At 70.0% G+C, this 57061-nt stretch carries 48 protein-coding genes and 3 pseudogenes (1 of these 51 only partly in view); 27 read left to right on the top strand and 24 right to left on the bottom strand.

Features of this window, described 5'->3' with window-relative positions; translation table 11 throughout:
- From ABZ098_RS29680 to ABZ098_RS29670, 3 genes and pseudogenes are all read left to right on the top strand, one after another.
- On the top strand, positions 1 to 715 hold the 3' portion of the coding sequence (locus ABZ098_RS29680; RefSeq protein WP_356596304.1) for an XdhC/CoxI family protein. Its footprint begins 485 nt before the window's first position; 715 of the gene's 1200 nt are visible here — the last part of the coding sequence; the start codon falls outside the window, past its left edge; its stop codon occupies positions 713 to 715.
- A 26-nt stretch (positions 716 to 741) separates the two neighbouring features.
- Positions 742 to 1719 carry an aldo/keto reductase gene (locus tag ABZ098_RS29675; protein WP_356596302.1) on the top strand — a complete coding sequence of 326 codons (978 nt, stop codon included), beginning with the start codon at positions 742 to 744 and terminating at the stop codon, positions 1717 to 1719.
- Between the two features lie 604 nt (positions 1720 to 2323).
- Positions 2324 to 3023: pseudogene (locus tag ABZ098_RS29670) on the top strand (IS200/IS605 family accessory protein TnpB-related protein); the annotation flags it as partial.
- A gap of 9 nt (positions 3024 to 3032) precedes the next feature.
- Here ABZ098_RS29670 and ABZ098_RS29665 read toward each other — a convergent pair.
- From ABZ098_RS29665 to ABZ098_RS29635, 7 genes are all read right to left on the bottom strand, one after another.
- Complete coding sequence (locus ABZ098_RS29665) at positions 3033 to 3734, bottom strand: HAD-IA family hydrolase (RefSeq protein ID WP_356596300.1); 702 nt, start codon at positions 3732 to 3734, stop codon at positions 3033 to 3035.
- 100 nt (positions 3735 to 3834) lie between these two features.
- Positions 3835 to 4035 carry a Gfo/Idh/MocA family oxidoreductase gene (locus ABZ098_RS29660; RefSeq protein WP_356596298.1) on the bottom strand — a complete coding sequence of 67 codons (201 nt, stop codon included), beginning with the start codon at positions 4033 to 4035 and terminating at the stop codon, positions 3835 to 3837.
- On the bottom strand, positions 4032 to 5081 hold the full coding sequence (locus ABZ098_RS29655) for an NAD(P)-dependent oxidoreductase (protein WP_356596296.1): 1050 nt from the start codon (positions 5079 to 5081) through the stop codon (positions 4032 to 4034). Before ABZ098_RS29655 ends, ABZ098_RS29660 begins: the two co-directional genes overlap by 4 nt.
- 266 nt (positions 5082 to 5347) lie before the next feature.
- Positions 5348 to 6862, bottom strand: a complete 1515-nt coding sequence (locus tag ABZ098_RS29650) for an MFS transporter (RefSeq protein ID WP_356596294.1) — start codon at positions 6860 to 6862, stop codon at positions 5348 to 5350.
- 71 nt (positions 6863 to 6933) lie between these two features.
- Positions 6934 to 7779 carry an SDR family oxidoreductase gene (locus ABZ098_RS29645; protein ID WP_356596292.1) on the bottom strand — a complete coding sequence of 282 codons (846 nt, stop codon included), beginning with the start codon at positions 7777 to 7779 and terminating at the stop codon, positions 6934 to 6936.
- Between the two features lie 86 nt (positions 7780 to 7865).
- A complete protein-coding gene (locus ABZ098_RS29640; protein WP_356596290.1) occupies positions 7866 to 8630 on the bottom strand; it encodes an SDR family NAD(P)-dependent oxidoreductase in 765 nt (254 codons plus the stop codon).
- 309 nt (positions 8631 to 8939) lie between these two features.
- The gene (locus ABZ098_RS29635) at positions 8940 to 9983 is read right to left on the bottom strand and encodes an NAD(P)-dependent alcohol dehydrogenase (RefSeq protein WP_356596288.1); all 1044 of its coding nucleotides are present in this window, start codon (positions 9981 to 9983) and stop codon (positions 8940 to 8942) included.
- Between the two features lie 251 nt (positions 9984 to 10234).
- On the opposite strand from ABZ098_RS29635, the gene ABZ098_RS29630 reads away from it, so the two are divergent.
- Positions 10235 to 11125, top strand: coding sequence for a helix-turn-helix transcriptional regulator (locus tag ABZ098_RS29630; protein WP_356596286.1), 891 nt, complete (start codon positions 10235 to 10237; stop codon positions 11123 to 11125).
- An 88-nt stretch (positions 11126 to 11213) separates the two neighbouring features.
- Entirely contained in the window at positions 11214 to 11630 is a 417-nt protein-coding gene (locus ABZ098_RS29625) for a cupin domain-containing protein (RefSeq protein ID WP_356596284.1), read from the top strand.
- 30 nt (positions 11631 to 11660) lie between these two features.
- On the opposite strand, the gene ABZ098_RS29620 is transcribed toward ABZ098_RS29625, so the two are convergent.
- The 4 genes and pseudogenes from ABZ098_RS29620 to ABZ098_RS29605 form a co-directional block, all read right to left on the bottom strand.
- Complete coding sequence (locus tag ABZ098_RS29620) at positions 11661 to 12317, bottom strand: response regulator transcription factor (protein WP_356596282.1); 657 nt, start codon at positions 12315 to 12317, stop codon at positions 11661 to 11663.
- Complete coding sequence (locus ABZ098_RS29615) at positions 12314 to 13606, bottom strand: histidine kinase (protein WP_356596280.1); 1293 nt, start codon at positions 13604 to 13606, stop codon at positions 12314 to 12316. The genes ABZ098_RS29620 and ABZ098_RS29615 overlap by 4 nt, the downstream gene beginning before the upstream one ends.
- 259 nt (positions 13607 to 13865) lie before the next feature.
- Positions 13866 to 14696, bottom strand: coding sequence for an SDR family NAD(P)-dependent oxidoreductase (locus ABZ098_RS29610; RefSeq protein WP_356596278.1), 831 nt, complete (start codon positions 14694 to 14696; stop codon positions 13866 to 13868).
- Positions 14697 to 14988: 292 nt separating this feature from the next.
- Positions 14989 to 15141: pseudogene (locus ABZ098_RS29605) on the bottom strand (cytochrome P450); the annotation flags it as partial.
- 412 nt (positions 15142 to 15553) lie between these two features.
- Between ABZ098_RS29605 and ABZ098_RS29600 the strand changes: the two are divergent.
- From ABZ098_RS29600 to ABZ098_RS29580, 5 genes and pseudogenes are all read left to right on the top strand, one after another.
- Positions 15554 to 16225 carry a TetR family transcriptional regulator gene (locus ABZ098_RS29600; RefSeq protein WP_356596276.1) on the top strand — a complete coding sequence of 224 codons (672 nt, stop codon included), beginning with the start codon at positions 15554 to 15556 and terminating at the stop codon, positions 16223 to 16225.
- A 331-nt stretch (positions 16226 to 16556) separates the two neighbouring features.
- Entirely contained in the window at positions 16557 to 17342 is a 786-nt protein-coding gene (locus ABZ098_RS29595) for an alpha/beta hydrolase (RefSeq protein WP_356596274.1), read from the top strand.
- Positions 17343 to 17540: 198 nt separating this feature from the next.
- Complete coding sequence (locus ABZ098_RS29590) at positions 17541 to 19784, top strand: ABC transporter permease (RefSeq protein ID WP_356596272.1); 2244 nt, start codon at positions 17541 to 17543, stop codon at positions 19782 to 19784.
- A gap of 460 nt (positions 19785 to 20244) precedes the next feature.
- Complete coding sequence (locus ABZ098_RS29585; protein WP_356596270.1) at positions 20245 to 21270, top strand: AI-2E family transporter; 1026 nt, start codon at positions 20245 to 20247, stop codon at positions 21268 to 21270.
- 149 nt (positions 21271 to 21419) lie between these two features.
- A pseudogene (locus ABZ098_RS29580) lies at positions 21420 to 21557 on the top strand (hydroxylase); the annotation flags it as partial.
- A 48-nt stretch (positions 21558 to 21605) separates the two neighbouring features.
- Here ABZ098_RS29580 and paaZ read toward each other — a convergent pair.
- Both paaZ and ABZ098_RS29570 read right to left on the bottom strand, forming a co-directional pair.
- Positions 21606 to 23159 (bottom strand): phenylacetic acid degradation bifunctional protein PaaZ, encoded by a 1554-nt coding sequence (gene paaZ / locus ABZ098_RS29575; RefSeq protein ID WP_356596268.1) that lies wholly within the window; start codon positions 23157 to 23159, stop codon positions 21606 to 21608.
- Between the two features lie 71 nt (positions 23160 to 23230).
- On the bottom strand, positions 23231 to 24091 hold the full coding sequence (locus ABZ098_RS29570) for a VOC family protein (protein WP_356596266.1): 861 nt from the start codon (positions 24089 to 24091) through the stop codon (positions 23231 to 23233).
- 81 nt (positions 24092 to 24172) lie between these two features.
- Between ABZ098_RS29570 and ABZ098_RS29565 the strand changes: the two genes are divergently transcribed.
- From ABZ098_RS29565 to ABZ098_RS29510, 12 genes are all read left to right on the top strand, one after another.
- The gene (locus tag ABZ098_RS29565; protein ID WP_356596264.1) at positions 24173 to 24763 is read left to right on the top strand and encodes a carboxymuconolactone decarboxylase family protein; all 591 of its coding nucleotides are present in this window, start codon (positions 24173 to 24175) and stop codon (positions 24761 to 24763) included.
- A complete protein-coding gene (locus ABZ098_RS29560) occupies positions 24760 to 25608 on the top strand; it encodes a fumarylacetoacetate hydrolase family protein (RefSeq protein ID WP_307079861.1) in 849 nt (282 codons plus the stop codon). Before ABZ098_RS29565 ends, ABZ098_RS29560 begins: the two co-directional genes overlap by 4 nt.
- 23 nt (positions 25609 to 25631) lie before the next feature.
- Positions 25632 to 26174: a MarR family transcriptional regulator gene (locus tag ABZ098_RS29555; protein ID WP_356596262.1), complete on the top strand. Its 543-nt coding sequence runs from the start codon at positions 25632 to 25634 to the stop codon at positions 26172 to 26174.
- A gap of 123 nt (positions 26175 to 26297) precedes the next feature.
- Positions 26298 to 26828 (top strand): cupin domain-containing protein, encoded by a 531-nt coding sequence (locus ABZ098_RS29550; protein WP_356094740.1) that lies wholly within the window; start codon positions 26298 to 26300, stop codon positions 26826 to 26828.
- Positions 26825 to 28051: a cytochrome P450 gene (locus ABZ098_RS29545; RefSeq protein ID WP_356596260.1), complete on the top strand. Its 1227-nt coding sequence runs from the start codon at positions 26825 to 26827 to the stop codon at positions 28049 to 28051. Before ABZ098_RS29550 ends, ABZ098_RS29545 begins: the two co-directional genes overlap by 4 nt.
- Positions 28052 to 28151: 100 nt before the next feature.
- Positions 28152 to 28475: a 2Fe-2S iron-sulfur cluster-binding protein gene (locus ABZ098_RS29540; protein WP_142157804.1), complete on the top strand. Its 324-nt coding sequence runs from the start codon at positions 28152 to 28154 to the stop codon at positions 28473 to 28475.
- On the top strand, positions 28472 to 29713 hold the full coding sequence (locus ABZ098_RS29535; RefSeq protein ID WP_356596258.1) for an FAD-dependent oxidoreductase: 1242 nt from the start codon (positions 28472 to 28474) through the stop codon (positions 29711 to 29713). The genes ABZ098_RS29540 and ABZ098_RS29535 overlap by 4 nt, the downstream gene beginning before the upstream one ends.
- Positions 29710 to 31161, top strand: a complete 1452-nt coding sequence (locus ABZ098_RS29530; RefSeq protein WP_356596256.1) for an AMP-binding protein — start codon at positions 29710 to 29712, stop codon at positions 31159 to 31161. Before ABZ098_RS29535 ends, ABZ098_RS29530 begins: the two co-directional genes overlap by 4 nt.
- 73 nt (positions 31162 to 31234) lie before the next feature.
- On the top strand, positions 31235 to 32353 hold the full coding sequence (locus tag ABZ098_RS29525; RefSeq protein ID WP_356596254.1) for an alcohol dehydrogenase catalytic domain-containing protein: 1119 nt from the start codon (positions 31235 to 31237) through the stop codon (positions 32351 to 32353).
- Between the two features lie 100 nt (positions 32354 to 32453).
- Positions 32454 to 33644, top strand: a complete 1191-nt coding sequence (locus tag ABZ098_RS29520) for an acyl-CoA dehydrogenase family protein (protein WP_356596252.1) — start codon at positions 32454 to 32456, stop codon at positions 33642 to 33644.
- Positions 33641 to 34534, top strand: coding sequence for a 3-hydroxybutyryl-CoA dehydrogenase (locus ABZ098_RS29515; RefSeq protein ID WP_356596250.1), 894 nt, complete (start codon positions 33641 to 33643; stop codon positions 34532 to 34534). Before ABZ098_RS29520 ends, ABZ098_RS29515 begins: the two co-directional genes overlap by 4 nt.
- 4 nt (positions 34535 to 34538) lie before the next feature.
- Positions 34539 to 35627: an S-(hydroxymethyl)mycothiol dehydrogenase gene (locus tag ABZ098_RS29510; RefSeq protein WP_356596248.1), complete on the top strand. Its 1089-nt coding sequence runs from the start codon at positions 34539 to 34541 to the stop codon at positions 35625 to 35627.
- A 1314-nt stretch (positions 35628 to 36941) separates the two neighbouring features.
- Here ABZ098_RS29510 and ABZ098_RS29505 read toward each other — a convergent pair.
- The 3 genes from ABZ098_RS29505 to ABZ098_RS29495 form a co-directional block, all read right to left on the bottom strand.
- Positions 36942 to 40667, bottom strand: a complete 3726-nt coding sequence (locus tag ABZ098_RS29505) for an AAA domain-containing protein (protein WP_356596246.1) — start codon at positions 40665 to 40667, stop codon at positions 36942 to 36944.
- Positions 40664 to 41080, bottom strand: coding sequence for a hypothetical protein (locus ABZ098_RS29500; RefSeq protein WP_356596244.1), 417 nt, complete (start codon positions 41078 to 41080; stop codon positions 40664 to 40666). Before ABZ098_RS29500 ends, ABZ098_RS29505 begins: the two co-directional genes overlap by 4 nt.
- 181 nt (positions 41081 to 41261) lie before the next feature.
- Positions 41262 to 42749, bottom strand: a complete 1488-nt coding sequence (locus ABZ098_RS29495) for a hypothetical protein (protein WP_356596242.1) — start codon at positions 42747 to 42749, stop codon at positions 41262 to 41264.
- Between the two features lie 696 nt (positions 42750 to 43445).
- On the opposite strand from ABZ098_RS29495, the gene ABZ098_RS29490 reads away from it, so the two are divergent.
- The 4 genes from ABZ098_RS29490 to ABZ098_RS29475 all read left to right on the top strand — a co-directional run bounded on the left by ABZ098_RS29490 (position 43446) and on the right by ABZ098_RS29475 (position 48268).
- Entirely contained in the window at positions 43446 to 44708 is a 1263-nt protein-coding gene (locus ABZ098_RS29490; protein ID WP_356596240.1) for a citrate synthase, read from the top strand.
- A 51-nt stretch (positions 44709 to 44759) separates the two neighbouring features.
- Positions 44760 to 45704, top strand: a complete 945-nt coding sequence (locus ABZ098_RS29485; RefSeq protein ID WP_356596238.1) for a sucrase ferredoxin — start codon at positions 44760 to 44762, stop codon at positions 45702 to 45704.
- A gap of 216 nt (positions 45705 to 45920) precedes the next feature.
- Positions 45921 to 47588, top strand: coding sequence for a sensor histidine kinase (locus tag ABZ098_RS29480; RefSeq protein ID WP_356596236.1), 1668 nt, complete (start codon positions 45921 to 45923; stop codon positions 47586 to 47588).
- Positions 47588 to 48268, top strand: coding sequence for a response regulator (locus ABZ098_RS29475; RefSeq protein ID WP_356596461.1), 681 nt, complete (start codon positions 47588 to 47590; stop codon positions 48266 to 48268). The genes ABZ098_RS29480 and ABZ098_RS29475 overlap by 1 nt, the downstream gene beginning before the upstream one ends.
- A gap of 6 nt (positions 48269 to 48274) precedes the next feature.
- Here ABZ098_RS29475 and ABZ098_RS29470 read toward each other — a convergent pair whose 3' ends face one another.
- From ABZ098_RS29470 to ABZ098_RS29460, 3 genes are all read right to left on the bottom strand, one after another.
- Entirely contained in the window at positions 48275 to 49345 is a 1071-nt protein-coding gene (locus ABZ098_RS29470; protein ID WP_356596234.1) for an ABC transporter substrate-binding protein, read from the bottom strand.
- A gap of 80 nt (positions 49346 to 49425) precedes the next feature.
- Positions 49426 to 50304 (bottom strand): ABC transporter permease, encoded by an 879-nt coding sequence (locus ABZ098_RS29465; protein WP_356596232.1) that lies wholly within the window; start codon positions 50302 to 50304, stop codon positions 49426 to 49428.
- A complete protein-coding gene (locus ABZ098_RS29460; RefSeq protein WP_356596230.1) occupies positions 50294 to 51109 on the bottom strand; it encodes an ABC transporter ATP-binding protein in 816 nt (271 codons plus the stop codon). The genes ABZ098_RS29465 and ABZ098_RS29460 overlap by 11 nt, the downstream gene beginning before the upstream one ends.
- A gap of 161 nt (positions 51110 to 51270) precedes the next feature.
- On the opposite strand from ABZ098_RS29460, the gene ABZ098_RS29455 reads away from it, so the two are divergent.
- Complete coding sequence (locus tag ABZ098_RS29455) at positions 51271 to 51963, top strand: response regulator (RefSeq protein WP_356596228.1); 693 nt, start codon at positions 51271 to 51273, stop codon at positions 51961 to 51963.
- Positions 51964 to 52147: 184 nt separating this feature from the next.
- Here the strand turns inward: ABZ098_RS29455 and ABZ098_RS29450 are convergent, their stop codons facing one another.
- From ABZ098_RS29450 to ABZ098_RS29430, 5 genes are read right to left on the bottom strand one after another with little or no spacing between them, the layout of a single operon-like run.
- On the bottom strand, positions 52148 to 53740 hold the full coding sequence (locus ABZ098_RS29450) for a cation acetate symporter (protein WP_356596226.1): 1593 nt from the start codon (positions 53738 to 53740) through the stop codon (positions 52148 to 52150).
- On the bottom strand, positions 53737 to 54300 hold the full coding sequence (locus ABZ098_RS29445) for a DUF485 domain-containing protein (RefSeq protein ID WP_356596224.1): 564 nt from the start codon (positions 54298 to 54300) through the stop codon (positions 53737 to 53739). Before ABZ098_RS29445 ends, ABZ098_RS29450 begins: the two co-directional genes overlap by 4 nt.
- Before the next feature lie 60 nt (positions 54301 to 54360).
- Positions 54361 to 55053, bottom strand: coding sequence for a response regulator transcription factor (locus ABZ098_RS29440; protein ID WP_356596222.1), 693 nt, complete (start codon positions 55051 to 55053; stop codon positions 54361 to 54363).
- Entirely contained in the window at positions 55050 to 56201 is a 1152-nt protein-coding gene (locus tag ABZ098_RS29435; RefSeq protein WP_356596220.1) for a histidine kinase, read from the bottom strand. Before ABZ098_RS29435 ends, ABZ098_RS29440 begins: the two co-directional genes overlap by 4 nt.
- Positions 56198 to 56722: a DUF1453 domain-containing protein gene (locus ABZ098_RS29430; protein WP_356596218.1), complete on the bottom strand. Its 525-nt coding sequence runs from the start codon at positions 56720 to 56722 to the stop codon at positions 56198 to 56200. The genes ABZ098_RS29435 and ABZ098_RS29430 overlap by 4 nt, the downstream gene beginning before the upstream one ends.
- Positions 56723 to 57061: the final 339 nt, after the last annotated feature.

Here is a 57061-nt window from a genome sequence, read left to right as displayed (position 1 = left end):
CGCGGCGCAGGCACGTGCGCTGCTGCGGGTCGGCCGCACCGGCCGGATCGAGGTCGGCGGGGACGCCGACACCTGCCCCGAGCGGCTGTCAGTGCTCGTCCACACCAGTGCTCCGCCTCCTCGCATGCTGATCTTCGGTGCCGTCGACTTCGCCGACGCCCTGAGCGAGGCGGGGCATTTTCTGGGCTATCAGGTCACGGTCTGCGACGCCCGCCCCGTCTTCGCCACCCGCGCGCGCTTCCCGTACGCGGACGAGGTCGTGGCCGACTGGCCGCACCGGTACCTGGCCGCTACCGAGGTGGACGCCCGTACAGCCGTCTGCGTCCTCACCCACGACGCCAAATTCGACATCCCCCTCCTGCGCCTCGCGCTGAACCTGCCGGTCGGCTACATCGGGGCCATGGGCTCGCGGCGCACCCACGAACAGCGCCTGGAACTGCTACGGGAGGCCGGCGTACCGGAGGCGGACCTCGCGCGCCTCAACTCCCCGATAGGGCTCGACCTGGGCGCCCACACCCCCCAGGAAACGGCCATTTCCATCACCGCCGAGATCATCTCCCACGCCCACGACGGCACCGGCCTGCCCCTGTCCCGTCGTACCGGACCGATCCATGCCCCGCTGTCGGCGTCGTGGAAGGGGGCACTGGCGGACCCCCCGAAAAGCAGTACCCCGTACGCGGGCCCGGTGGCGGTCGACGGCTGGTTGCCTGGATAAGGAAACCAAAAGAACGGAGCAATCTGATGCAGCACGTCTCACTCGGTGGGCTGAACGTTTCCCGGATCGGCCTGGGTGCCATGGGGATGTCCGCCTTCTACGCCGGTGCGAGCACCGATGACGCCGAGTCGGTCCGCGCCATCCACCGGGCACTGGACCTGGGCGTCACACATCTCGACACGGCCGAGATCTACGGGCCGTTCATCAACGAAGAACTGGTCGGCGAGGCCCTCCGCGGCCGCCGCGACCAGGTCGTCCTTGCGACGAAGTTCGGCATGTACTCGCACGCGGGCGGCGGACCGTACGTCCTCGACAGCAGCCCGGCGAACATCCGCACCGCCGTCGAAGGCTCCCTGAAGCGGCTCGACACCGACTACATCGACCTGTACTACCAGCACCGGGTCGACCCCGACACCCCGATCGAGGAGACCGTCGGCACCCTCGCCGAGCTGGTCGCCGAGGGCAAGATCCGGCACATCGGCCTGTCCGAGGCCGGGGCCGAGACGATCCGCCGCGCCCACGCCGTCCACCCGGTCGCCGCCCTGCAGACCGAGTACTCCCTGTGGACACGCGACGTGGAGGCCGAACTGCTGCCACTGCTGCGCGAACTCGGCATCGGCCTGGTTCCCTACTCGCCGCTCGGCCACGGCTTCCTCACTGGCGCGTTCCGCTCCACCGAGGACATCGCCGACGACGACTGGCGCAAGACCAACCCGCGCTTCACTGGTGAGAACCTCAAGCTCAACCTGCGCATCGTCGACGAGGTCCAGGCCATCGCCACCGAGGTCGACGCCACGACGGCCCAGATCGCCCTGGCCTGGCTTCTCGCGCAGGGCGACGACGTCGCCCCGATCCCCGGCACCAAGCGCGCCGCCCGCGTCGAGGAGAACACCGCCGCCGACGGCATCAAGCTCAGCAGCGACCAGATCGAGCGGCTCAACAACCTCACCCCGCCGGCCGGCGCCCGCCATGACGAGGCGAACATGGCCTCCATCGAGCACTGACCGACCACACCGGGGCATCGGCGCCCGTCCAGCGCCGAACCGCCCTCAGGCCCACGCGGCTCAGGCTCTCTGAGCTCCCACTGCTGCCCCGGCACGTCCGCCGGGGCAGCAGCTCGTTTTCCACCACGGGCAGCCGAGGTCGTGCGGGAGACGTCCGAGGCGAGGGTCATATAGGTGGTCAGGCCTCGTTCAGGGCCGTGGTGGCCGGCCCGACGGTGCCCGGCGGGATGCCCCGATGGCTGAGGGCGTCTTCGACGGCCTGGACGCAGGGCCAGTGCGGTATCTGGGGTGTGCCGCGTAATCCTGGCGGGTCCAGCAGCACGGTCCCCGAGAAGCGGGAGTAGGTCAGGGGTGGGGTTCAGAACTGCTGGCTGCTTAGTGAGTAGGAGTGAGTTTGGGTGGGTGCGGGTGAGTGAGTGCCGGTGCCGGATGTGTGGGTCGGATCGTGCGGAGTTTCGCCAGAGGTGGTCTTTGCTGCCAGGGGGTGTTCTGGGATCGGCTTCCCTGAGAGGAACGGGCGTTCTTAGGGCGAACGGGTGACCTTTGTGGGTGGTGCTCGTTGACTGCGGTGTTGGGAGCTCTTCGGCTGGGTGGGGGTGAACGGGTGGGTGCGCTGCGGGAGTTGGCGGCGTCGTTCGTGGTGCCCGGTCCTGCCGGGGTGGCGATCCGGGACCGGCTGCGGGTGAGCGGGACGGATGCGGCGGTGCTCGCCGAGGTCGGGATGTTCCTGGGGTCGCTGGCGGCGGAGGATCTCGCCGTACGGTCCCGGCAGGGTTTGTCGCATGATGCGGCCGGGTGGGCGGTGCGCAAGCGGGCTCTGACGGGGAGGTCGTCGGCGCGCTGGGCGGGCAGTATCACCAAGGCCACCCATGACCAGTGGGCGCTGGCCAGGCGCGGGCGGGTGGCCCATATGGTCTGGCTGCGGGGGCAGATCGCAGTGGTGGAGGCGCGGCTGGCCAGGCCGCTGAGCGCCAAGGCCAACAAACGGGAAGGCCTGGTGCGCGGGTATGCCTCGCGGGGTGAGTGGCATGCCAAGGCGCGCCGTCTGCAGACCTTGAAGGACCGGCTGGCGGGGGTGGGGGGACTGGACGGCGGGCCGGGTGCACGTGGTGCGTGGCGGCAAGCGGCTGGCGAACACGCGCCATCACCTGGCGGCGGCCGGGCTGTACGAAGCGACGTGGCGACAGCGGTGGCAGGCGGAGCGGATGTTTCTGGCCGCCGACGGGGAGTCGGGCAAGCGCTTCGGCAACGAGACCATCCGTGTCACCGACACCGGACAGGTCTCCATCAAGCTGCCGGCACCGCAGGTTTCGTCATCGGGTCTGCGCCGCCGAGTCGGCCGGAGGGGTCCGGGCGGGTGGCGTGACCGGTCGCAGGTGGTTCTCGGCCGACAGCAGCCCCTCCCCCGACCAACGCAGCGACCGCAGGTCGGCGACCACGACGTCCGCGTCCGTCACCAGTGCCCGTTCGCCGACGCCGACGACGCCGCCCACTCCGGCTCGGCGGGCGGCCTCGATGCCGGACGTGCTGTCCTCCAGGACGACGGTGTGCTCGATCGGGGTGCCCAGCGCCTTGGCGCCGGAGAGATACCCCTCGGGATGCGGCTTGCCGTCCGTGACGTCGTCCGCGGTGACCAGTACGGACGGCACCGGGAGCCCTGAGGCTTTCAGGCGGGCGGTGGCCAGCGCCCGGGTCCCGGACGTGACCACCGCCCACGTGCCCTGCGGCAGTGACGTGAGGAGGTCGGCGGCTCCGGGGACCGCCGTGACCTGGGCAGCGTCCTCCAGTTCGAAGGCGTCGATGGCGGTAAGTGCCTCGGCGCGCAAAGCCGGCGGGATCAACAGCCGCACGGTGTCGGCGGATCGGCGGCCGTGGACGGCGGCGGCTACTTCGTCGGGATCGAGGCCGTAGACCTGGGCCCAGCGGCTCCAGGAGGCGATGACGCTCTTGTCGGAGTCGACCAGGACGCCGTCGCAGTCGAAGAGCAGGGCTCGGGCGGGGAGGGTGACGGACATGGCGGTCCTTGGGTGCGAAGGTGGTCGGGCAGGCCGGTGCGCTCCGGGGAGGGCCGGGCCTGCCCGTGAGTCGGTTACGTGCGTGTGGTGCCGCCAGCGCTCAGTTCGCGTCCGCGTGGTCGAGCGCGTCGTCGAGGGATGGGTATCCACGGTCCGCGCCGAACGCTTCAGCCGCGGACCGCCCCTTTTCTCCGTCCGGGTGCACCGCGGCCACCAGGTGCGCCCCGGCGCCTCGGGCTGCGCAGGTATGCACGACGGCCATGAAGCCGGCACCGGCCACGGCGACTCGCATGGCACTCATGCGTTCCTCGCACCCGCCGCGGTGGTGACCGGACGGCTGCGGTAGCGGTGGACGAGCTCCCGGGCCGCCACCTGCATACGCACCGGCGGCAGGCCCGCCCTGATCTGCAAGAGGTCGTCGAGGACCATCTCCCCGATCTTCTCGAAGGCCGCGGGGATGCCGCCGGCCCGGTGCGCGGACAGCACGAGTCCTTCTACCGCACGCGCCGGGTGATCGGCCGTCACCGGCTCCTCGGGCCAGACGTCCAGTGCCGCGAGGAAGTGGCCCTGGCTGACGAGTTCGATCAGGGCCGTGAAGTCGGCGACCGCGGCCCGGCTGACCAGGACCAGGCGGGCACCGGGGCGCAGTCGGCGCAGCCGTGCCTCGCTGAGCAGCCGCTCGCTCTCCTCGGTGATCGTGGCCAGGACGAACAGGACCTGGCTGGTCTCCAGTACCTCGTCGAGCGAGGCCGGGATCACTCCGTGCTCCTCCAGGTGGCGCTCCGGCAGCCACGGGTCGTAGACACGGATGGTGGCCCGGAACGGCACGAGCAGCTCGTGCAGCGCGCGCCCGAGGTTGCCGAAGCCGATAAGGCCGATTTCGGCGCCGCGCAGCAGGATGGAGTCGGTGTTGGACGCGAAGGTGTACCCCTCGGCGCCGGCCCGGAAGGCGCGGTCCTCGCGGGTGATGCCCCGGGCCAGGTCGAGCGCGAGGCCGAGGGAGTACTCGGCGACGGCCTGTGCGTAAGCGGGTCCGCAGCCGAGCACGTGGACACCGCGGTCGGCGCAAGCGGCGTAGTCAACGTTGGGGAAGAAGTTGCCCTCGACGTTGCACAGGGCCCGCAGGCTCACGGCACGCTCGACGCGTTCGGCGGACAGGTCGGGCTGGCCGACCACGGCGAAGGCTCGGGGAAGCGCCAGGTCCAGCTGCCGTTCGGCGTCGGGATCGCCTTCGAGGTCGAGCACCTCGAACTCCTCGTGCAGTCGACGCAGGGTCACCGGGGCGAAGATCCGCTCGGTGGACTGGGGCGCGGGGTAAAGGACGACCAGTTCCTTGGGATGTGTCATCGGGCGGCTTTCTGTGGGGGCGGAGAAAGGGGGCCGGGCGCGGTGCGTTCTTCGGAGCGCAGGCGGAGCATGACGTTCTCGGCCTTTGTGGGCTTGGCCGGGCCAGGGGCGCGGCAGCAGAGGCATCAAGGGACGTGACCGGGGCCAACGGGCTCGAAATCTCATGGTCGCGGGCAGTTTGCTCGCTGAGTACGGGGAACGGCACGTGCGGACCGTCAGGGGGTGTCTCGACGTTCCACATGTGCCGTTCCTCGTGCGTCAGCGCGTCAGCGCGTCAGCTCAAGCTCCCTCTCCTCGAGATCGAGTCTGCCCGCTGAGGGCCCACCTCCCGCCGCAGTGTCGCCCCGCAGCACGACCAGGACGACAGCGGTGATCAGCAGCCCAACTGCGGTCAACGCGGCCACGGCGATCACCGCCGTCCCCATGCCGGGGAGCAGTCCCCCGGCCCGGGCCCCGCCCGAGCTCGACATGATGGCGGTGACGACGGCCATCATCACGGCCCCACCGACCTGGATGAAGGTGTTGAGCAGTCCTGAGGCCAACCCCTGCTCGTCATCCGAAACGCCTGCGGTCGCCTGCGAGTTGACCGCGGGAAACAACACCGCGAATCCGATCCCGAGCAGCACCATGGTCGGGAACATGAAGTTCCAGTAGCTCATGCCCGGCGACGTACGCAGGAACAACAGATAAGCCGCACCGAACGCCAGCAGGCCCACCCCCACCAGGACCGTGGTGTTGAACCGGTCGAGGACGCCTTCGATCTTGATCGCGGAGATCACGACTATCAGCCCGACCGGCAGGAAGGCCACCGCCATGCTGATAGGGCTCCACCCGAGCGAACCCTGGACGTAGAGCGTGGCGAGGAACTGGAAGGCGGCATAGCCGCCGAACATCACGAAGCCGGCGACGTTCGCATGCACCAGCCGCACCGAACGCAGGATGCCCAGGCGGAGGAGCGGGTGGGGGTGGCGCAGCTCGATGACGACGAACGACACCGCGAGCAGGGTTGAGATCGCGAAGAGGGCCAGTGTCTGGGCGCCGGCCCAGCCGACCTCGGGAGCCTGTACGACGGCATACACCAGGATCAGCAGGGACGCTGTGGAACTCAGCGCGCCGAGCAGGTCGAACTGCGCGAAGCTGAACTTCTCCCGGGCCACCCTCGGCACGACCCGCATTCCGATCACGAGCAGGAGCAGCGCGACCGGGCCGGGGAAGAGCAGGGTGGCACGCCACGAGAGCTCGGTGAGGAAACCTCCGAAGACCAGCCCGAGCGAGAACCCGGAGGCTCCGCAGGCGGAGTAGATCGAGAACGCCTTGTTGCGGGCGGGTCCCTCGGCGAACGTGGTGGTGATGATCGACAGGCCGGCCGGCACGGTGAACCCGGCACTCACACCCTTGACGAAGCGCAGCGCGATGATCAGCCCGTCCGACGTCGACAGGGCGCTGATGACCGAGGCGACACCGAAGACGCCCACCGCCGCGAGGAACACCCGGCGGCGCCCCAGGAGGTCCGAGACTCGCCCACCGAGGAGCAGGAAACCGCCGTAGCCGAGGACGTACGCGGAGACGATCCATTGGAGGATGGCCGTGTCCATGGCCAGGTCCCTGCCGATGGAGGGGAGGGCGACTCCGACCATGGATATGTCGAGGGCGTCGAGGAAGAGAGCCCCGCACAAGGTGACCAGAAGCAGCCAGGTCCGGCTGTTCCAGCCCGTCGACGCGGAGACCGTGAAACCTTGCGGGTCACTGGTCTGGGGGATTGGTGAGGCGGTGTTGGGCAAGGAAGGCAAGGGAGTCTGGTGCCCTTCGGTACGGGGAGATACTGGTGGGTCCGCCTGGTGTGTGGGGTGGTTCAGGCGTTGGTGTCGTCGTGGCCGAGGTTGCCGCCCAGTGCGCGGGAGGCTTCGACCTGGGCGAGGAGTTCGCGGGCCTTGGCCGTGACGCCCTCGATGGCGTCGGCGCCGGCGACGAAGCGCACCGGCGGCTGCTCCTGCCCGACAACGGTCAGCAGGGCGCGGGCGAGCTTGACGGGATCACCCGGCTGCTGCCCGTTGATGCTCTTCCACGCCGCGACCGTGGCAGTGGTGCGCTCGGCGTAGTCGGCGATGGTCGGCTCGGGCCACGTGGTGGAGGCATCCACCAGCAGCTCGGTACGGAAGTAACCGGGCTCCACGATCGTGGTGCGGATGTTGTACGGCGCGATGTCCTGGTGCAGGGCCTCCATCCAGCCCTCCACGGCGAACTTGGAAGCCGCGTAGGCGGCGGTGAACTCCGTGCCCACCTGACCGCCCAGCGAGGAGACCGACACGACGTGACCGTCGCGCTGAGCACGCATCACGGGCAGGACCGCACGGGTGACGTTCATCGGGCCGAACAGGTTGGTCTCGATCTGCTGGCGCATGTGCTCCGGCAAGACCTCCTCGAAGTAGCCGGCGAAGAAGTTCCCCGCATTGTTGATCAGCACGTCGATACGGCCGAACCGCTCGACCGCCGCCTGCGCGGCCGCCTGCGCCTCCTCCAGACTGGTCACATCCAGCCTCACGGTCAGCAGGTTGTCCTGCGGCCCGCCCAGCGTCTTCTCAACCTCCTCGGGGCGCCGCCCGGTGGCCACGACCTGGTGACCGGCCGCCAGAGCCTCACGGACGATGTCCGTGCCCAGACCGCGCCCGGCACCAGTGACAAAAATGACCTTGCTCATAACCATTCCTTTCCGGGGCCGATGCGGCCCGGGTGATGGGGTGTTGATGCGTTGCCCTGGCCGGGGAGGCCGCGCGATGGAGGTGCTCAGGCTTGCTCGGTGGGCATGATCCACAGCTCGCCGACGGCGGCGTGTCGGGGACGGGTGACCATGTAGGTGACACCGTCCGCGATGTCCTCGGGCGCGAGGACCTCGGTTCCATCGAAGACGGGGTTGATCACCTCGTCGCGGATCTCGGGCTTGTTGTGCGTGCCCAGTTCGCTCTCCACGGCACCCGGCTCGACGACACCGACGCGTACGTGGCGCTGGGTGACTTCCTGGCGCAGGGACTCGGTGAAGGCGTGCACGCCGAACTTGGTGGCGTTGTAGACACCGAACCCGCTGCTCGCCACGCGACCGGCGTAGGAGCCGATGTTGACGATGTCGGCAACCTGGCGCGGCGCCTGTTCGGCAGCCTTCAGCAGATGCGGCAGGGCGGCGCGGGTGGTGTAGAGCAGACCCTGGACGTTGACCGCGATCATGCGGTCCCACTCCTCGGCGTCCGCCCCGACGACAGGCCCGACGAGCATCAGACCGGCATTGTTGACCAGGGTGTCCAGCCGCCCGAACCGCTCGACGACCTGCCCCACGGCCACTTCTGCCTGGTGACGGTCGGTGATGTCCGCTTCCACCGCCAGCGCGGTGCCACCGGCTTTCTCGATCTCGGCAGCAAGAGCTTCCAGGCGGTCCTTGCGGCGAGCCACGAGCGCCACCGAGGCGCCCTGCCCGGCGAGCTCGCGGGCGGTGGCGGCGCCGATCCCGCTGCTCGCGCCGGTGACGAGAGCGACGGTTCCGGTCAGTTTCGTAGCCATGGGGGTGTCCTCATCTCCAAACGTGGGGTGAAAGGGCAGACGGCGGGGCTGCGGCGGCGACAATCTCCTGCGTGCCGTTACGGCGCGTACTGCTCGAATGATCGATGCCGTGCAGCAGGCCCGCTATCCAGGCAACCACCCGCCTGCCCTGCCCGGGCCCCTGTACGGGGCACGCCTCTTCCGGGGGTCTGCCAGTACCCCCCTCGCCGGTTCCGGCGAGGGGGCGCCGTACGGACCCCATCGACCGCCGTGGCCAGGCGCCGTCGCCGCCGGCGACCAGGTCCAAGCGGCCACGGCCTGAGGGTCGGCTCAAGCGAGCGTGGCGGTGTCGATCACGAAGCGGTAGCGCACGTCCGAGGCGAGGACGCGCTCGTAGGCGTCGTTGATCTTCGAGGCGGGGATGACCTCGATTTCGGCACCGAGGCCGTGCTCGCCACAGAAGTCGAGCATCTCCTGGGTTTCCCGGATGCCTCCGATCGCCGAGCCGGCGTAGGAGCGTCGGCCGAGGATCAACGAGAAGGCGTTGACCGACAGCGGCTCCGCCGGGGCGCCGACGTTGACCATCGTGCCGTCGATGGCCAGCAGCGAGAGGTAAGCGCTGACGTCGAGCGGCGCGCTGACGGTATTGACGATCAGGTCGAAGGTGCCGGCCAGCTTCTCGAAGGTGTCCGGGTCGCTGGTGGCGTGGTAGGCGTCCGCGCCGAGGCGCAGTCCGTCGTCGATCTTCTTCAGTGACTGGGACAGGACGGTGACCTCCGCACCCATTGCGTGGGCGAGCTTGACGGCCATGTGGCCGAGTCCGCCCAGGCCGACGACCGCGACCTTCCGGCCCGGCCCGGCACCCCAGTGACGCAGCGGGGAGTAGGTGGTGATGCCTGCGCACAGCAGTGGCGCGGCCTCGTCCAGGCCCAGGGTCTGGGGAATCTTGACCACGAAGTCCTCGGTGACCACGACGTGGGTCGAGTAGCCGCCCTGGGTGATCGTGCCGTCCCGGTCGACGGAGCCGTAGGTGAGGATGTTGCCGCGCAGGCAGTACTGCTCTTCGCCCTTGAAGCAGCTCGTGCACTCACCGCAGGAGCCGACCATGCAGCCGACGCCCACCCGGTCGCCGACGGCGTGACGGGTGACCGCGGGGCCGATCTCGGTGACGATACCGGCGATCTCGTGACCGGGGACCATCGGATACGGGACCTCGCCCCACTCGCTGCGGACGTGGTGGATGTCGGAGTGGCAGATCCCGGCGTACTTGACCTCGATCAGGACATCGTGCGGACCCAGGTCGCGGCGCTGGATCGTGGTGGGGACGAGCGGCGCGGTCGCGGAGACCGCGGCATAGGCGTTGACGGTGAGCACAGGTTCTCCTGGTCTGGCGTGTGCGATTCCACGGCAGTCACACCGCGGGGTCTGACGGACGGCCGGTGGAGGTTCCCCGCCGACGGGGCGGCGTCACATCAGGTCTTGCGGGCCGACGTAGCGGGCCCGATATCCACGCAACCACGCGGCGGCCTCCGCCCGAGCCCCCGTAGGGGGCACGGCTCACAGGGGGGTCCGGCAGTGCCCCTTTCCAGCACCTGACGCGTCCGGGATCGCCGTACGGTAGTTCTATGGACCGCAGCAGCGAGATCCGTGAGTTCCTGCGCACCCGCCGGGCCCGGATCACCCCCGAACAGGCCGGTCTCGCCCCGCACGGCGGCGCCCGCCGCGTGCCGGGGCTGCGCCGCGAGGAAGTCGCCCAGCTCGCCGGGGTCAGCGTCGACTACTACGTCCGCCTGGAGCGAGGCCGCACCCAGGGCGTCTCCGAAACCGTCCTGGACGCCGTCGCCCGCGCCCTGCACCTCGACGACACCGAACGCACCCACCTCTTCGACCTCACCCAGCCCAAGGCCACCACCCGGACCCGCCGCAAGCGGCATCTCGCTCCCCAAAGGGTCCACCCGGTGCTGTACCGGACTCTGGACTCCCTCAGCGTCCCCGCGATGGTCATGGGCAGACGCATGGACGTCCTGGCCGCCAACATGCTCGCGTCCGCTCTCTACATCGACTTCCAGGACCGTCCCCACCGGGAGCGCAACTTTGCCCGTTACGTCTTCCTGGACGAGTCGGCCCGCACGCTCTACCACGACTGGGAGAAGGCCGCCGCCGACTGCGTGGCCACGCTCCACGTCTACGCCGGACGCCACCCCGACGACCCGCAACTCACCGAACTCATAGGGGAGTTGGCGGTGCTCAGTGACACCTTCCGCCGCCTGTGGGCCGACCACGACGTCCTCGTCCACACCACGGGCAGCAAGCGCCTGAACCACCCGCTCGTCGGCGACCTCAGCCTCGACTACCTGGGCCTGGCCGTCGAGGGCGACCCCGACCAGTCCCTGATCATCCTGACCCCCGAACCCGCGTCCCCCTCTGCCGAAGCCCTCAACATCCTCGCCAGCTGGACCAGCACGTCCACCACCCGCCCTCAGACCTCCGGGCAGACACACAACCCAGCCGGCTGACACCCATGGACATGCGCAGCCCGAGCGCCCGAAGCGGCCCATCGCCGCATCACGGCCATACCCCAGCGCCTTCGCCAGGAGAAGCACTATGGAATTCGCCAAGCAGCAGCCCACCGTCAAGGCACCGGCCGACTGGTTCACGGGTGCCGTGTGGTTCGACGTGATCCACGCCGGCCAGGAGCCGTCCCGGATGCGCGCCAACCTGGTGCGCTTCTCGCCCGGCGCGCGCACGCACTGGCACTCTCACGCCCTGGGCCAGGCCCTGTACGTCCTCTCCGGCACCGCCCTGATCGGCACCCGCGACGGCACGGTCTTCGAGGCTCACCCGGGCGAGACCGTCACCTGTCCGCCCGGCGAGGAGCACTGGCACGGCGCCGTGTCCGACCGTTTCATGGAGCACATCGCCATGTGGGAGGGCCTCGGCGACGGCACCCCGGAGACCGAGTGGCGGGAGCCGGTCACCGACGAGCAGTACAACGGGCCGCGCACCACCAGCCGGGCCTGAACCGGCAACCGCCCGGTGAGGGGGCCGGGTTCATGCCGGCCGGACCAGTCCCACGTCGTAGGCGAAGACCACGGCCTGGACGCGGTCGCGGGCACCGGTCTTGGCGAGGACGCGGCCGACGTGGGACTTGACGGTGGTTTCGGCGACGTGGAGGTGGGCGGCGATCTCGGCGTTGCTGTAGCCGCAGGCGATGGCGTTGAGGACCTCGCGTTCGCGGTCGGTGAGGGAGGCGAGCCGGCGTTCCTGATCGCGACTGCGGTGGCTGATCTTCTGGCTGAAGACGTCGAGGAGTTTTCGCGTGAGGCCGGGCGCGATGACGGCGTCTCCGGCGGCCACCGTGCGGATGGCGGCGACGAGTTCGTCAGGCTTGACGTCCTTCAGGAGGAATCCGCTGGCGCCCGCACGCAGGGCCGCGTAGGCATTTTCGTCGAGGTCGAAGGAGGTCAGGACCAGGACGTGGGAGCGGCTGCCGGAGGTGACGATGCGTCGGGTGGCCTCGATGCCGTCCATGCCGGGCATGCGGATGTCCATGAGGACGACGTCGGGGTGGAGTTCGGCGGCCAGCCTGACCGCTTCGGCTCCGTTGGCGGCTTCGCCGACCAAGGTCAGGTCGGGGTGCTGTTCGAGGAGCATGGCGAAGCCGAAGCGGTGCAGGGCCTGGTCGTCGACGATGAGGACGGTGGTCATGACGGGCAGCTTCTCGTGGACGGTGCTGGGGCGGTGAGGACGGTTCCGTGCTCGTGGGCGTCCTTTCGCTGCGGGCGGGTCCGGCAGCTTGGCGGAGGTGTCGGGGGCGTGAAGGGTGCCGCGGTGGGGATGAGGAGGGCGCGGATGGTCCAGCCGCCGCGGGTGTTGGGGCCAGCGGTGATGCTGCCCTGGTAGAGGGCGGCGCGCTGGCGCATGCCGACCAGGCCCTGGCCTGCGCCGTCGTCCCGGTCGACCCCGTGCCGGGCACGGTGCGGGCCGGTGTCCTCGATGGTGACGTGGACCAGCTTGTGGTCCGCGCAGACGGCGACCTGGATGGTCGGGTCGGGTGCGGCGTGTTTGAGGGTGTTGGTGAGGGCCTCTTGCACGATGCGGTAGACGACCAGTTGGAGTCCCGTGGCGAGTCCTTCCAGGTCGCCCTCGGTGTGCAGGGTGACGCTGGGACCCGCTGCCCTCACCCGTTCCAGCAGCGCGTCGAGGTCGGCCAGACCCGGCTGGGGGGCGAGCGGGGGGGCGGTGCCGGGCTCGTGGTGGATGACGGTGAGGAGGCGGCGCAGGTCGCCCAGGGCGCCGCGCCCGCTGTCGGCGATGAGCCGCAGGGTGTCGGCGCCGCGTCTGGGTTCCTTCTCGGTGAGTCCGGCGGCGCCGTTGGCCAGGCCCACGACGACGGACAGGGTGTGGCCGAGGATGTCGTGCATCTCGCGGGCGATGCGGGCGCGTTCGGCGGCTGCGGCAAGGCGCGCGCGCTGGTCGCGTTCCACTTCCAGGCGCACGGCACGGTCCTGCAGTGCCGTGATGTAGGAGTTCACGAGTCGGCTGATGACACCCAGTCCGGCGATCGCCACGATGTCGAGCAGCGTGATCAGGATCATCGCGGGAGCCTGCAGGAAGTGGTCGAGCTGCCCGTCGTCCGAGTAGACCACGTACGCCGCGATCCCTTGCGCGAGGCCGACGGCCAGGGCAACGACCAGTTGGCGGGCGGTTCCACGGCGGCCCACGTTGAGCAGGGCCACCAGGCGCCCGGCGTCCGCAGCCGTCAGGATTCCCAGGGGAAGTGCCGCCACGGCGGTGGCGGTGGTGATGCCGTAGACCGTCATGGGGTGCTGCTTGCGCCAGAGCAGCGGGACGGTGAGCCCGGCGATCAGCGCCAGGACCGCCAGGACGCCGGGTCCGTCGGCCGCGTCCAGGAGGGAGGGCAGGCCGAACGCTGCGCACAGGGCCGGTACGCCCCAGCGGGAGACCTGCGGGTGGGCCTGTTCCGCGCGTTTCATCGACGCCAGCCAGCACAGCAGGGGGCGGAACGTGCGGTGTTCCGTGCTACTCAGCAGGGTCCGTGGATCTACGGAATGAGCAGTCGGTACTGGTGCGGTCACTGTCGTACATCCTTCATGGTGTGAGCGGGCCTTCCAGCGGTCCTGGCGGTGACGGCCGAGGGCAGGATTTGGAGACCGGCCGGGGCGGTTTCCCGCCCGTGCGGCCGGCGGCCCGGACCCGCGCCCCGGGGTGTCGGCCGGAGCGCGGGGAGGCTCGTCAGACGGCGGACCAGCCGTCGTCGACGGGCAGGATGACACCGTTGATCATCTCGGCGGCGTCGGAGGCGAGGAAGACGATCGCGGCGGCCTGCTCCTCGGGGGTGGACCGTCGGCCGGGGTTGGTGTGGAGGAAGTCGCGCATGACGGTCGGCCCGTGCGGGGCCGGCCCGCCGTCGGGCTGGGCCTCGCCCAGCATGGTGTTCACGAGGGCCGTGATCTTGGCGGGTTCCAGGGAGTTGGTGAGGTTGTTGGTCTGGGTCCCGCCGGGGGCGATGGCGTTGGTGCGGATGCCCTGCCCCCGGTACATGACGGCGAGGCTCTTGACCAGGCCCACGACGCCGTGCTTGGAGGCGGTGTAGGCGGTACCGGACGCGCTGCCGCGGAACCCGGCCTCGGAAGCGGTGAACACGATCGTGCCGTGGCCCGCGGCCAGCATGTGCGGCAGTGCGGCCCGGGTGAGCAGGAAGGGCGCCGTCAGGTTGATCCGTATGACGCGTTCCCACTCGGCGTCCTCGACGTCGGCCAGCGCCGACATGCTGTCTGTGATGCCTGCGTTGTTCACCAGGACGTCCAGGCTGCCGAAGGTCCGGATGGCGGTGGCCACGACCTCGTCCACCACCTGCGGGTCGCTGAGGTCGCCGGCGACTGCGACTGCGGTGCCACCCGCCGCCTCGATCGCCTTGGCGGTCTCCTCGGCGCCGTCCTTGTTCAGGTCCGCGACCAGAACCTTGGCTCTCTCCTTGGCAAACATCAGGGCCGCGGCCCTGCCGATGCCCGATGCCGCCCCGGTGACGATGACGCTGCGTCCTTCAAATCCCGTGCCGCTCATGGGTGTTCCTCGTCTCTGTGTGCTTCTCTATGTGCGTTTCACGCCTCTGTGCGTGCGGTCTGATCCCGCCTGATGGTCGGCGGTGGTCCTTGCGTTGCGGACCGGTGTCCGCGGGCCCGGCGGCGGTGGGACATCCGCCGCCGGGCCCGGGATGCGCGCCGTACCCCCTGTCCCCACGGAGCACGGCGCGGTGGGGCCGCCGCCGCTCACGACGGCCCCAGTCGGTGTGCCCGGGCTCAGTGAGCCGGGGCCTGCGGTGGCTGACCGCGCAGGGCGCTGTCCGCCTCGCCGGTCACCAGGCGACCGGCAGTTCGCGGACGCCGTAAACGGCCATGTCGTGCCGGAGCCGCAGCTCCTCCGGCGGCACCGCCAGCCGCAGCCCGGGCAGCAAGGTGGGAAGGGCAACCTGGAGTTCGACGCGGGCCAGGGGCTGGACCAGGATCTGAATCTCCTTCGTTGAATCGCCGGTTCGCGTCCGGATCACCCAGGTGCGGTGGACACCGGTTCAGGCAGTCGCCGGCCTCGACCACTACGTACGGCTTCGTGACCTCGCGCCGTTCCGGCCGAGATGGGCACGACCCGCACCGGGCCGACAGCACCTCTGTGCGTTCCCGAAGAGCGCGCTGTGGCCGCAGCGCGTCGCAGACCATGCCCGCGCATCGGAGTACGGCATCGAGGGGTGCGCACGGTGAGCTGCCCCAAAGGGGGGCGTCGACCGGCTTCCTATGGCGATGACCATCGGCGGCATGGGCGTTCGAACAGCCGTGGCTGGCGTTTGGTGCAGTGCCAGGCTCATAACGAGCTGCCGCCGCGACCCACACTAGACACGTTCACCCGATCTTGCCAAGAAGGAAAACTTGCCAAGCTGGAAAAAATCCTGGATGGTTGTCGGCATGACGAAAGAGCCGAGCCTGCGTGAACGGAAGAAGCTGGCGACCCGGGCGGCATTGAGCCGTGCGGCCTGGTCCTTGATGGTCGAGCAGGGACTCGACGCGGCGACACCGGAGGCGATCGCCGCGGCAGTGGACGTGTCGCCGCGCACCTTTCGCAACTACTTCGCCAGTCGCGAGGAGGCGATCCTCGACGGCCTGGTAAAGAGCGGCACCTCCCTGCTCGACGCCATGCGGGCCAGGCCCTTGGAGGAGCCGCCGTGGGACTCCCTGACCCAGGTACTTCCGTCCTTCGCCGCGCAATACGCCGGTCAACGGGACAACTTCGCGGTGCTGATGCGCGTGGTCGGCGAGCAGCCGTCGATGCGGGCGCAGCACGTGGTCACGTACGAGCAGGCCGATCAGCAGCTCGCGGAACTCATCGCCGAACGCACCGGCACCGACACCGAGCGGGACTTGACTCCCCGCCTGCTGGCCGCCGCGGCAGCTGCCGTGCTGCGGACATCCATGGAGATGTGGGCAAAAGGCGACACTGACGTCGCACTGCCCGATCTTGTCCGAGAGGGCCTCCGGCAGGTGCGCGCCGGCCTTCCCATCGGTGCCCCGGTGGCGGCCTCCCAGCCGTCGCCGGCTGTGTAGCTGTGCACGCGCCAGTGAGTCGCGCGATCTCGCACACCCTTGACGAGCAGGAGCGCCCCATGGCCCCGTTCCCCTACAGGCTGAACCGATCCGCGTTCCCTCGGCGATGTCCTGCCGCCGCACCGCCCGGACGCCACCGCGCCATCACACACCGGACTGCCGGTGCAGCACCAGGGAGCCCGAGAAACCGATGAATGCCTTCCACCCCGATCTCACGCGCGCACGCTTCCTCCCCAAGATGTCCTACGGGCCCGTGACCTCGCGCCTCATGCGGAGTCTGAAGCCGCGCCCGACCGCCCCTGGGACCGACCTCACCGTTCAGGAAATAGTCGTGCCCGGGCCGAAGGGCGCACCGTCCGTCTCGCTCCGTGTCTGGCAGCCGACCGGCTTGAAGGCGGCTGCTCCGGCTTTGCTGTGGATACACGGCGGCGGCCTCATCTTCGGAGCCCCGGAGCAGGACGACCGGACCAGCATCGCCTTCGCCCGCGAACTCGGCATCACCGTCGCCGCGGTCCGTTATCGACGGGCGTCGGACAGTCCCGCGCCCGCGGCCGTCGAGGACGCCTACGCGGCACTGCGCGGCCTGATCGCTCGGGCGAGCGAACTCCACATCGACATCGACCGCATCGCGATCGGGGGTGCCAGCGCGGGTGGCGGAATCGCCGCGGCCCTCGCGCTGCTCGCCCATGACCGTGCCGAGATCCGGCCGGTGTTCCAACTGCTGGTCTACCCGATGCTCGACGACCGCACGACGACGAGAACGGACCTGGACGCGCGGAACGTGCGTCTCTGGACTCCCAAGAGCAACCGGTACGGCTGGTCGTCCTACCTCGGCGACGCCGTAGCGGGCCCGGACGTCTCCCCGTACGCGGCCGCGGCCCGCCGCGAGAACCTCACCGGGCTTCCTCCGGCCTGGATCGGCGTCGGCACCCTCGATCTCTTCCACGACGAGGACGTCGAGTACGCGCGCCGGCTCAGTGACAGCAACGTCCCCTGCGAACTCCACATCGTTCCCGGCGCCTTCCACGGGTTCGACGCGGTGTTCCCCAAGGCCGACGTTTCCCAGCAGTTCTGGCGCCTGCAGGCGCGGGCGCTGGATGCCGCGCTGTCCGGCTGACACACCCCGGCGCGCCACTCGGCGCTGAACGCGGCGCGCTCCTCGGCGCGCACCCGCATCGCCATCGAAGTCCTTCCAGAGCCTGGTCGGCTGCCCCTGCGCGAGAGCGCTCCCAGTCGGCCTGACAGCCCATGCCCACGCACAGCGCGGAGAACGCGCCTGCGCCTTGCGCCCCAGCACATTGATCAGGAGCACATCATGGAAACACCGACCCCCGTCCGCGAAGCGAGCGGGCGTGAGCCGGTCGCGTCCGAGGCGGGTACCTCCGACGCGGACCGGAAGATGAAGATCGTCAAGTACGTCTTCCTCTTCGTCATGCCGTTCCTCATGGTCACGATGATGTACGCGACGTACATGGGCACCATGCACTCGCCGAAGACGCGGGACATGCCGGTCGCCGTCGTCGGTTCGGGGGCCGTGGCCCAGTCCGTCGTCGACGAGCTGGAGTCCGCCGAGGACGGCGCCGCCGATCCCCGGCTGGTCGCCGACCGCTCGGAGGCGCTCGACCTGCTCAAGGACCGTGACGTCGCCGGTGTCCTGCTGATCCCCGCGGACGGCTCCACCGAGGCGACCCTCTACACGGCCCAGGCAGCCGGCGCCTCACAGGCGGGAACGGTCAAGCAGCTCCTCGCCCCGGTGGCAGCGGGCCACGACTGGACGACCAAGACCGAGGACATCGCGCCCCTGCCCGCCGGCGACAGTGCGGGCATCGCGCTGCTGTTCGCCGCGATCGGCATGATGATGGTCGGGTACGCCCCGCTGAGCGGCATGATCGCGGCGGTGCCGCATCTGCTCGCCGTGCGCAGGTTCCTGCCGCTGCTGGCCGGCTGGGCGGTGGCGACCAGCTCGCTGATCTGGCTGATCCTGGGGCCGATCGTGGGCGCGGTCGACGGGCATTATCCGGCGTTCGTCGGGGTCGCCCTGCTCGCGACAGGCGCCGTGGCCCTCAGCCAGCTGCTGTTCGTGAAACTCATGGGCGGACTGGCGGTGCTGCCCGGCATGCTGCTGTGGATGGTCTTCGGGGTGCCCGCCTCCAACCTCGCCATGCCGATCCACTCGGTGCCCGGCTTCTTCGGCTTCCTGCACAATGTGCTGCCGCTGCCGGCCGCGGGCGAGGCATTGCGCTCCATCGTCTACTTCAACGGCCTCGGCGTCGGCACCCACCTGCTCACCCTCGCCGTCTGGCTCGTCGCAGCCCTCGCGCTCAACCTCCTGGTGGAGCGCCGCAAGGGGATCGCCATTCCAAACACCGAGGCGACCGACGACCCCCACTTCCCCCGGCCCGCGATGGCCGGTGGCCCGGTGCGCTCCAGGCGGCTCCGGTACTTCGCGGTGGCCGCCTTCCCGCTGACCATCCTCACCATCGTCGTCGGCCTGATGAGTGCCTCCCTGCACCAGCCGCAGGTCCGCGACATGCCCGTCGTGGTCGTCGGCGCCTCACAGGAACAGGCCACGCAGGCGGCCCGCGGTCTTCAGGACGGGCTGGGCGACCTGCTCTCCCTGACCACCAGCACCTCCCTCGACGCGGCGACGGACCAGATCCGCGAGGGCGAGACCGTCGGCGTGTACGTCCTGCCCACCTCAAGGGGCGGCGAGGCCACGCTGTACACCTCCTCGGCCGCGGGCGCGAGTCAGCACTCCGCGCTGCAGTCGATGTTCCAGCAGATCTCGGCGAGCCAGAAAACGCAGCTGGAACTGACCGACGTCCAGCCGCTGAACGACTCCGACTCGGGCGGCAGCAACAGCATGTACGCGGCCATGTCCTGGATCATGGCCGGCTTCCTGGTCATGGCGGTCCTGCGCGGCGGTGCCCCGGAGATCAAGCGCCTGCGGCAGCTCCTGCCCATGCTCGCCGGCTATGCGGTCGGCATGGCCGTGTGGCTGTGGTTCCTGTTCGATGTCCTGATCGGCGCGATCAACGGCCACGGCTGGGCGATGATCGGCTTCGGAGCCCTGACGATCTTCAGCATCTCGATGTTCACCGGAGTCTTCACCCGCACACTCGGCATCGCCGGGATCATCCCCGTCCTGGTGATCGCCCTGATGGCCGGGATCCCCGCCTCCGGCGGAAGCATCTCCCTCTACATGGTCCCCGAGTTCTTCCGCGACCTGAACGGCGTCCTGCCCCTGCCCGCCGCGGTCAACATCGTCCGCGCCACCGTCTACTTCGACGGCTCCGGCATCGCCGGCCACCTCGGGACCATCGCCACCTGGGGCATCGTGTGCCTGCTGATCCACATCGGCATCGACTGGGGAATCGCCCGCCGCGACCGCAACCGCGGCACCGACGGGTCGGACACGACGGACGGCGGCGGCACCCCGGCACTCGGTGGGCAAGCCGAGCAGCCCGTACCAGCCGGCTCGATCGGACCGGCGCCCGAGGCAGCTTCGCGCGCCGTCTCCCTGAGCAGCAGGCGGCGAGCCCCGCGCCGACGTTCCTGACCCTGTATGGGGCCCCGTCCGACCGGACGGGGCCCCACACGACGCACCGCCACCTCAAGGGTGGCCCCAACACAGACGCCCGAGCCTTGAGGTGGTCGAGGCGGTAGCTACGCCGCGCCGCAGCCACAGAACGCTGTCGACCAGACGTCACCACTGCCCGGTCTCGGCCGGTCCGGCTCGAAATCACGAAGCCACAGTCGAGTACCGGTCGCGGTCGGCGGCCTGCGTGTGAGAGGCGAGACGAAACACGATGAGCAGCAGCCGTACGGAAGACCCTCGAAGAGGTCTCCACGGAGGGACAGCCCAGCCATCAGAAAGAGCCGGTGCACCGAACGCGTCCGGCGATACGCAGCACCGGCCTGCCGATGAGGGGGCCGGTGCGGGCCGACCGCAGCCGGACTGCGGCCGGCAGAGCCCGCTGCCGGAACCCGCTCGGCGCCTCGCCGCCGGAAGCGCCCTGGTGCTCCTCCTCAGCGGTGTCATCTCCCTGATCGTCTGGTTCTGCATCACGTTCCAGGCCGTCGTCACGCCGGTTCTGCTGGCGCTGCTCGGCGCGGCCCTGCTCGGCCCGCTCTACCGGCGACTGGTCGCGATGAAAGTCAACAAGTCCCTTGCCGCCGGGCTGACCTGCGCCGCTGTGGTCCTGGTCATGGGCGGGGCCGCCTACATCGTGGTAACCGCCCTGATCGACACCGGCGACCAGATCATCTCCTCGCTGCGGGACGCGGCGCAGTCCGTCAGCGACAGGTTCGAAGCGGCCGGGACCTCACTGGACGAGATCGCCACCAACGCGAAGGACCTGGCGTCCCAGTTCGGCGGCACCGCGGTCGCCGGCGTGATGAGCGGCGTCAGTCTGCTCACAGAGATGATCGCGACGGCGCTGCTCGCGATCCTGCTGCTGTTCTTCTTCCTGCGCGACTCCGACAAGGCCGTCGCCTCACTGCACTCCCTCGCGCCCCGCGGCTCCGGGGACACCGCCGTCGCCATGGCCCGCCGCGCCTTCCAGGCGGTCGAGGGCTTCATGCGTGGCACCACGCTCATCGCCTTCATCGACGCCGTCTGCATGACGGTCGTTCTGCTGATCCTCCAGGTGCCGAACGCGGTCGGGCTCGGGGCACTGGTGTTCATCGGCGCCTACATCCCCTATCTCGGTGCGCTCCTGTCGGGTGCGGTCGCGGTCCTCGTCGCGTTCGCGGACGGCGATCTCACGAAGGCGCTGTGGGTCCTCGGCCTGCTTCTCGTCGTCCAGGCGATCGAGGGGAACGTGCTCCAGCCCATGATCCACAGCCGCACGGTGCAGATGCACCCCGCGGTGGTCCTGGTGGCACTCACGGCCGGCGCCTCGGTCGCCGGCATCCTCGGCATGCTCCTCGCTGTGCCGCTGACCGCAGCAGCGTTCGGAGTCATTTCAGAGCTCCGGGGGCGACACGCGGAAGCGGCGAACGAGCCCGCCGGGATCACCGAGAGCCGCGCGGACGCTCACTGACCCGTCCGGTGCGAGGCAGACATGCACATCATCCCGGGCCGACACCTGCCGCAAGCGCCCAGCCCACCCTGCCGCGCACGCGCACCCGTGGCCGTTCGACGCCCAGGATTGGTGGACACTCCGGGAAGAGGAGCCACCAGGCCAGCGCCTTCGAAACCCATGTCGAGGGCGTCGCACGGAGATACGACGACACCGTGCCCGAGGAGTGGTACGCCGCGCCCGCGTTCGGTTTCACCAACCCGTACGTGATGATCGGCGCCCACGACGACGTGCCCGTGCCGCCGGGGCCGCTGACGGTCACACCGCACGGGCCACTCGCGCCGACGACACCGCAGTCAGTTGGTACGCAAGGTGTCGAGGAGTCGGGGCGATGCCTGGAGTGCCGTGCGCTGCATCAGGTCGAGGACTCCTCGGATGCCTGCCATCTCCGATCCCCCGCCGGCCCGGCCGGGGCCCCCGTGTCGCAGGGCGGGGAGCGGTGATCCGTGGCCGGTGGTCTGCGTCATGTTCGCCGAGTCCATGAGGTGCAGCCGGCCGTGCCAGGGGGCCGCCTCCCGTACGAAGGCGGTCGTCCAGGCGAGGTCGTCGCCGACGACCGAGGCGGCGAGGCTGCCCCGGCCGCGCGCCACCAGGTCCATGGCGTGGGCGGTGTCGCGGTAGGCCAGCACGGTCGCGGCCGGTCCGAAGGGCTCCACCTCATGGGGCGCGGCGGCGTCCGGGTCGGCGGAGATGAGGAGGGTGTCCAGGAACGCTCCCCGCTGTGGGTCGGCGTCGACCACCCGCACCTTGTCCGGGTCACCGTGGACGAGGTGTCCGGACTCCGCGATCCGCCGCACCGCGCGGCGTACGTCGTCGCGCTGCGCGAGGCTGACGACCGCCCCCATCCGCACTCCTTCCGCGGCCGGGTTGCCGATGGTCACCCCGGCGAGCTCGGACACGACGGCGTCGAGCGCGGCTGCCTCGTGCTCCCGTGGGACGAGGACGCGGCGGATCGCGGTGCACTTCTGGCCCGCCTTGACCGTCATCTCGGTCACGACCTCGCGTACGAACGCCTCGAAGAGCGGCGTTCCGGGCGTGACGTCCGGGCCCAGCACGATGGCGTTGACGGAGTCGGCCTCCGCGTTGAAGCGTACGGAGCGGGCCACCAGGTTGGGATGTGTGCGCAGCGTCTGTGCGGTGGCGGCCGAGCCGGTGAAGGAGAGGATGTCCTGCTCCCCGAGCAGACCGAGTGCCGGACGCACCGAGCCGACGACCAGCTGCAGGGAGCCGGGCGGCAGGACACCGGCGTCGGTGATGATCCGCACGAGGTGTTCGGTGAGGTAGGCGGTGGGAGTGGCCGGCTTGATCACGCTGGGCAGGCCGGCCAGCAGCGCCTGGGCCAGCTTCTCCAAGGGTGCCCAAACCGGGAAGTTGAAGGCGTTCACCTGAAGCATCAGGCCCGGTGAGGGGGTGACGAGGTGGACGCCGAGGAAGTCCTCGCCCCGGGCGAGGCGTTCGGCGGGGCCTTCGAGAAGGTGGGGCGCGTCCGGCAGTTCGGTGCGTGTCCGGGTCGCGTAGTCGCGCAGGACGCGGATGCCGCCGTCGACGTCGTGGCGGGCGTCCGCCAGGGTGGCTCCGGCGCGGGTCGACAGGGCGTACAACTCCTCGCGGCGTGCGCGGACAGCCGCGGCGACCGCGTCCAGCAGGTCTGCTCGCTGGTGGAAGGTCAGCACCCGGAGTGCCTGGCCGCCGACGCGGCGGGCGTGGTCGAACGCGGCCTCCAGGTCGAGGCCCGTGGAGGAGACGCGGCAGACCAACTCTCCGGTGACGGCGTCGTGCACGTCGGCCGCGGGGGCGTCGGTGGTCGTCGGCGCGGCCCAGGTGTCCTGCAGATAGCTCTCGAGAAGCATGGGATGCGGCCCGCTTTCGTCGGAGGGGTCGGGGGTTGACTGCTGGGAGGGGCGGATTGCCCCGCAGTCCTCTACGGGACCGGGTGGTGACCCCAGATGTCGGCCGTGTACGTACGGCTCACCCAGGTGCTCTCGTCGACCTGTACGCCGCCCGCGCCGATCTCGATGCCGAAGCCGGCCGGTGAGGTCATGTAGAAGGAGAACATCCCGTCGTTGGCGTGCTTGCCCAGCGTGGCCATGAGTTCGACGTCGTGTTCGCGCGTCCGGTCCAGGGCGCGGCCGACCTCTTCCGGGGTGGTCACCTCGCACAGGATGTGGTGGGTGCCCTCGTTCTTGTACGAGCGGATGAAGGCGATGCTGTGGTGCCGGGGGTTGCAGCCGAGGAAGTAGAACGTGCCCCAGGGGTAGTCGGCGGTGTCGCTGAGCCGGAAGCCCAGGACATCGCAGTAGAAGTCCACCGCCTCCTGGACGTGGGGCGTCTTCATCACCACGTGCCCGAGTCCCTGCTCGCCGGTCACGAAGTCGACGCCCAGCGGTGACACGAACTGGCTCGGGGCGAGACGACGGCCGCAGAACAGCTCGGTGCGGATACCGAGGGGGCCACCGAAGTGCACCATGCGGGTCACCTGCCGGTCTCGGCACTCCTCCTCGGTGCCAGCCGTCACGTCGACGCCGGACTCCTTGAGGCGCACCGTCATCTCGTCGATCGCCGCCCCGTCACGGACCTCCCAGCCGATGACCGTGACGCCACCGGTCTCCGCCTCCGTCAGCCACATGCGGAACGGATGCTGGTCCATCCGCAGGCGATGGCGCACGGGCCCGCCAGGGTCCCCGGGCTCGACCGCGAGACCTATCACCATGCGGGCGTACTCCGCCCACGCTGTCGGATCGGGCGTGCCGATCCCCACGTAACCAAGGCTCTGGATCGTCATGCCGAGGACGATATTTGTTAGACCCTTGACGGTCAAGGCTCTGACGAATACCTTGCCGTCATCGAGCCGAGGAGGACTCCGATGCCGGAGAAACCCCGCCTGCAGCCCGTCGACGAGACCGACCTGCAGGAGAAGACACTGGCGTCGCTGGCGCCGTACCGCGACCAGGACGGCCGGATCCACACGATCTGGGCGACCCTGGCCCACCACGAGGACGCACTGCGCCGTTACCTCGTCTTCAGCAACCATGTGCTGGGCAAGAACACCCTGCCACTGCCGTCCCGGGAGCTGATGATCCTACGGATCGCCGCCCGGGCGCAGGCGGCCTACGAGTGGGACCAGCACGTGCGTATCGCCCGCCGGGCCGGCCTGTCCGACGAGACGATCCTGGCGGCCGCGACCGGCGCGTGGGACGGACTCGGCGACCTCGACCGGGTGCTGCTCACCGCCACCGACTCGCTCGTCGACCGGCAGGGCGTGGACGACGAGCTGTGGAACCGGCTGACGGACCACCTGAGTACCGAGCAGGTCATCGACGTCCTCTACACCGTCGGCCAGTACCTGACCATCGCCACCATCATCAACACGCTCGGCGTCCAGGTCGAGGGCGACCTCACCCTGCCCCTCCCCCACCCCGCCGACCAGGCCGTTCAGAAGGAAGTGCCCGCATGAAGCTCGCCAATCTCGCCGGCCGCCCCGTCGTCGTACGCGACGACCGTGCCCTCGACATCGCCGACGCGAGCAAGGGGGCGATCGAGCCGCGCCTGGAGGTGCTGGCCGACCTGTCCCTCCAGGACGAGCTGCGCACCCTCGCCGAGCGGGCCGCGGAGGCGGACTGGCGGGAGTTCGACCCGCGCGAACTGGGCCGGGTCGCCAAGCCGTACAAGGCCATCGGGGTCGCCCTCAACTACCGGGCGCACGCCGAGGAGTCGAATCTCCCGGTCCCCGACGAGCCGTCGGTGTTCGCCAAGTTCGCGTCGTCCGTGGTCGGCCCCTACGACGCGATCGTCGTGGAGCCGCAGTACGACAAGGTCGACTACGAGGCCGAACTGGTGGTCGTCATGGGCCGCACCGGCAAGAACATCCCCGAGGCCGATGCCTGGTCGTACGTGGCGGGCGTGACCGCCGGCCAGGACATCAGCGACCGCAAGGAGCAGTGGCGCAAGCCGATCAACCAGTTCACGCTGCCGAAGTCGTACGACACCTTCAGCCCGATCGGCCCCTACCTGGTGACCCTTGATGAGTTCGAGGACCCGGACGACATCGAGGTGGCCGGCTGGGTCGACGACCTCGAGGTGCAGCGCGGCCGCACCTCCGACCTCATCTTCAGCGTGCCCGAACTGATCGCCTGGCTGTCGAAGCGGGTGACGTTCGAGCCGGGCGACCTGATCTTCACCGGCACCCCGGCCGGCTGCGGAGTCCGCCGTACACCCCGCCTCTACCTCACCGAGGGCAAGGTCCTGCGGACCGAGGTCACCGGCGTCGGCACTATGGTCAACCCGGTCATCGCCGGTTGAAATCGAACGGAAGGCGCGAGATCGTGACGGACACCGTGCGCGAACCGGGCACCACGGGCCCCAGCCGAACCCGGGAGTTCTCCGAACTCCTGCGCCACCACCATCGTGAGCTGGGCACCACCGACCCGCGGGACCTCGACGCGATCGAGATGGTCACCGACCTCACCCGCCTCGAGGCCCGGCTGACCAAGGACTTCGAGAAGCACGTCCACCGGCCGCTCGGCCTGACCTGGGCGGGCTTCCGGATCCTGAACGCCCTGTGGATCTACGGCCCGCTCGGCCAACAGGACATCGGCCGGGTCTCGGGGTCCACCCGCGCCAGCATCTCGAGCGCGCTGGCGACCCTGGAGAACCGTGGCCTGGTCACGCGTGAACGCGTCGAGACCGACCGCCGTCAGCTGTTCGTCGAGCTCACCCCGGAGGGCCAGGAGACACTGCGGCTCGCGATCCAGGCGCAGACCAAGCGCGAGCGGGCGTGGACCGCCGTACTCCGCGACGATCAGCTCAGTGAACTGGTCCACCTGCTGCGTACGCTGGTCAACCAGGAGACCCCGCCCGCGGAGTGACCGGGCCCGGGGAACCGGCCCACCGACTCGTGCTCGGAGCCGCCGGACCGCACTCGTCGAGATCAGTAAGAACTTTTACCGTCAAGCGTCTAACAGTAGGTTGGTTTCTCAAGGGAGAGAATCATGGTCCGTCGAGTCGTCACCGGTGTCAGCCCGAGCGGCAAGCCCGTGATCGTCAGTGACGGCGAGCCGCCGCGCACCCGCCAGTTCACCCACACCCCCGGCTTCGCCCGGTCCCTGGTGTGGAACACGGCCGCACCCGCCGTCCCGTCGGCCGACCCGACGGCGTCCCTGAAGTCCTTCGTGCCCGCTCCGGGCGAGACCGTCGCGCTGACCGTCACCTTCCCGCCGGCCAGTGTCTACGCCGACCCGAGCTGGGACCCCGCAGCCGCGGCCGCCGAGCAGCTGGAGGCCAGTCCCGGCCTCGCCGAGCTTTTCGAGCCCGACAACCCCGGCATGCACACCACGCCCACGGTCGACTACGGCGTCGTCCTGAGCGGTGAGATCGTCCTCGACCTCGACGGCGGCGAGACCGCGGTGCTGAAGCCCGGTGACCTCATCGTGCAGAACGCCACCCGGCACGCCTGGCGCAACCTCGGCGAGGAGCCCGCCACGGTGTTCTTCGTCCTGATGGGCGCGGGAGGCACCTCATGAGCGCCCTGACGACCGCGGCGCCCGGCGCGCCCGTCGTCGAGCTCGATCTCGCCGAGCTGCGCCGCGACCCCTACCCCGCCTACGCCGAGCTGCGCCGCACCGCCCCGCTCGCCTGGGTCCCCTCCGTGGGGCGGCACCTGCTCACCCGGTACGACGACATAGTCCACGCCGAGAAGCTGCCCGAGGTCTTCAGCTCCCGCGAGGAGGGCTCGCTGCTGCTGCGCACGGTCGGCCCCAACATGCTCCGCGAGGACGACCCGGACCACCGGCGTCTGCGGGCCGCGGCCGAGCCGCCCACCCGACCCCGCCAGGTCCGCGACCAGTGGGCCGCCGCCTTCGAGCGCACCGCGCACAAGCTGCTCGACCGGATCGCCGGCCGCGGCGAGGGCGACCTCATACGCGACTTCGCCGAGCCGCTCGTCGCCGCCAACCTGGCCCTGGTACTGGGGCTGCGCAACGCGAGCGCCGACGACATCGCCGACTGGTCGCGGGCGATGATGGACGGCAACAGCAACTACGCAGACGACCCCGACATCTGGCTCCGCGCCGAGCGCGCGACCCGGGCCATCGAGGAAGCGGTGGCCGAGATGGCGGAGGTCACACGCCGCGAGCCCGACGGCTCGGTGATCTCCTCCATGGTCCACGCGGCTGACCCGGTGGAACTCGCCGAGATCCAGAACAACGTCAAGGTCATCATCGGCGGAGGCGTCAACGAGCCGCGCGACGTGTTCGGCGTGGGCGCCTGGGCGCTGCTTCAACGGCCCGACGCTCTGGACCGGGCACTCAAGGACCCATCGGCCTGGAAGCGGGTCTTCGAGGAGACCGCCCGCTGGATCTCGCCGATCGGCATGTATCCCCGCCAGCTCACCCAGGACTACGAGATAGCCGGCGTCACCCTGCCCGCGGGCAGCCGTGTCGCCCTCGTCATCGCCTCGGGCAACCGCGACGAGTCGGTCTTCGAGCGGGCCGACGAGTTCGATCTCGACCGCCCGCACCGCCCCCACCTCGCCTTCGGCGGCGGACCGCACTTCTGCATGGGCGCATGGGTCGCGCGCCACGAGGTCAGCGCCATCGCCTGGCCCCTCGTCTTCAGCCGTCTGAAGGGACTCCGCCTCGACGACGGCGCGACAGCATCCGGCAGCGGCTCCGCCGCGGGCAGCCTGGACGGCTGGGTCTTCCGCGGGCTCACCTCGCTCGACGTCACCTGGCAAGCAACCGCCTGACAGCCACACCCAGCACCCTGGGCGACCCAACTGCACGAATGGCTCGATCGACCGATCAAGAAGGTAGAGCCGCCTGAGCCGTCCCCATCGGGAGGACTTCATGCCCACCGTCATCTTCCAGCTGCCCGACGGGACCGAACGCAAAGTCATTGCCGCGTCGGGGACCGTGCTCATGCAGGCGGCCGTCTCAGGCGGCGTCGAAGGCATCGTCGCCGAGTGCGGCGGCAACGCCTCCTGCGCCACCTGCCACGTCTACGTCGACTCGGAACAGGCCGAGCTGGTAGGCCCGCCGAACGACGTCGAGGACGAGATGCTGGACTTCACCGCCGCCGAACGCCGGCCCACCAGCCGGCTCAGCTGCCAGATCCACCTCTCCGACGCCCTCGACGGCCTGGTCGTCCACGTACCCGAGGAGCAGGTATGACGAGCACGGCGGGCGTGGTCGTCGTCGGCGGCGGGCAGGCCGCGTTCAGCGTCGTGTCGACACTGCGCGCATCCGGCTACGACGCTCCGGTCACCGTGTTCGCCGCCGAGCCCCATCTGCCTTACCAGCGGCCGCCGTTGTCGAAGGCGGCCCACACCGAGCCGGAGGGTCTCCGCGTCGAGCTGGTGCCGGAGTCCTTCTACCGCGAGCGGAACATCGACCTGCGGCTCGGGGACGACGTGGTCGCCCTCGACACCGCCGCCGCCACGGTCGTCTCCCGCACCGGGGCCCGCGTTCCCTACGCCCATCTCGTGCTGGCGACCGGCGCCCGCAACCGTCCGCTGCCCGTCCCCGGCGCCGAGCTGGACGGCGTCCACGCCCTGCGCTCGCTCGACGACGCCCTGACCATCGGCCGGGCACTGACGACGGCCCGTGACGTGGTCGTCGTGGGCGGCGGGTTCATCGGCCTCGAGCTGGCCCGGGTCGCGCTGGCCCGCGGCGCACGGGTGACCGTGGTCGAGCTGGCCGATCGGTTGCTGAGCCGGGCCGTGTCACGGGAGATGGAGCTCCCTCTGCGGGAACGGCACGAGCATGCCGGTGTCCGGGTCCTGACCGGGACGGGCGTACGAGCCCTGGAGGGGTCGGGCCGGGTGGAGCGGGTCGTCACGGACCGCGAGCTCCTGCCCGCCGACCTCGTCGTCTACGGCATCGGCGCCATTCCTCGCGACGACCTGGCACGAGAGGCCGGACTGGCCGTGGACGACGGCGTGGTCGTGGACGAGCAGCTGCGCTCGGTCACCGATCCCCGGATCTCCGCCGTCGGTGACTGCGCCCGCCATCCGCATCCGCACGCGGAGGGGCCGGTCCGGCTGGAGTCGGTGCAGAACGCCATCGACCAGGGGACGCTGGTCGGCCGACGCATCGCCGGCTCGCCCGCCTCGTACGAGAGTCTGCCGTGGTTCTGGAGCGACCAGGGCGACCTCAAGTTGCAGATCGCTGGGCTGCGTTCCCCTGCCGACGAGGTGCGCCTCGTGCCCGGCGACTCCCAGGAGCGGCTGGCCGGGTACGCCTTCCGCGACGGTCTGCTGGTGGCCGTGGAGACTTTGAACTGGCCCGCGGAACATCTGGCGGCACGCCGGTTGCTGGAGCGTCGGACGCCGGTCTTGGCCGGCGACCTGGCGGGGACGACTCTCGGCGCTCTCGCCCGGGCCAGACGCGCGGCGGAGGTGAGGGCATGACGAGCACCTTCGGCGCCCACCTCCTCACCACCGCGGTCGAGGCCGGGTCCCGGACCGCCCTCGTCTTCGAGGACCGGACCTGGACCTATGCCGAACTGGACCTGGCCGTACGGCGGACCGCGGCCCGCCTCGACAAGTACGGGGTGCGCAAGGGCGATCGCGTGGTGATGCAGGGCGCGGCCCGGCCCGAGGCCCTGATCACGCTGTTCGCGGTGACGCGGATGGGGGCGGTGCTCGTGCCGCTCCATCCGCAGGTGACCGAGGGCGAGCTCACCGTCGTCTGCGAGGAAACCGCGCCGCGTGCGGTGGTGGGCGGCGCCGGATTCCCGGACGGGACGGGCATCCGCCTGACGTGGGACGACCTGCACGTCGACGACGAGCCGTCCGCGCCCGTCGCCGGAGAGCCCCCGACCGGCTCGGACATCGCGATCATCGCTTTCACGTCCGGCACCTCGGGCCGTCCCAAGGGCGTCGCGCTGACCCACGACAACCTGCACTGGAGCATGGTGGGCGGCCTGTCGCGGCTGCCCGTCGACGAGGACGACACCGCCCTCGTCTCCACGCCGCTGGCCCACGTCGCCGTGCTCGGCGGGCTCCCGCAGTACACCTGGGCGCGGCGCGGGACGGTGATCCTGGCCCCGCGCTTCGACCCGGACCTGTTCATCGACCTGGTCCTCGACCACAAGGTCACCTGTGCCTTCGCCGTGCCGGCCATGTCCGCCCTGCTGGCCCGCCACCCCCGCTTCGGCAGCGGCGACCTGGACACCCTGCGGTGGATCCTGTCCGGCGGGTCACCGGCCCAGACCGCCACCCGCGAGCAGTTCCGGGCGCGCGGGATCGGTGTGGTCAACTCCTACGGGCTGACGGAGACCGCGGCCGGGGTGACGTACTCCGCGCCCGACGAGACGGCTGACTCCACCGGTTCGCCGGCCCCCGACGTCGAGTTGAGGGTCGTGGACGCTACCGGGTCGCCCGCGCTGGCCGGTTCCTCCGGTGAGATCTGGGTGCGGGGGCCGTCGGTGGCGGACGCGTACTGGACCGCCGCCGGAACGGTGCCCGTGACCGACCGGGAGGGCTGGTTCCACACCGGGGACCGCGGACGGTTTGACGCGGAGGGCCGCCTCTCGGTCGTCGGCCGGCTCAAGGACACCATCATCACCGGCGGGGAGAACGTCGATCCCGCCGAGGTCGAGAACGCCCTCGCCGACTTCCCCGGTGTCGTCGAGGTAGCCGTGTCCGGGGCGCCGGACCCGGTCTGGGGCGAGGTCGTGACCGCCTTCCTCGTCACCGACTCCGGTACGCCGACCCTGGACGACATCCGCGGTCACCTCGACGGCCGGCTCGCCCGGCACAAGTGGCCCCGGCGCCTGTGCGTCGTACCCGCACTGCCCCGCGGGGCCACCGGAAAGCTGCAGCGCGCGCGGCTGACGACGCTGCTGGACAACTGACCCACCCTCCACACCTCCCAGAGACCGCGCCGCAGTGGGCGCCGTCTCCCCCAGCCATACCCGAGGAGACGCCATGAGTGCGACCATGCGAGCCGCGCGGATGCACGCCGTCGGCGAGCCGATGAGGATCGAGGAACTCCCCGTTCCCGAGCCCGGCCCCGGTGACGTCCGCGTGGCCGTCCACGCCGTCAACATCGTTCCGAACCTGGCCAACATCCTGAACATGTGGACGACCTGGTTCCCGCACAGCCCGCTGCCGACCCTGCCGGCGATCTTCGGACTGGACCCGGCGGGCGTGGTCGAGGCCGTGGGTGAGGGCGTCCAGGCGTTCAAGCCGGGCGACCGGGTGTACGTCAACCCGGGCCGTTCCTGCGGATCGTGCCGGTCCTGTCGCAACAACGACTCGATCAACTGCGCCAGCTACGCCTTCGCCGGATATTTCGGCTTCTCACCGACCGCGCTCGACCTGCTCGACCGCTACCAGGGCGGCCTCGCCGAGTACATGGTGGCGCCCGCCTACAGCCTGGTGAAGCTGCCGGACGCACTGTCGTTCAACGCCGCCGCCCGCTTCGGCTACCTCGGCACCATGTACTCCGCTCTCCGCAAGGCCGGGGCAGGCCCGGGCAAGACGATTCTGATCAACGGCATCAGCGGCACCCTGGGCATCGGCGCCGCGCTCCTCGCCCCCGCCCTCGGCCTGACCCACGTATACGGCACCGGCCGCGACAAGGACCTGCTCGACCAGGTCGGCAAGCTGGCGAACGGCCGGCTGAACCTGCACTCCCTCGACGACGGCCCGGTCGACGAGTGGATCCACGAGCAGACCGACGGCTACGGCGTCGACATCTACATCGACGCGCTCGGCCCCGGCGCCCCGCACGAGACCTTCCGGGCCGGCATGCGGGCGATGGCGCGCGGCGGCATCGCGGTGAACATCGGCGCCGTCGCCGGTGACCTGCCCATCGACATCCACCGGATGATGGACCAGCAGCTGCGGCTGATCGGCTCGGCGTGGTTCACCTCCGGCGAGGGGCAGGCCATGGCCGACATGGTCGAGGGGGGCCTGCTGGATCTCGGCCCGCTGGAACACCAGGTGTTCCCACTGGAGCAGGTCAACGACGCCATCGGCGGAATCGCCCAGCGCAACGGCGGCTTCAGCAACTTCATCATCAGCCCGACCCTCACCGCGTGAGCGACGTGACGATCTGACGGCCATTTTTCTGACCGGGGGCCGTCGGTCCTCCCCTGACCGGCGGCCTCTCTTCTCCCCCCTCCCGATCCCTGGAGACCTGATGCACACCCCACACTCCCCGCGCCCGGCCGACCCCCTCGACCTGCTGGAACTCGACAGCCTGCTGACGCCGGACGAGCGCGCCGTACGCGACGCCGTACGCACCTTCTGCGACCGGCGCGTCGAACCGCACATCGCCGAGTGGTTCGAACAGGGCGAGATCAAGGACATCCGCGGCCTCACCAAGGAACTCGGCGAACTCGGCCTGCTGGGCATGCACTTGGAGGGCTACGGCTGCGCGGGGATGAGCGCCGTCGACTACGGCCTGGCCTGTCTCGAACTGGAGGCCACCGACTCCGGACTGCGTTCCCTGGTGTCGGTCCAGGGCTCGCTGGCCATGTACGCGATCCACGCCTTCGGCTCGGAGGAGCAGAAGGAGGAGTGGCTGCCGCGCCTCGCGGCGGGCACCGCCATCGGCTGCTTCGGCCTCACCGAGCCCGACTCCGGCTCCGACCCCGGCAGCATGCGCACCACCGCCCGCCGAGACGGCGACGACTGGATCCTCGACGGGCGCAAGATGTGGATCACCAACGGCTCGGTCGCCGACGTGGCCGTCGTCTGGGCCCGCACCGAGGACGGCGTACGCGGCTTCGTCGTCCCCACCGACACCCCCGGCTTCTCGGCACCCGCCATCAAGCACAAGATGTCACTGAGGGCCTCGGTGACCAGCGAGCTCGTGCTCGACTCGATACGACTGCCCGGATCCGCCGTGCTGCCTGCCGTACGAGGACTGCGCGGGCCGCTGTCCTGCCTCAACGAGGCGCGGTACGGCATCGCCTGGGGCGCGATGGGCGCCGCACGGTCCTCCTTCCGGGCGGCGCTGGCCTACGCGGGCGACCGGGTCCAGTTCGGCCGCCCGATCAGCTCCTTCCAGCTGACCCAGGCCAAACTGGCCGACATGGCGCTGGAGTTGGCCAAGGGCACGCTCCTGGCCTTCCACCTGGGCCGCACCAAGGACGACCGAGGCCTGCGCCCCGAACAGGTCAGCTACGGCAAGCTCAACAACACCCGCGCCGCCCTGGAGATCTGCCGCACCGCCCGCACCGTCCTGGGCGCCAACGGCATCTCACTGGAGTACCCGGTCATCCGGCACGCCAACAACCTGGAGTCGATCCTCACCTACGAGGGCACCGTCGAGATGCACACCCTCATGATCGGCCAGGCGCTGACGGGGCAGGCGGCATTCCGGTGAGCGGTGCGCCGGGCACCGGCATCCGTCGGGTCGGTGTCATCGGCTGCGGTCTGATGGGCGCGGGCATCGCCGAAGTGTGCGCCCGGGCCGGGCTGGACGTGGTGGTCCACGAGGTGAGTCGGGGCGCGGCCGATATCGGACGGGTCCGGATCACCGCCTCGCTCGACCGGGGCGTACGGCGCGGCAAGCTCACCGGCGAGGAACGCGACGTTGCACTCGCCCGGGTCCGGGTCACCCCCGACCTCACCGAGTTGGCCGACCGGGACCTGCTGGTGGAGGCGGCGACAGAGGATGAGAAGACCAAGGTCGAACTGTTCGCCGAGCTCGACCGGGTCGTCACCCGCGAGGACGCGCTGCTCGCGTCGAACACCTCCTCCCTCCCCATCATGAAACTGGGCATGGCCACCACCCGCCCGCACCAGGTGATCGGGGTGCACTTCTTCAACCCGGTCCCGGTACTCGGCCTGGTGGAGATCGTGCCGTCCCTGCTGACGAGTACTCACACCCGACATCGCGCGGAGCAGTTCGTCACCGACGTGCTCGGCAAGCAGGTGATCCGCTCCCAGGACCGGGCCGGGTTCGTGGTGAACGCCCTCCTGGTGCCGTACCTGCTCTCCGCGATCCGCATGCTGGAGTCCGGCTTCGCCTCCGCGGAGGACATCGACAACGGCATGGTCCTCGGCTGCGCCCACCCCCTGGGCCCGCTGAGACTGGCCGACCTGATCGGCCTGGACACCCTCGCCGCGATCGCCGACGCGATGTACGCCGACTTCAAGGAACCGCTGCACGCCGCGCCTCCGCTGCTGCTGCGCATGGTGGAGGCCGGACTGCTGGGCCGGAAGTCCGGGCGCGGCTTCCACGACTACTCGGAATCGAAGAAGGGCGACTGACCCCATGGCGCAGCAAGTACGCGGCGTGATCGCACCGGGCAAGGGCGAGCCGGTGCGGGTGGAGACGATCGTCGTGCCCGACCCAGGGCCCGGGGAGGCGGTCGTACGCATCCAGGCGTGCGGGGTATGTCATACCGACCTGCACTACCAACAGGGCGGGATCAGCGACGAGTTCCCCTTCCTGCTCGGCCATGAGGCGGCGGGCGTCGTGGAGTCGGTCGGCGAGGGCGTCACCGATGTGGCGCCCGGAGACTTCGTGATCCTCAACTGGCGTGCCGTGTGCGGGCAGTGCCGCGCCTGTCTGCGGGGGCGCCCGTGGTTCTGCTTCGACACCCGCAACGCCGAGCAGAGGATGACCCTCGCGGGCAGCGGCCGGGAGCTGTCTCCGGCCCTCGGTATCGGTGCCTTCGCCGAGAAGACCCTGGTCGCCGCCGGGCAGTGCACCAAGGTCGACCCGGCGGTCGCCCCGCAGGTGGCCGGACTCCTTGGCTGCGGCGTGATGGCCGGCATCGGTGCCGCCATCAACACCGGCGGCGTCGGCCGCGGTGACAGCGTCGCCGTCATCGGCTGCGGGGGTGTCGGCGCCGCGGCGATCGTCGGCTCACACCTGGCGGGTGCGGCGAAGATCATCGCGATCGACATCGACGAGCGGAAACTGGAGACGGCCCGCACCATGGGCGCCACCCATACCGTCAACGCCAAGGAGATCGACCCCGTCGAGGCGACCCGTGAGCTGACGGGCGGCTTCGGCGCCGACGTGGTCATCGAGGCCGTGGGCCGCCCGGAGACGTACAAGCAGGCGTTCTACGCACGCGACCTCGCCGGCACCGTCGTCCTCGTCGGCGTCCCCACGCCCGAGATGAAGCTCGAACTACCGCTGCTGGACATCTTCGGTCGCGGCGGAGCGCTCAAGTCCTCCTGGTACGGCGACTGCCTGCCCTCCCGCGACTTCCCCCTGCTCATAGACCTGCACCTGCAAGGCCGCCTACCGCTGGAGAAGTTCGTCACCGAGACCATCCAACTGCACGAGGTGGAGGCTGCGTTCCAGCGGATGCATCACGGCGACGTGCTGCGCTCGGTGGTGGTGCTGTGACGATGGGGCTCTGCCGGGGGCCACCCCAGGACGACCCCAGCGCGGGAGCGCCATCCCAGCACCCGAAGGCTCAGACACCCCTCGGCACTCCTATGCGGCTTGCCCGCCGGCGCCCGCGCTTGTCTTCTCCGAGAGCTGGGCGCCATGTCGAGGGGCACGGCCCGCACGCCGGGTCGGTGAACATCGGCGTGTACAGCGCGTCTCAGGGCCGGGTGAACGGGCTGTGCAGGTGCGGCGTCGCCAGCAGGGCCGCCGCGGCGGCGGGATCGTTCCAGCCAGTCGACGCGTGGCTGGCGGGCCAGGGCTGGGTCGGACTCTCCCCACTAGCTGGCTCTGGGCCCGCGAGAGCTGAAGTTCTGAGGCATAACAGCGCTCCGGGCCGCCCGATAGTTGTCAAGTCAAATGAGATGTTTGGTGCTATGAACCTTGCGGTTCGGGTTCCCTGGCCGGGTCGTTGATCCAGACTTGGCCCGGCATCTCGGGGGTCTCGGTCGGCGGGCGAGGCGTTCGGGGTGGCGTTTCGTACGCCTCGGCGAGAGCGACGGCCCGCCGATCTCGGACCTCCTCGTCGGTGCCGAAGTGGACGGAGGCGGGGACGTGCAGACCGATCCCGAGGGCCTGTGGTCGTGGTTGTAGTGGGTGGTGAACGCGTCGATCCACTCCCGGGCATGGGCCAGCGAATCGAGCCGTTCTGGGTAGTCGGCGGCGTACAAACCCAGTGGTCCGCGGCAGGAACAGTCAGCGAGACACTCTCGCCAGTGATCACTTTTAACAGGCTCCGCTCCAGGGCGCACCATCGGTGATCGAGTTCAGCCGGAGCGGGTCGGTGAGCAGACATCTCGTACATGTACTTCCGAGTGCATCAGAATCCGAGATGTCTGCTCCAGAACGGCGCTGGAACACATTTGACACCCGGAATGCCCGGATATGCCGCACGGGTAGTGGACGGGGACGACAATACTTACAGCCCGATTCGACCCGGATTCGACCCGAGCGGTTTGTTCAGTGAGTAAACATGGCCTCTGACCTGCGGAAATGTAGAGCGGCAGACGAGTCGGGCTGTACGCCGGGTTCGGTCCGAGACGGCACCCATGCGCCAGCGGCGTCAGTGGAATGCGCCCGAGGACGACCGTCGCGGTGCATCGCGTCGGTCGTGAGCCGACCTTGCGCTTCACGGCTTCGTGGTTGGTGGAGGCCACCAACCACGATTGCCCGGCGGCAACGTAAGTGGCGAGCCCAGGGGGAGCGCCCGTCACCGGGCAGGCTGAAGCGGGGCGTACGGGACGTGACGTGCACCCGCAGGAGCCCCTCGGGTCAGCCGGTGCTGGTGTCGTAGAGCCTCCAGGCCGGGTAGCGCAGGGCCTGGCCATCCCGTTCACCGCTGTCCAGGAGTTCGCGGCGGCGCAGCATCACGCGCAGGTGGCGCGTTTCGTCAACGTCGTCGTCGGGTCCGGAATCGAGCAGGACCGCATGCGGGCTGGCAGCATCGTGGGGCTGCACGAGGAGGTCGACCGAGTGCCCGTTGACGCTTTCGCCGAGCGCCACTGTCGTTCCGGGCTGTGAGGACATGGCCTCGTAGAGGCGCCGGACCAGGTCGTCTGCTTCGCGGTCGTCGGCGCGGGGGCCGCTTGCGGTGGCGGCGTTCAGGAGCTCTGCAGCGACACCGCCCCGCTCTCGCCACAGGTTCATGTCCCCGACCACGATGAGGTGGCTGCGGGCGCGCGTGATGGCGACGTTCCACAGGTTGAGCTGGCGGTGGACCCAGCCGATGGCGCCTGCGTGCATGCCCTCGCCTGCGACGAGGGAGAAGACCATGACGTCGCGTTCGCCGCCCTGGAAGGTGTGCACGGTGCCAACCCGCACACGCTGCTGGTCGTATGGGCGCAGTTGATCGCGGAGGGCGTCGGCTTGCGGCTTGAAGGGCGTGACTACACCAATGGTGGCCTCTGCGGGCAGCTGTTCCAGCAGGGTGCGTACGAAGCTGTCCACCTGTCTGATCTCGTCGTGGTTCACCCAGGAGCTGCCGTACGGGGGCCGGGTAGCTCGTCCGGGCACGTGGGACCAGAAGATCGATCGCCTGGGCAAGGACGGTCGGCCTCGGGTGTCGGTGAGGACCGTCAGGCCCTGCTCGTAGAAGAGTTCGTTGGACACGGCGGCGATGTCCGGGTGGCAGCGGAAGTGCTCGTCGAGGAGAAGAGTGCCTCCGGCGGACCGCTCGGCCGCGTGGAACGCGGAGTGGCGGCGGTAGGCGAGACGGTTTTTCTCCAGCCAGGCGGAGCGCAGGCCGTTGTTGCGGCGGATCAGGACCTCGCGCTCCGGGCCGATCTTCGCGATGTGCGGAAGCTGCATGGCGTCCCCGATGACCAGGGCACGCCTTGCCCGGAACAACAGGGGAAGCACGTGCGGGATGGCGCACTGGCTGGCCTCGTCGATGACGACCAGGTCGAAGAGGGCGGCGCCGGGAGGGAAACGTCGGGCAGACAGGCTGGTGACGGCCCAGCCGGGTGCCGCGGGAAGTACTTCACGGATGGCGGGCCAGTCGCTGCGGTCGCTGTCTCGGGCGCTGAGAAGGTTGAGGATGCGTTGACGGCCGGCGCGGGCGTTGGTCCGCACCGCGCTTTCGAGGAGGGTGCGCGAGGTGTTCTGCACCTCGGCCTCGGCAGTGTCGAGTGTCGTGGCCAGCGCCGCGTCATCGACGGCGACGACCTGTGCGTATCCGTCCTGCCAGGAGACTTGCGCGGCCACGAAGCCGGCGAGAGCAAGGCAGCCTTCCACACGGTCGCCGTCGAAGGTTCCCAGTCCGGTCCTACGGAGGAAGCGGGCGCGGCGCCACGAGCCGAGGAACCGTGCGTGAGCCAGGCGTCGGGCCCGGACTCCCAGCTGGTCCAGACGCTCTGTCTGCGGGAGCTTTTCGATGAGTTCGGGCACGGACAGGGCTAGTTGCTCGGCGTACTGCTCGCGCAGTCCGCCGGCCTGCAGCTGGTCCTTCTCTGTCTTCGTGACGTGGGCGAGGCCTTGGCGGACCCGGTTCAGGTGACTGAGGGCGATGTCGGTGTCCACGGCGGCCGTGGTGACGTTGGGCACGGGTTCCGGCGCTGTGCGCAGGGTGTCCAGGCCTTTCGCCTCGGTCTCGACGTAGTTCCCGGACTTGGCGCGGGCCGAGCCGGTGCGTATGACGCTTCCGGGTACGAGGTTTTCGCAGCGGCGCCAGACTTCGTCCACGGCCTCGTTGTTGTTGGAGGCCACAAGGACGCTCTGGCCGCTGGTGATCGCTGTGGCAACGAGATTGGCCACGAGCTGGCTTTTTCCGGTGCCGGGCGGTCCGGTGGCGACGGTCAGACGCCGGGTCATCGCGGAGCGCAGCACGGCGGCCTGGGCCTCGTTGCAGGGCAGCGGCGTCACCAGCCGTGATGGCTCCGGTTCCGACACGGCCACCGCGCGGGTGCGTTCGGCCGCGTCGGGTGAGAGGGCGGCGAGTGCTGTCGCCTGGATGCGCTCCGGCTTGGCCGCGATGTCGGCGAAGTCGTCGAGGAGCTTCTTCGTGTAGGCGGTGTCGGGGAGTGCCGCGAACAGGAGGGCGGTATTGCGGGCGCCGTGGCTCGGCGTGTGGGTGTCGATCCGATCGGCGAGCTGATCGGGGTGGAGTTCCTGGACGCACGGCAGCTCGAACTCCTCCATGAGGAGTTTGCCCGCTTCGACGGCCATGCGGTCGTGCTGGCCGCGATGCCAGCTGGGCTGGAAGGTGTCGGCGAGCTGTGCGGCCTCTTCCTCTCCGAGCCAGTCCCGGGCCAGCTGCGGGTGCGGCTGGACGGGACCGTAGGGCTTGAGCCGCACCTGGCCGCCTTCGGAGACGATCTCCACGCGGCGGATCAGCAACGGGGCGAACTTCGGGTGCCGCCATGGGCGGCCGCCGCGCGGTCCGGTCACGACCACGGCCGGGTAGCCGGCCCAGAGTTCGGCCTCCTGTTCAGTGGCGGACGCGATCAGGGGGCCGGCCTCTGCCGGGACGGGGATACAGCCGTCGTCGTCGACATCGCCGGACAGAAGGCGCTCCGAGCCGGAGAGGCAGACATAGGAGGAGTCATGGTCGCCCACGGACATCAGCGGTGTATCGGTCTCGTCGGACAGCACGCACTCGCGGTAGTAGTCGAGCAGCCGGGTCCAACTTGGCTGAGACTGCGCGGACTTGCGGGTGCTTCCGAGCTCTGTCTGTCCGGGTGAGGAGACGGGCCGACGGGTGAGTGGCACGAGCAGCGGGGCTGCTCCGAGCGGGCAGTCGGCGAGGACGATGCGGTCATCTACGCCGAACGCAGACTTCACCGGTATCTGGCGGGCTCCCTGTGCCCGCATGCGCCGGTTGACGTAGTGAAAGAGGTCCTCCACGGAAACATCGCCCTTGCCGTCCTTGCTCACCTTGCCTGTGCGCAGGGCCTCGATGACCTCGGCGGTGAAATCGGACGGCCGCACTTCGGCGGTGCTCGCCGTATCGGCGTAGGAGTCCTCACCGGCCCGTGAGGATGACAACACGTAGGTGCCACGGCTGGTCAGCAGGGGCTGCTCGGCCGACTTCGCCACCGACTCGGACTGCCGGTCGGAGGTGCGCAGTCCCACGGCGAAGCCGCCGCTACGGCAGCAGTCGATCATCATGACCTTCTGCGAGGCCCAGCACTGTTCGAGCTGCTCGTTGACGAAGCCTGCGCTCACCGCTGTCTCGGCGATCCGGTCGAAGTCGGTGTCCGTGGCGATGAAGTGGAACTCACCGCCGTCCCGGACGAGTCGAGCGCCGTGCCCGGACACGTACACGAGGGCGAGTTCGTCCTGTTCGCAGGCCTCCAGGAACTCGCTGATGACCTCCCGCATGTCATCGGCGGCCAGGTTGGTCCGGGAGGTGACGGAGACGAAGCCGCCGATGTTGCGGTGCTGCAGGACCTGTTGCATGCCCCAGATGTCAGCCTGCGTGGACGGCAGGGGCGGAAAACGGCCGTCGTCGTAGTACTCATTGCCGATCAACAGAGCACGGCGTCTGACCAGTCGGGTCACTCCCCGCCGCCCTGCGGCCCTCCGGACGGGGCGTCACCCACCTTGTCCAGGAAATCACGGACCACGCGCTCCTGAGCGGCGTCCGGCCGCCCCGTGATCGCGACGGAATGCCCGTCGTAGGTGACCTCGACCTTGCGGTGTCGGTCCCTGGCGCACCACTCCTTGATCGCAGTGATCAGGATTTGTGAGGCGGGCCGGGCAATGGCGGTGGCTGTGGCAGCCCACAACGCGACGTCGCCGACTCCGGCGCCCTTGTGACCAGGCCCGGCGGACTGGCCGGCGTCGGCGAATCCGACGGCCACACCCTCCGCCTCGTGCAGTGCCGCGTACAGATCACGCGTGAGCCGTTCCTGCCGCAGCGCATCCCCACCGGCTGGCACCACGAGCCGCCACCGGAGCCCCCCGTCCTGCATTCACCACTCCTGCTATCGGGCCGTCACGTGGGATGACTCTGGCATGAACGTGCCGCTGGCACAGCTCGACGCCCAGCGGGCAGGGTTGCATTCGGCCACCGGGGAGGGGGCGGAGTTGAAAACGCCGCGGCCTCCCCACTGATCGGCATGATCACCGTTGTGGGGGAAGGCCGGGGCGAGTTCAGCTGGCTGTCTTCTGCACGTTCACTCTGCGAAGGGCGAGGACTGTGCCGTCCTCGTGGATGGAGACCGGCCCACCCCACTCATCGTCCCAGTCGGTGCGGGGCCAGGCTTTCCTTCGCTCGTGGAGGGTGCCGCGCCACGCCGACACCTGCGCTCGCTCCGCCTTGTCGTCGCCGGCTCGTGTGCCCCTGGCCAGGTGACGGAAGAGATCCGCCTTGACTCCGGAGAAGGCCTCCACGTGGTTGCCGTTGAGGCGGAAAACGTGATCGGTACCGGCGAATTCGTCCCCCAGCAGCGTGCGGGTGATGTCCTGGACGCTGCCCGCCGCCGGATGCTCGAAGGCCTCGAAAAACTCTCGGCCCTGCCGCTTCGTCAGGAGCCTTGCGGTGGCCCGGCCCGCTCCGGCAAACGCCATCAGCCCCGCGGCGTCGGTGTGGGCGACGGTCCGCTGGAACCAGGCGAACTGATCAGGCTTCACCTGGCAGCCGGGCTCGGGAGCGAAGTGACGTCCCGCTTCGGCGGGGCGCTCGATCCCCGGGAACTGTTCCAGCTGGCGCGGAGACCGGTCCAAGTCCACCTCGCCGCCGCCTTCATCTCCGCTGAGGCTGAGGCCGGATCCGTGTCCTGGCGCATGCAGCGCATGGACGGTGACCGGCCCGTCCAGGGGGAGCTCGGTGCTGAAAACCAAGCCAGGCGTCCCGTTCCAGGCACCGATGTGGACGCCGTCCACGTACGCCGCGCAGGCAGCAAGCTGCGTGTACGAGACGGACGCCCCGCTGTGGTTGCCCTTGCACGCTATCGGGAAGATCACCGACGGCTGGTCCGGCCGCCACACCTCGGCCAGGTACTGCGGACGGTAGCGGTAGCCGACGCTCACGCTCCTGTTGTCCTTGTTCTCTCTTTCCGCGCTGGTCAGAGCCCATCCTGCGCGCAGGACCGTGTCCGAGTGGAGGATGGATACGTGATGGTGCGGAAAGCGGCTGCGCAGGATGCGTTCGGCGAGCGTGAGGGCGAACGCCTGGCCCAGCTCCTCCGACTGAAGTGTCTTGTAGTGCTTGGCGATGCGTTTGCCCTCCGAGGAGAGCCACAAGAAGGAGCCCTTTCCCGCCTGCAGGGCCTGGATGTACTTCAAGCTGCCCCAGTGCTCGGCGAGCCCGCGAGCCGCGCCGCGCCGGGTGAGCGACAGACCTCGCGCGAGGTGGTGCAGCAACGCGATGTACGGCAGCCGCACAGACGCACCCAGCTCCGAGCTGGGCAGGGCACGTAACCCTTGTTTGCGGCGCAGCTCCGGCGGCGCCTCCTTGCGGGCCCGGCCCTCTCGCTCGGCTTCCTCGGCCTGTTTCTGCTGATTCCGCTGCCGCTTCTTGTCCTCGGCGCGAGCTGCTGTTTCCACGCTCCCGATCAGTGAGTTCTTGGAATCCGCAGCGACCACAACCGAATCCAAAAGACGTTCCAGTATCTGCGCAGCACTCAGAGCGTCATTCACGGCAGCCCCTCCCCCTGAACACCCGGACGTACCTCTTCTTTCATGAGAGTGACGTCAGCCATCCGGCCACGCCAGACGGCATTCAGAGAATGGCCAGAATCACCCGGCCATTGCAGTAGGGAACCTGCCGCAACCCTCCCCTGGACGGGGACGCCCCCGTCGCAGCTCGGCGGGCCCCACCCAGGGGCCATCATCTGTGGCAACTCTCCCGTGCGGGACAGAGGCCTTGCCCTGGACCGAAGCCCGAGACGCGCCATGGCGGCCCGGCGGAGGACCTCTCGGCACGCCCATGGCGCGGAAGGCCACGCGGTGTCAGCTCAGCACACAGGATGCGCTACTGAAAACGTTGCCCCTCACCCCTGCCGCGGTCCGCAGGGGTTGCTGCATACGTGTCCCAGGTTTCGGAGAACCGGGCGTGGCGGGACAGCAGTCGCACAGTATTGAGGTCGTGCTCACCTGACATGCCGAGCATGGATGTGTAAAAGCGCTTCGGTTGATGCTTTGGCGCCTCAGTGGTTGGGAGACGCGGTTTCTCAGCCAGGTTCCAGCGGTGGTCTGCGCACGTCGTACGCGGCACTGCCGTCGTAGTGGCTGAGGCGGCTCCGCTCCGGTCAATGATTGACTCGATCTCTGTCAATATTGATTGAATCAGTACACGCCAATCAACTCACCCCGCTGCGGATACGGTGACCTCTTATGCGCGATCAAGACCCCCTCCCGGGCCCCGCCGACCATCGGCTCAGCACCAAGGAAGCCGCCGACCTGCTGGGCGTGAAACCCGAGACCGTCTACGCCTACGTGAGCCGCGGCCAGCTCAGCAGCCAGCGCGTCCAAGGCGGCCGGGGCAGCACCTTCGACGCCAAGGAGGTGGAGGCCCTCGCCCGGCGCAACCGCCGGGAAAGCGGCGGGAGTCCGGGCTCGGCCGGCGAGCTCTCCGTACGGACCCGCATCACCTTCATCGACCGGGATCGCTACTACTTCCGGGGGGTCGACGCGACCGAGCTGGCGGCGCGCCACTCCTACGAGGAGATCGCGGAGTGGCTCTGGACCGGCCGCATGCAGCCCGGTGTCACCTTCACCGCCCCCGAGGCCACCGTCGACACGGCCCGCCGCGCGGTGGACGCCCTGCCCGAACACACCGGCCCCACCGACCGGTTGCGTGTCGCCGCGATCGCCGCCGCGGCAGCCGACCCGCTGCGTTTCGACCTGTCCGAGGAGGCCGTGCTCGGCACCGCACGGACCCTCATCCCCACCCTCGTCGCCGCCCTGCCACCCGTGCTCCGCGACCACCGCCGTGACGACGCCCGGCTGGCCCCCCGGCTGTGGACGCGACTCAGCGGACGCAAGCCCGACGAGGCGTCCCTGCGTGTCCTGGACACCGCACTCGGTCTCCTGGTCGACCACGACCTCGCCGCCTCGACCCTCGCCGTACGCGTCGCCGCATCGGCGCGGGCGCACGCGTACGCGGCCGTGTCCGCCGGCCTGGGCGTCCTGGAGGGCCCCTTGCACGGCGCGGCCAGCGGACTCGCCCACAAACTGCTGCTCGACGTGCTCGAACTCGGCGACGCGGCCCCCGTGATCGCGGAGGAACTGCGGGCCGGCCGCCGCATCCCGGGCCTCGGTCACCGGCTCTACCCGGGTGAGGACCCACGCGCGCGTGCCCTGTTCGCCCTCCTGGAGGAGGTCCCCCGGGCCGAGCCCGCCCTCCTCGCCGCCCGCGACATCGTGGCCACCACCGCCCGCCACGCCCCCCTGCACGCCAACGTGGACCTGGCGCTCGCCGTACTCACGGCCTCCTCCGGGATGCCGGCCACGGCCGGCGAGACGATCTTCGCCGTCGCCCGAACGGCGGGCTGGATCGCCCACGCGTTGGAGGAGTACGGGGAACGCCCCCTGCGTATGCGCCCGAGCGGCACGTATGTGGGCCCGAAGCCACCGCAACCGTTGCCGGAGCACTGAAACGGGCCGGCCGGAAGTCGCCGCGACCCAAGTCAGGTTAGGCTCACCTCTGTGGGTACCTGCTCAACGGTCTCGCACGACCTCGACGAGCCCGTTTCCGGAACCGCGGCCACCGCGCGGACCTGGCTGCTGCTGGAGCAGCCCGGTCCCTGGGGCGCCAAGGCGCTCACTTCGAGCCACCTGGACCCCGCGCTGGGCCGCGCCCTGGAGGCCGCGGCGAAGGGCACGGGCGTGCGGATCGCACTCATCCGCCGCCCCGGACGGCACGCCGACAGCCGAACACCCAGCACCCGGCAGGTGTACGCCGCCCACACCGTGCCCGGCGGCGTGTGGCTGCACAGCGCGACGACCCGGGATCCGTGGGACCTGCTCGATCTGGACCTCGCCGCACTCGGCAGGGGCGACCACAGCGGTTTCGACGCGGCGCTCGGCGGGCGTCCCCACACCGGTGATCCGCTCGCGCTCGTCTGCACCAACGGCAAGCGGGACCGCTGCTGCGCGCTCCTGGGCCGCCCGCTCGCCGCCGAACTGGCCGCCTCGGGCGTCGACGGCGTCTGGGAGGTCACCCATCTGGGTGGTCACCGGTTCTCCCCGACGCTGCTAGTCCTGCCGTACGGCTACGCCTACGGCCGCGCCGAGGCCCATGCCGTCAAGGAAGTCCTGCACGGCGTCCAGGAGGACCGGATCGTGGTCGAGGGGTGCCGAGGCAACTCCGCCTGGGAGCGTCCCGGCCAGGCGGCCGAGCTGGCCGTCCGCACAGCGGTGGGCGAATACGCGGCCGAGGCCCTGACCGTCGTACGCACGGACGGCGCGGCCCCGCACTGGGAGGTGACCGTCGCACACGTCGACGGCCGCCACTGGCGCGTCCTCGTCGCCCAGACCGCCTCCCTTCCGCCCCGTCCGGAGAGCTGTGGGTCGTCGGTGCTCGGCTCGCCCGCGCGGATGGACGTGGTGGCCGTGCGCGAGCTGAGCACCTCGACAGCGCTGGCGAGCTGACCGGTCTGGTACTCCGCGCGGGTCCGTCCCCACCACGTCGAGCCGACCGGACCCCACGCGGGTCCGTCCCCACCACGTCGAGCCGACCGGACCCCACGCGGATCCGTCCCCACCACGTCGAGTTGACCGGGACGCCAGGTCCGTCAACGCATTGATCAAGAGATCCACGCCACACCCCCTACGGCGGATCCGGCGCCTCCCCGTACCGTCTTGGGTATGAGCCGCACTCCCCCCGTCCGCCGCCTGCGCCTCGGACTGCCCCGCCGGGTGTTCTCGCAGGTGCTCCTGATGCAGTTGGCGATCGCCGCGGGAGTGGCGGTGCTCGCGACCGGTCTGTTCCTCGCTCCGCTGAGTGACCAGCTCGACGACCAGGCGATGCGCCGGGCGCTGGCCATCGCCCAGACCACGGCCGCGGAGTCGCAGATCGCCGAGCAGGTCAAGGACACGCCCCCGCTGCCCAACGGCCCGGTCCAGCGGGAGGCCGAGAGGATCCGCAGGGCGACCGGGGCCGAGTACGTCGTGGTGATGGACTGGCGAGGCGTCCGCTGGTCGCACCCCACCCGCAGCGAGGTGGGCAGGATCGTCTCGACCGACCCGGGCCAGGCCCTGGCCGGCAAGGAGATCATGCAGATCGACAGCGGCACCCTGGGCCGTACCGCCCGCGGCAAGGTGCCGCTGTACGACAACGAGCACAAGATCGTCGGGGCTGTCTCCGTCGGCATCGCGTACGACAGTGTGCGCGCCCGGCTGATCCACGCGATCCCGGGGCTGTTCGCGTACGCCGGCGGGGCCCTCGCCGTCGGCGCGCTGGCAGCGTGGCTCATCTCCCGGCGAGTCCAGCGACAGACCCGTGACCTGGCCTTCTCCGACATCTCGGCCCTCCTCGCCGAGCGCGAGGCCATGCTGCACGGCATCCGGGAGGGCGTGGTGGCCCTGGACCGCGAGGGGCGCGTCAGGCTGCTCAACGACGAGGCACGCCGGCTGCTGGGCATCGGCGACGAAGCCGTGGGCCGCTCCCCCGACGAGGCGCTCGGGGACGGCCGTACGGCCGATGTCCTGGCCGGCCGGGTCACCGGCACCGACCTGGTCACGGTACGCGGCCAGCGGGTCCTGGTCGCCAACCGCATGCCCACCGACGACGGGGGTGCCGTCGCCACCCTGCGCGACCGCACCGAGCTGGAGCAGCTCGGCCGGGAACTCGACTCCACGCACGGCCTCATCGACGCCCTGCGCGCCCAGGACCACGAGCACGCCAACCGGATGCACACGCTTCTGGGGCTGCTGGAGCTGGAGATGTACGACGACGCCGTGGAGTTCGTCGGAGAGGTCGTCGGCGACCACAGGGCCACCGCGGAGCAGGTCACCGAGAAGATCGAGGACCCGCTGCTCGCCGCACTGCTGGTGGGCAAGGCGACCGTCGCCGCCGAGCGCGGGGTCGCCCTGTGGGTTTCCGACAGGACGCGGCTGCCGGACCGGTTGGTCGATCCGAGCGGTCTGGTCACCATCGTCGGCAACCTCGTGGACAACGCCCTGGACGCCGTCGCCGGCGCTCCGCACGCGCGTGTGGAGGTCGAGCTGCGCACAGAGGGCCGTACCGCCGTCCTCAGGGTGCGGGACACGGGGCCGGGAATCCCGGTGGAACAGCGGGAACTGGTCTTCACCGAGGGCTGGTCGACCAAGGAGCCGCCCGCGCACCGGGGACGCGGCATCGGGCTGTCCCTGGTACGCAAGCTCGCCGAACGCCAAGGAGGCAGCGCGACCGTCGGCGAGGCCGACGGTGGAGGCGCGGAGTTCACCGTCGTACTGCCCGACGCGCTGGCCGAGCCGCAGCCGGCGCTCACCGCCCCGCCCACCGGGCGGACCGCCACCGAGGAGGAGTCGTGATGATCGAGGTCCTGGTCGTGGACGACGACACCCGCGTGGCGCGCGTCAACGCCGCCTACGTCGAGAAGGTGCCCGGCTTCCACGTGGCGGGCGAGGCGCACAGCGCCGCGGACGCGCTGCGCCAGATGGAGAGCCTCCCCCATGTCGACCTGGTCCTCATGGACCACTACCTGCCCGACGAGACGGGCCTGGAGGTCGTCCAGGAGATGCGCCGACGCGGCCACCAGACCGACGTCATCATGGTGACGGCGGCGCGGGACGTGACGACCGTGCAGGCGGCGATGCGTCATGGCGCGCTGCAGTACCTGGTCAAGCCGTTCGCCTTCGCGGGCCTCAGGGCCAGGCTGGAGGCGTACGCCGAACTGCGGCGCACCCTGGACGGTGGCGGGGAGGCGGAACAGGCGGAGGTCGACCGCATCTTCGGCGCGCTCTCCTCGCCCGCGGAGCCCGATCTGCCCAAGGGGCACTCCCCGACCACGGTGGAGCTCGTCCGCAGGTCTCTGATGAACGCCGAAGGGCCCCTGTCGGCGCAGGAGATCGCCGACCGGACCGGGGTGAGCCGGCAGACCGCCCAGCGCTATCTGAAGCTCCTGGAGCGCACAGGGCGGGCCAGACTCACCCTCAAGTACGGCGACGCGGGCCGCCCGGAACACCGTTACGTGTGGGCGACCCGCGCGTGAGGGGGCTCAGCCGGCGTTCTGCGCGGCCTTCTCGACGAACTCCGTCGTGTACGTCTTGTCGAGGTCGACGTCGGCGTTCTGGATGTTGGGGTTGAACGCCTTGAGGACCTTCTCGACGGTCTCGGGACCGTTCTCGGGCATCACGCCGTCCTTGGTGAACATCGGCAGGGTGTTCTTGATGGCGACCGCGTACAGCAGCTTGTTGCCCTGCGAGTAGTCGGCGGGCATCTTGTCGGCGATCTGGGTCGCGCTGTGAGTGGACATCCACTTGAGCGTCTTGACGAATGCATTGGCCAACTTCTGGACGGTGTCCTTGTGACTGTTGACCCAGTCCGTCTGCATGTACAGGCTTGACGACGGATACGGTCCGCCGAGCGCCTGGTCAGAGCCCTGGGGCGTGCGCATGTCCAGGAGGATCTTGCCGGCCTTCTTGTCCAGGATCGTCGCGACGGTCGGGTCGGTCGTCATGCCGCCGTCGATCGAGCCCTGCTGGAGCGCCGAGATGAAGGTCGGTCCCGCGCCGACGGCGACCGGGGTGAAGTCGCTGACCTTCACGCCGTTCTTGACGGCGAGGTACTTGGTGAGGAAGTCGGTCGAGGAGCCGAGGCCCGTGACGCCGAGCTTCCTGTCCTTGAAGTCCTTGGGTGAGGTGATGTCGCCGGCCGCCTTGTTCGAGACGATCTCCACCTCGCCGGGCGCGTGCGAGAACTGCACGACCGACTCCACGTCCTTGCCCTTCACCTGCAGGTCGAGCGTGTGGTCGTAGAAGCCGACCGCCCCCTGGACCTGGCCGGAGACGAGCGCGGTCTCGGCCTGGACACCGGCGGGCTCGCTCAGCAGCTCCACGTCGAGCCCTTCGGAGTCGAAGTAGCCGAGTCGCTGGGTCAGCATCGCGGGCAGGTAGATGACCTTGTCGAGGCCACCGACCATGATCTTGACCTCGGTCCCCTTGCCGTCCCCCTTGCTTCCGGAGTCGGCCGACGCCGTGCTGGCGGCGTCGTTGGCGCAGGCGGTGAGCGAGGTGAGGGCGAGCAGGCCGGCGGCGGCCAGGGAGGTGTATCTGGCGGTCTTGCGCATGGGGTTCACGTCCTTGTGAGGGGCGGTGCGGGAAGAGCTGGGGTCGAGAAGGGGCCGAGGAGGGGCCGTCGTAGGCGGCGTCAGCTGTCGGAAGTCGTCGGCTTCCAGCGGAAGATGCGGCGCTCGGCGAAGGTGAGCAGCCCTTCGGCGAGGAGTGCGACGACGGCGAGGATGACCATTGCGGCGTACACACCGGCCGCGTTGAAGGTGCCCTGCGACTGCGCGACGAGCAGGCCGATGCCCTTGGTCGCGCCGATGTACTCGCCGACGATCGCGCCGATGAGGGCGAACCCGAAGCTGACGTGCAGGCTGGTGAAGATCCAGGAGGTCGCGGACGGGATGACGACCTGAAGCGTCACCCTGCGGTCGCTCGCGCCGAGGATGCGGGCGTTGGCGACCAGGTTGCGGTCGACCTCGCGGGCGCCCTGGAAGGCGTTGAAGAAGACCGGGAAGAAGACCAGGACGACGGCCGAGGCCACCTTGGAGGCCGGTCCGAGTCCGAACCAGATCACGAAGATGGGTGCGAGGACGATCCTCGGTATCGAGTTGAGCACCTTGATGTACGGACCAAGGACATCGGCGAGCAAGGTGATCCGCCCCAACGCAATACCGAAGACGACACCCGCCACCACGCCGACGACCCAGCCCAGCAGCGCCTCGTAGAGCGTGTACCAGATCTGTTCGCCCAACGACCCGAGTGCGGTCCCGTGCGTCACCCAGGTCCAGATCTGGTCCCAGATCTTCGAGGGCATGGAGAAGTTGAAGGGATCGATGACCTCGGCCCGCGCGAGCACTTCCCACAGGCCGAGGACGGCCACCAGGAGGAGCACACGGGAGGCGCCGACGACGATCCGCCGCCTGCGGGCGGCACGCGCGCGTGAGTGCGCCCGGTCGGTCTTGTCGCCGGGTTCGGTAGTGGTCGGCGCGACCCGGGCCTCGGGCATGACGTCAGGCGACATGGGCGGCGCCCCTCTCGCGGGTGATGCGGACCTCTTCGCCGAGGGACTGCCAGATCTCGCGGTAGATCTCGATGAACCGCGGTTCCAGGCGAACCGACTCGACCTTGCGCGGTCGCGGCAGGTCGATCTCGAAGACCTGCTTGACGGTGGCGGGCCCGGCCGTCATCACGACGACCTTGTCGGCCAGCGCGATGGACTCCTCCAGGTCGTGGGTGACGAAGACGACGGAGGCGCCCGTGCCCTCCCACAGTTCGAGGAGTTCGTCGGACATCAGGGCCCGGGTCTGCACGTCGAGCGCGGAGAACGGCTCGTCCATGAGCAGGATCTCGGGGTCGTTGACGAAGGTCGCGGCGAGCGCGACCCGCTTGCGCTGGCCTCCGGAGAGCTGATGGGGGTAGCGGTCCTCGAAGGCCGCGAGCCCGACCCGGGACAGCCATTCCCTCGCCTTCTGCCTGGCCTCCGCCTTGGGCACACCGCGGAAGCGTGGTCCGGTCATGACGTTGGACAGGACCGTGCGCCAGGGGAAGGTGGCGTCCTGCTGGAAGACGAAACCGACCTTGTCCCCGACCCCCCGGACCGGCTCCCCGACGACCAGGACCTCTCCCTCGGAGGGCTCCTCCAACCCGCTGACCAGCGTCAACGTGGTCGACTTGCCACAGCCTGTCGGCCCGACGACCGCCACGAACTCCCCACGCCCCACCGTGAGATCAAGTCCCCTGACGGCCGTGTGCAGACCCCCCGACGGGGTCCGGAATGTCTTGCTCGCGCCCCGCAGTTCGATGGCGGGGCTGGTGTCTGCGCTCATGGCCGGGGACGGTAGATGTGGCCTGGGCCACGGCATCAGTCTTCTGGGCACATGCCGTTCTTTTGCCTGCAACGGCCTGTTGTGCTCGTTTTGCGCGCGCTACAACAGCGGAGCCGAAACACGGGCGTGACGCCCGCCAGGCCTTGAGGGAAAGAGGCCCGATGATTGACGTCCTGGTCGTGGACGACGACTTCCGCGTTGCCGAGATCAACGCCAAGTACGTGGGGAAGGTTCCCGGCTTCCGGGTGGCCGCCCGCGCCCACAACGCCGCCCAGGCGCTGGCCAGCGTGCAGCGCGGAACCATCGACCTGGTGCTGCTCGACCACTACCTGCCCGACCAGACGGGCCTCGAACTCGTCCACCGGATGCGGGAACAGGGCCACGGCACCGACGTCATCATGATCACGGCAGCCGGGGACGTGACGACCGTCCAGACCGCGATGCGCCTGGGCGCCCTCCACTACCTGGTCAAGCCCTTCACCTTCGCGGCCCTGCGCACCCGCCTGGACTCCTATGCCGCCCTGCGCCGCACCGTCGACCGGGTCGGCGGCCATGGCATCGCCGGCCAGGAACAGGTCGACCGGATCTTCAGCGCCCTGCGCACCACCCCGGCTCCAGCCTCCCCCGGCCTGCCCACCGGCCACTCGGAACCGACGACGGACCTCATCTGCCGCGTCCTGCACCACGCCGGCCACCCGCTCTCCGCCCACGAGGTCGCCGCCGAAACGGGCTTGAGCCGCTCCACCGCCCAGCGCTACCTCCGCCACCTCGAACAGGCCGGCCGCCTCCGCCTCACCCTCAGATACGGCGACACGGGCCGCCCGGAACACCGGTACGCGTGGGTGGCGCCGTAGCCGTACACCGCGGGATGTCCTTACGGCGACCGTCGCCGTGCGACGAAGACGGACGCTGTACGACCACGGGCGCCGTACAACATTGATTGCCGTGCGACGACGGTGGCCGCACGGCGACGGATCCGTACGACGATGTGGTTGCCCTACGACGACGAGGGCGCCGTCCGCTCATCGGCGTCGCCCTCTACACGGCCCCCGCCCCCGTGAGTGACCGCACCTCCGTCTCCGCGTGCTTGGCCTCGTCGGCGACCTCCGCCGAGGTGACCGTGCCGAGCCAACCCGCGACGAACCCCAGCGGGATGGAGACCAAACCGGGGTTCTGCAGCGGGAAGTACTGGAAGTCGACGCCCGGGAAGAGGGACTCGGGGCTGCCGGACACCACGGGCGACAGCAGCACCAGGGCCACGGCCGGGACCAGTCCGCCGTAGACGGACCAGACGGCACCCCGGGTGGTGAACCCGGGCCAGAACAGCGAGTAGAGCAGTACCGGCAGATTCGCGGACGCGGCGACGGCGAAGGCGAGGCCCACCAGGAAGGCGACGTTGAGGTCGCGGGCCAGCAGACCGAGGGCGATCGCGATCACGCCGATCCCCACGGCGGCGGTCCTGGCCACGGCCACCTCACTGCGCGGCTTGGCCCGTCGGCGCCTTAGTGAGGCGTACAGGTCATGAGCCACGGAAGCGGAGGAGGCGAGGGTGATGCCGGCGACCACGGCGAGGATCGTCGCGAAGGCGACGGCGGCGACGATCGCGAACAGAACCGTTCCTCCCGTGGAGTCGGCTCCGCCGCCCAGGTCGAGGGCCAGGAGAGGGACCGCGGTGTTCCCGGCGGCGTTCGATCCCCGGACCGTCTCGGGCCCCACGATCGCCGCGGCACCGAATCCGAGGACGATCGTCATCAGGTAGAAGCCGCCGATGAGGCCGATCGACCAGACCACCGAGCGCCGTGCGGCGCGTGCCGTGGGCACGGTGTAGAAGCGGGACAGGATGTGCGGCAGCCCTGCCGTGCCCAGAACCAACGCGAGTCCCAGGCTGATGAAGTCGAGGCGGGCGGTCCAGTCCCCGCCGTACTTCAGACCAGGTGCCAGAAAAGACTGGCCGTGGCCGCTGCGCTCCGCCGCCGTGAGCAGCAACTGGTCGATGTCCCCGTGGAAGCGCACCAGCACGAGCACGGTCAACGCGACGGTTCCCCCGAGCAGCAGGACCGCCTTGACGATCTGGATCCAGGTCGTCGCCCGCATCCCGCCCAGGGACACGTAGATCACCATGAGGGCCCCGACGGCGATGACCGTCCAGGACTGGGCCGCCTCGCTGGTGCCCCCGAGCAGCAGCGCTACGAGGCTGCCCGCGCCCACCATCTGGGCCACCAGATACAGAACGGACACGGTGACCGAGGAAGTTCCCGCCGCAATCCGCACGGGCCGTTCACTCATCCGCGAGGCGACAACGTCGGCGAGCGTGAACCGCCCGCAGTTGCGCACCAGTTCGGCGACGAGGAACAGCACCACCAGCCAGGCCACGAGGAAGCCCACCGAGTAGAGCATCCCGTCGTACCCGAAGAGCGCGATGAGCCCGGAGATACCGAGGAAGGACGCGGCCGACATGTAGTCACCCGCGATGGCAAAACCATTCTCCATCGGCGAGAACAGCCGCCCGCCCGCGTAGAACTCCTCCGCCGAACCGTGCCGGTGACGGCTCACCCACGTCGTGATCCCCAGCGTGACCGCGACGAACGCGCTGAACAGCAGCAGCGCCAGAGTCTGGTGGTCCCCCGTCACGACGCCACACCGCCCCGGGCCGTGCGTGTCAGTTCCTGGGTGTCCCACCGCAGTTCGAGTGCGGCCCGGTCCCGGCGCAGCCTCGCGTGGCGGGCGTAGGCCCAGGTCAGCAGGAAGGTGGTGAGGAACTGACCGAGTCCCGCGAGCATCGCCACGTTGACCGCTCCGGCCACCGGCCGTGCCATCAGCCCCGGCGCACTCGTCGCCGTCACCACGTAGGCCACGTACCAGGCGAAGAACCCGATGCCCGCCGGGATCACGAACCTCCGGTACCTGCTGCGCACCTCCTGGAAGGCCGCGCTGCGCTGCACCTCGAGGTAGACGTCGGCCGCCGCGGCCGCCCGCTCCTCGCGCACCTCACGTGCCGTCGTGACCGGTGCCACGGAGGTGCCGTCACCGCCCGTCTCGCCCCAGCCGGAAGCCAGTTCGTCGTACCAGGGATCGTCGTACCGCACTCCGGCGGACGCTTCGGCGCGGGCCACATCGTGGCCGTCGTGGTTCTCGGCCGAACTCTCGGCATCACCCCCGCTTCCGCGGGGACGAGCGTTGCTTGACTGCATGCCCAAGGATGGACAGAACGGGAAGATCCCCGACTCTTCTTCCCAGCGCTCTTCACCCCATCAGGTGATTCCTCCCGTCGGTGGCCTTACAAGCCCCTTCGCATAGGCGTAACGCACCGCCTGTGCCCGGTCCTTGATGCCCGTCTTGGCGAAGAGGTTGTTGATGTGGGTCTTCACCGTGGCGGTGGAGACGTGCAGTTCGCGGGCGATCTCCTGATTGCTCAGCCCTTCGGCGATCAGCGCCAGCACTTCGACCTCCCGCGCGGTGAGCCCGTCGGGCGGCTCCGCGGACAGCGGCTGCGGCGGCTCCGGGTCCGACAGCCGCTCCAGCAGCCGCCTTTGCACGCTGGGCGACAGTCCGGCGTCCCCGGAGAGCACGCTCCGCACGGCCCGCACGATCTCGTCCCCTCCCGCGTCCTTGGTGAGATAACCGCGCGCCCCCGCCTTGAGCGCGGGAAACAGCGACTCGTCGTCCCCGAACGTCGTCAGCACCACGACCTGCGTCCCCGGGTACTCGGCCCGGATCCGTCGGGTCGCCTCCACCCCGTCACAGCGGGGCATGCGCAGGTCCATCAGCACCACGTCCGGGGCGAGTTCGGCGACGAGCTGCACCGCCTGCTCACCGTCCCCGGCCGCGCCCACGACCTCGATGCCGGGCAGCAGACCGAGCAGCATCACGATGCCTTCGCGCACCACGGTCTGGTCGTCCGCGACCACCACCCGCGCGGGCTTCGTCTCCGCCCCCACCGTCATACCGGCACCTTCAACGTCACCACGAACCCTTCGTCGTCCGGCCCGGCGTCCAGTGAACCGCCCAGCAGTTCGGCGCGCTCCCGCATCCCCAGCAGACCGTACCCGCCTCCGATGGTGGTGAGTTCACCCGGCGAACCGCCCGAGTCCCGCACGACCAGCGTCACCTGCTCCTGGCCGTACTCCAGCTGTATCCGGACCTTGGCCCCTGGCGCATGCTTGCGGACATTGGTCAGGGCCTCCTGCGCGACCCTGCGCACGGCTTGCGACGCCTCGGCCGGCAGCGGCCTGCGCTCACCCGAAATAGTGGTCTCGGCTCCGTCGGCGGTCCCGACGAGCCGGCTCAGGAACTCCTCCAGCGGAGTCATGTCCCCCCGCAGAGCCGACAGCGCCTGCCGGGTCTCCGCGAGACCGTCGCGGGCCATGCCTCGGGCCGCCACCACCCTCTCGAGGATCTGGTCCCGGTCCGCACCCCCCTCGATCAGCAACCGGGCCGCCTCCAGGTGCACGAGCTGGGCCGAGAGGCTGTGGGCCAGCACGTCGTGGATCTCCCGCGCGATCCGGGCCCGCTCCGCGAGTGCCGCCGACTCCGCCTCGGCCGCCCGCGCGGCCCGCTCCTGGTTGAGCAGCCGTTGTGCGTTGCCGCGGGCTTCCGCGTCCAGCCGCAGGACGTAGCCGGCCAGGGCGAGTCCCGCGGTCGTGGCCAGGGTGGTCAGCCACGCGTCGTCGTTGACGGCGGCGTAGAGGGTGAGGGCCGCCACGGTCACGGGCAGGGCTGCGGCGATCGGCAGCCGTTCCAGCGCGGTGATGGCGCAGCCGCACCACAGGACGAGGGCGACGACCCCGAAGTCGGCGGCCTGGGCGGCGACCGCGATCGCCAGGAGGACACCGAAGAGTGCCAGGGAGGGCCAGAGCCGGTGCGCCAGGGTCGTGCGGTAGAGCACCCAGGCGACGGCGGCGGACACGAGGACTCCCGTCACCGCTCCGAGCACGCCCCAGCCCCGCACATGGTTGCTGGTGAAGGCACCCCAGAGGAGCATGGCGAGAACCAGCGACCGCGTGACCCAGCCGAGCAGGCGCCGAGGACGCGTGGCCGTCTCACGCCCGAGCGCCTCCCGGGAGGGCCAGCGGGTCCAGGCGTTGTCCGTCACACACGTTCCTTCCCCGCGGAGCGGACCATGGGCTCACCGTACGCCGGAGCGGGTGCGGAGTGAGACCTCTGGGTCTGCGCACGCCGGACCAGCGTCCCGGAGCGCACCAGGAGGGTCGCAGCCAGGGCGAGCAGCAACGCGGAGGAGTCCTGGTGGACGCCGATCGCTACGCCGAGTGCGAAAAGGCCGACGCGCAGTGCGATGCCGACGGCCCAGACAGCCCCGCTCGCCTTGGTGCTCCTGGCCCACACCGAGCCGTCCGGTTCCGTCCATATCCGGCTCGTCCAGGCCCAGCCGGCCCCTATGGCGAGGCCGGTGAGCAGTTCGGCGATGAGCAGGGTGACCGAGGCGGTGCGGTGATCGGCGTCCACGAGTCCCGGCTCGCGAAGTGCCACGACAGCCAGGACTGCGGGTAGCAGCCACCAGCGCCGGTCGCTGTCGATTCGGCTCGCCCGGAACTGTCGGGCGATCACCACGACCACCGCGACCACGATCAGCAACGCGTCGACGAGCCCGGACATCACAGCCTCCGTGTGCGAGGAAGGGTCTGCCGGCAGCGGACGCCGCCGACCCCTTCGAAGCTACGGAAATCCGCAGGTCGGGAGATCGGAGCGGGGGTGGATCCCGGGTGGATTCCCAGGTAGCCGGGTTCTCCACCCAGAGGTGGAGAGCGTGAACCCGCGACGGCTGACTTCGCTGCCGCAGCAGTCCTCGGCCCCTGACCGCCTGACCCCTTGCCGCCCGGCTCCTGCCGTCTGCTGCCTGCCGCCCGGCTCCTGCCGTCTGCTGCCTGCCGCCCGGCTCCTGCCGTCTGCTGCCTGCCGCCCGGCTCCTGCCGTCTGCTGCCTGCCGCCCGGCTT

Origin of the sequence: Streptomyces sp. NPDC006335, assembly GCF_040612795.1 — a bacterium.
Classification (GTDB): domain Bacteria; phylum Actinomycetota; class Actinomycetes; order Streptomycetales; family Streptomycetaceae; genus Streptomyces.
The sequence above is the reverse complement of the archived record's forward strand: the minus strand, read 5'-3'. Positions and strand labels throughout refer to the sequence as shown.

What these genes read in the sequence shown, in the direction of transcription:
- ABZ098_RS29455 (WP_356596228.1), top strand. Translation starts at nt 51,271, where the DNA reads ATGATTGACGTCCTGGTCGTGGACGACGACTTCCGCGTTGCCGAGATC.
- ABZ098_RS29675 (WP_356596302.1), top strand. Translation starts at nt 742, where the DNA reads ATGCAGCACGTCTCACTCGGTGGGCTGAACGTTTCCCGGATCGGCCTG.
- ABZ098_RS29500 (WP_356596244.1), bottom strand. Translation starts at nt 41,080, where the DNA reads ATGCAGGACGGGGGGCTCCGGTGGCGGCTCGTGGTGCCAGCCGGTGGG.
- ABZ098_RS29520 (WP_356596252.1), top strand. Translation starts at nt 32,454, where the DNA reads ATGCACACCCCACACTCCCCGCGCCCGGCCGACCCCCTCGACCTGCTG.
- ABZ098_RS29465 (WP_356596232.1), bottom strand. Translation starts at nt 50,304, where the DNA reads ATGTCGCCTGACGTCATGCCCGAGGCCCGGGTCGCGCCGACCACTACC.
- ABZ098_RS29510 (WP_356596248.1), top strand. Translation starts at nt 34,539, where the DNA reads ATGGCGCAGCAAGTACGCGGCGTGATCGCACCGGGCAAGGGCGAGCCG.
- ABZ098_RS29665 (WP_356596300.1), bottom strand. Translation starts at nt 3,734, where the DNA reads ATGTCCGTCACCCTCCCCGCCCGAGCCCTGCTCTTCGACTGCGACGGC.
- ABZ098_RS29530 (WP_356596256.1), top strand. Translation starts at nt 29,710, where the DNA reads ATGACGAGCACCTTCGGCGCCCACCTCCTCACCACCGCGGTCGAGGCC.
- ABZ098_RS29460 (WP_356596230.1), bottom strand. Translation starts at nt 51,109, where the DNA reads ATGAGCGCAGACACCAGCCCCGCCATCGAACTGCGGGGCGCGAGCAAG.
- ABZ098_RS29525 (WP_356596254.1), top strand. Translation starts at nt 31,235, where the DNA reads ATGAGTGCGACCATGCGAGCCGCGCGGATGCACGCCGTCGGCGAGCCG.
- ABZ098_RS29540 (WP_142157804.1), top strand. Translation starts at nt 28,152, where the DNA reads ATGCCCACCGTCATCTTCCAGCTGCCCGACGGGACCGAACGCAAAGTC.
- ABZ098_RS29445 (WP_356596224.1), bottom strand. Translation starts at nt 54,300, where the DNA reads ATGCAGTCAAGCAACGCTCGTCCCCGCGGAAGCGGGGGTGATGCCGAG.
- ABZ098_RS29480 (WP_356596236.1), top strand. Translation starts at nt 45,921, where the DNA reads ATGAGCCGCACTCCCCCCGTCCGCCGCCTGCGCCTCGGACTGCCCCGC.
- ABZ098_RS29550 (WP_356094740.1), top strand. Translation starts at nt 26,298, where the DNA reads ATGGTCCGTCGAGTCGTCACCGGTGTCAGCCCGAGCGGCAAGCCCGTG.
- ABZ098_RS29490 (WP_356596240.1), top strand. Translation starts at nt 43,446, where the DNA reads ATGCGCGATCAAGACCCCCTCCCGGGCCCCGCCGACCATCGGCTCAGC.
- ABZ098_RS29590 (WP_356596272.1), top strand. Translation starts at nt 17,541, where the DNA reads ATGGAAACACCGACCCCCGTCCGCGAAGCGAGCGGGCGTGAGCCGGTC.
- ABZ098_RS29655 (WP_356596296.1), bottom strand. Translation starts at nt 5,081, where the DNA reads ATGACACATCCCAAGGAACTGGTCGTCCTTTACCCCGCGCCCCAGTCC.
- ABZ098_RS29470 (WP_356596234.1), bottom strand. Translation starts at nt 49,345, where the DNA reads ATGCGCAAGACCGCCAGATACACCTCCCTGGCCGCCGCCGGCCTGCTC.
- ABZ098_RS29565 (WP_356596264.1), top strand. Translation starts at nt 24,173, where the DNA reads ATGCCGGAGAAACCCCGCCTGCAGCCCGTCGACGAGACCGACCTGCAG.
- ABZ098_RS29625 (WP_356596284.1), top strand. Translation starts at nt 11,214, where the DNA reads ATGGAATTCGCCAAGCAGCAGCCCACCGTCAAGGCACCGGCCGACTGG.
- ABZ098_RS29615 (WP_356596280.1), bottom strand. Translation starts at nt 13,606, where the DNA reads ATGAAACGCGCGGAACAGGCCCACCCGCAGGTCTCCCGCTGGGGCGTA.
- ABZ098_RS29535 (WP_356596258.1), top strand. Translation starts at nt 28,472, where the DNA reads ATGACGAGCACGGCGGGCGTGGTCGTCGTCGGCGGCGGGCAGGCCGCG.
- paaZ (WP_356596268.1), bottom strand. Translation starts at nt 23,159, where the DNA reads ATGCTTCTCGAGAGCTATCTGCAGGACACCTGGGCCGCGCCGACGACC.
- ABZ098_RS29610 (WP_356596278.1), bottom strand. Translation starts at nt 14,696, where the DNA reads ATGAGCGGCACGGGATTTGAAGGACGCAGCGTCATCGTCACCGGGGCG.
- ABZ098_RS29560 (WP_307079861.1), top strand. Translation starts at nt 24,760, where the DNA reads ATGAAGCTCGCCAATCTCGCCGGCCGCCCCGTCGTCGTACGCGACGAC.
- ABZ098_RS29570 (WP_356596266.1), bottom strand. Translation starts at nt 24,091, where the DNA reads ATGACGATCCAGAGCCTTGGTTACGTGGGGATCGGCACGCCCGATCCG.
- ABZ098_RS29430 (WP_356596218.1), bottom strand. Translation starts at nt 56,722, where the DNA reads ATGTCCGGGCTCGTCGACGCGTTGCTGATCGTGGTCGCGGTGGTCGTG.
- ABZ098_RS29620 (WP_356596282.1), bottom strand. Translation starts at nt 12,317, where the DNA reads ATGACCACCGTCCTCATCGTCGACGACCAGGCCCTGCACCGCTTCGGC.
- ABZ098_RS29630 (WP_356596286.1), top strand. Translation starts at nt 10,235, where the DNA reads ATGGACCGCAGCAGCGAGATCCGTGAGTTCCTGCGCACCCGCCGGGCC.
- ABZ098_RS29640 (WP_356596290.1), bottom strand. Translation starts at nt 8,630, where the DNA reads ATGGCTACGAAACTGACCGGAACCGTCGCTCTCGTCACCGGCGCGAGC.
- ABZ098_RS29545 (WP_356596260.1), top strand. Translation starts at nt 26,825, where the DNA reads ATGAGCGCCCTGACGACCGCGGCGCCCGGCGCGCCCGTCGTCGAGCTC.
- ABZ098_RS29660 (WP_356596298.1), bottom strand. Translation starts at nt 4,035, where the DNA reads ATGAGTGCCATGCGAGTCGCCGTGGCCGGTGCCGGCTTCATGGCCGTC.
- ABZ098_RS29645 (WP_356596292.1), bottom strand. Translation starts at nt 7,779, where the DNA reads ATGAGCAAGGTCATTTTTGTCACTGGTGCCGGGCGCGGTCTGGGCACG.
- ABZ098_RS29440 (WP_356596222.1), bottom strand. Translation starts at nt 55,053, where the DNA reads ATGACGGTGGGGGCGGAGACGAAGCCCGCGCGGGTGGTGGTCGCGGAC.
- ABZ098_RS29475 (WP_356596461.1), top strand. Translation starts at nt 47,588, where the DNA reads ATGATCGAGGTCCTGGTCGTGGACGACGACACCCGCGTGGCGCGCGTC.